Raw genomic sequence first — 44917 nt, 5'->3', positions numbered from 1 at the left:
CTTTCAAAAACACGATTGTTAATAAAATAAAATCATTGATTGAATGAAAACAATATTTTATGATTCAAAAGAAGATGAAACATCAAACGGGAGGTCATTCGCTTATAAGAATATTACAACACGCTCAACTTTCGTCTGCCAAAAAATTAGACCAAAACTATCAAGTTGTGTATAATTTTTCAAATCAAAAAAGTAATATTATAGAAACAGAAACTATAACTTATAAAAGTGGATCAAAGGGATTGCTAAAAACAAAAATGTTAGAGGGATATTTCATCAATTATTCCTTAGATAATACAATTCACTAACTGTTCTTCTACCACCTATTTATTTTATGAAACCTGAAATCTAAATTAGTTTTCAAGTTAGCATTTTCTTTATTGAGAACAATATGGAAAGCCTTCGGTGCTTTGTTAATTTCATAATAAACATATAAATCAATGGTCCCAGTGTCATTATTAATACTTTTATCTTCGTTACCGACATAAAATTCGACATTTGATAAAGTTCCAACTGGTGTCTTAGAAAACAATTTAGCATTCGCATCCGCCCCTGCTTTAGATAAATCATCAGGACTCATCTGGTCGGACATAATGGCTTTTTGATTTAAACGAATCTCATCGCTTAGTGTCAATAATTTTCAAGCCACCATTGATGCATTTTGACCCATTTCATTATGTTCTGTTAAGTATTTGATACTGTTTAAATCAAATCGCAAATCTGAATTAACCATTAAAGGAGCGTGTGCTAAAATGTCAGCCTTAGCAGCATCTTGCTTCATTAAATCATTAATTGAAATAGGTTGCGGTGCTTTCGCTAAATCATTTGGTTCAGTGTTATCAATGTCACTATTGCGCCGGATGGCCGAAATGCGATAGTTGTATCAAAAATTATAACGTTGTTTATATTTTTGTTTATTGCGATCTGGATTTAATTGAAAGCCATTTTTTTCTAATTCAGTCTTCTGGCTAACTGCGAGATTAAAGGCGTTATTGCTGGGATTAAATTCTGGTGCGATACGATCAGGATTAGGAAGTTTAAAAGCACTGGAATCATAAGTTCCTTCAATTGAACCGTTTTGAGCAGTTCATGCATTCTGACCAGCAGTATAGACATAATCACTGTTTGCTGCAGGTAAATCACTTGCGGTTTTTGTATGTTCTTGGTTATCATAACTAAAAGCACCGTTTACAAGTTTATCAGTGGTTGGTTTTGATTCTGGTTCAGGTTTAGGATCAGGCTCAGGTTTTGGATCAGATCCTGGCGGTAACTCCGGTTCAGGATCAGGTTTTGGATCAGATCCGGGTGGTGGAATTATTGATGATGATTTATTGCGGTCATAACCAGTCACGTAAACACTGACTTTTTTTGTTTGCCCATTCGGAGTTATTAACTGATAAACAAACTCAATTGAATTGTTATGCGATATAACATTTGAGAAGGCGATGGATAAATTTTCATTATTTAAATTAGCTGGCGAAGGTAATTTAGTTGAATGATTTAAAACGCTATAAATATTCGCATAATCATAGTTTTTCATACCGGTTAAAAAATCTTTTTGATTTTGATAATTAGCATGATTAGCGTTGGTAATATTCGCCGTAACATCGGCGTGAAACTGTGCAAATGCGTTTTCTAAATCGCTTTGCTGTTTTTGGTTTGCGGCATTTCTCAGACCATAAACAATACTTGTAGGAATAATAATTATTCCCGCTGAAACTACACCAACAATGCTTAAGGCTATTTTAAGTTTTCTTTTATTTTTAGCGGATTGCAATGTATTCATAGCATGAACTCCTACTGTCTATATTTTAAATTAATAGTAAAAAATAATATTAATACACCCACTTTTCAATGGTATTAGATCTGTTGCAACAATTGATATAAAAAACATCAAATTGCTTGGAATTTTAGGGGCCTGTCCATATATCTGTAAAAAGTTTTGAATATTATTTTTGATATTTATAGGCATATTTATAAAAGCAGTTTTATTATTCATCAGTCAAAACAATCTGATTAGATTCCATTCGGAAATAATGCTGTATTTGTAAATCCTGCAAATTCATCTTTGAGAACTTCTAAGTTTTGACGATAAGACTTAGTTTGATGAGGATATAATTTTTTGTTTGTACCATCAATCAAATTATGAGCATAAACGATTGGATCAGATAGTTGACTACCGAAAAACGTTAAAAACTCATCAACTGGTTTAATTAAAAATGCCAAAAAACTGCGTTGACTTAAATCAGTGTTGCCATCTTGTCTAAATGGTGCAAAATTTGTATAAATGCCAATCGGCAATCCATACTCATTAGCAACTAATGATCCACTTGCTCCAAAATATAGACTAGCATTATCAAAACCTATAGCACCATCAATTTTTGTAAATTTATGGCCAAAAAACTCAACAGTTTCTGAAGTACTTCCAAAAGAAAGGTGGTTAAATACGCCATTTGTTGGTTTTGGCAAATCAGATGAATGATTGTGTAAATATACGGTTGGGCCATTTAAATTTGGATATCCACCCAAATAAACTTGCCTTGTATTGGAATAATAATTAAAAAAATCAGGACGATTACGTAAAGATATATTATTAGGATTTAAATGATAAATCGACCCATAATCCACACTCAGGTAAGGAAGATCATTGGTATTATGATTTGGAACGTTTACGGTTTTAAAGCGATTTTGACTAAAATCAAAAGCGTTTAAAGCCTTATCAATATCTTGTTTAAATTCAACATAACCAGAAAGGTTTGCATTCACCCCGTCTTGTAATTTAGCGTAATTTATTTCAACACCAAATACAGCAAAATCTTTTCCGAAATAATTAATACTAGGATCAGTATTTCTTAATGCTTGAAGCAGTTTTTGGTTATCATTATCTTGAAAGAAATCTATTGCCATAAAAATTGTTTTAGGATTTGAAATAATATCACCAAGAAAAGTATTTTGAGACGCAGTTGACGTATTTTGACTAGCAAATTTTAAATTATGAAAAAAGTGCACTTGGTTAGTGGATAATGGATTTGTTTTATTAGGCAATGGATTTAAATTAACGTTAGCACCCGCTTTACCTAAAGCAAATCCTTTGATTGTTGTGTTGTTACTTGCACTTGCAATGTTATCGTTAAAATATTCTGGAAAATTGCTTTGGTATTTTTCTGGTGGCGGGTTATACACTGGACCATAAACGTGAGCATTTGTTGCTAAATATAGCATTAGTTTAGAATGATCGGGATTTCATGCATAATCTAAAACCCAACCCGTTCCTTGAGAAGCATTAATAACTGTGTCAGTGTCCTTAGTAGATCCTGGCGGTAAACCTTGAAAAGCAATACTAAAGGTTCGATCATAAAGATTTTGAAAAATTTCAGATTCGGGTAAGATGTTCTGACTTGATTGCGGTAAAGTAAAAGCATTTTTGGTGCTTTGTCGATTTACGTTATTTAATTTGGTTTGGGGATCAACTGGTTGAGTAGTTTCATCTGATGGTGGAGGTGATGTTGGTGAATTGGGTTCATCGTTAGGCTTTAAATTAAAATTAGTTAAAGTAAACGATATTGTTTTAAATAAATTATCTAATCTAACTTCAAAAGTATAAGTAATTTGATTATTATCAACGTGACTATTTGTAAACTGAACAATTGTGTTTGCGGGTGGATTTGGTAAAGCACCATCAACTACGACACCTTGTAATTCAGAATATTCTGGCGAACGATTTTGATTGTCAAATTCAGCAGCTGTAAGATTGCTGATTTTGTCATTTGCAGCAACGGTTATATGATCAGCAAAATGACTAGCAAATCTTTGCAACCCATTATTAGTTGAATCGTCAATAAAGTTGGCCTGCGAACAGCTAGCAGCCGTTGCACTAACAAGGCTAGTGCATGCAATAGCTAAACTGCCTCGAAGCAAAAGCTTTTGCGAAAACTTTTTATTATTTTTTTTCATGTTTAAAGTAAAGATATTACTGATTAACAGCCTGACTTAATAATCAAGAATTTTGTAATTGACCAATTTTCTCTAAGTACTGTTTTAATGAGTTAGTTTGGTTGTTACCGCCATGAATAGCATCATAACCCCAGAATATTTGTTTACCGTTTTGGTCATAGTAATCAGGGCTAATAAATGGATCAACAAATCCATTTTGGGTTGCATTTAAATTACCCCAGTAAGCACCTAATACCTGTCCATTAGTACCTACTGCTAATGATCCTGATGCACCACCTGATAAATTCGTATCGCTTAATCCTAAAGTTAGACCAAAACGAGTGAATCATTTACTACCCCACGCTAAGTCAATTGCGTAGTGGGATGTACCATCACTTTCAGTTGTCAGATTAGTGGTTTCAACTACTTTCCGGATGTCATATATTCCAGGTAAAGATTGTCCATAGTTATTGGCAACTTGAATATTGCTGACATTAGCAAAATTTGCAGCTATTGTTTTGCTAATCGAACCCGTGTGCTGGTTAACTGTTGGAAATTGCCCATTTGATGTTGAATTTTCAGTCGGATATCCTAAAACACGACCTTGATTAAAGGAGATCAAGTCCTGTGAATTTTTATTTCCAATCGCCGTGTTTGATCCAAAAGTAAATACTGATGTTTTATGCTTGTTGTAAAAGTCTTGGGTAGCTTTTTTAGCTTGATCTTGATTATCAAAAGTAACTTTAATAATCGAAAAATCTTTAAAGTGATTAGCTAAAGATCCACCTGCTTCTTGAGCTTTTAAGAAGTGCGCACCATCTAAAACCAATTGTGGGAAAGTACTTCCAGTTAAAACAGTGTCTTCGTTTTGTTTTGTATCTTTATTATATTTGCGGATAGTCATATTAACCGCGTGATCGGATTTAGTTCCATCCGGGTTAAACAAATTTACTACGGTGTGCAAGTTAGTGCCAAAATACCAAGTCAACGGATAAGAGCCATCATTAGTTTTTTGATAATCTAAAACCCAAGCAGTTCCAAATTGACTTAAAGGTTGCGATGTTCCGGGACGAGGAATATCTGTGTTTTCAATAATCCGGAATGAATAATCGTTTAACCCATCATAAATATTATTTTGGATATTGGCATATTCGGAACTATTTAAGCTAATATATTTTCGCGAGTCATTACCAATTGCACTTGGCGAATTTCCTGTATATTGCGTATTAAAAATAGTTGCGCTATTACGCGAATCAGTATTAATTTTATTGAGTGGTTGTGAACCTAAACTAGCCGCAAATGCCGCTCCAGAATTATCAGCAGTTAATGGTTGACTAACTGACGGATTTGGTGGAATAAAATTGTTAGTTACATTCCCACCATAGAAACTTGGGTTTCTAAAGACCTGATTATTTCCATAATAAATATCACGAACTGAAGCCGGTCACGATGCGGACTTAATTTGCTGTTCACTTATGTCTGTACTATAAGTAATTCCACCTGCAGTGTAATTTCTTAAATCCACATTTCTTAAATATGCTTGCGCTCGCACCATGTAATTAATGATTGTTTGTAAGTCAGCGCTAGCGCCGCGAGACGACTTACCAATAGCCCGTAAATACGTATTAGCGTTAGCATCTGCTTGACCAGCATTTGCAAACGCTATCCCTTCACTAGGATCACCAGGAATTTTCACTCTTGTTGTATTATCTATTGTTAAATTTTGTAAATCTAAAGGGGCTGATAATCCCTGAACAAGTGGTGAGAACGTAACCTTATCAAAAACCGAAATTGCCGAGGTTGTCGGAATCACGAAATTATTCATATCCCACATTGAATTATCTTCAAAATCCCATTTTCCTGGACGGGCTCCAGCACCGCCCATAATTCCTTGAAACTCACGGCGGTTTTTGGCTTGAACATAAACATAATTCATCGCATTACTAATGTCAGCTCGTGAAGTATTGGGTTTAATTGACATGGTTGTAAAGATGGCATTATATCCATAATCTTGGGCTGTGGGGTTTACTTTTTGGTAAACTCTTGGATCAATTCGTGAAAGAATCGTTGCACCTTCTCGACCATTATTGCGGTTGTCAATCGAAGTCGATAAATCAGTGTAAATGTTCAATTCAGTTAAGTTATTTGAAGGACTAGTATAGTTTTGATTATCAATTAAAGCATCAGCCGCCATTGGGTTATTTCAGTCGTAAAATAACGTTAATGACTTCACTAAATTTGGCATGCTTTTTACAAAAGCCGCACCAAACGAACCTGTGGTACTGTTAATGTTGCGAATGGCAATTCCAATTCCGGAATTGTTATTGACATATTTCATCAATGATTTAGCTGTATTGATTAAATCATTTGCTGTTCTTGAACCCATGTTTTGGATATCATGAATATTAATGATGTAGCGGTTTTGGGTTACATCATTTGGTTTAGTAATACTTGTGTATTCATATAATTCAGCAACATTTTCATATCCGGGAATTGAAATAACAGTTTTATTGTAACCTGATGCTATATCGCCAGGACCTGGTTTGAAATCTAAGTTAATAATATCATTATAAGAACGTTGGGAATTTGTTGTAATTGGTAAAAAACGGTTTAAATTATCATATGTTGCTTTAAATTGAACGTCATTAACAAACGCTGGCAAAGCATGATAAGTTCCACCAAAAGCCCCATTTGGTGTTAATGAATCAGGAACTTGGCCTTGGCTTAATGTATTTAATTCTTCTGGTGTAAATGTTGTTTTTAATCTTACGTCTTGAATGCTATTAATGCCATATAAATCAGACATCTTTGGACCATTAGGGTCATCACTTCGGGCTGGGCCATGTAAATATTGGTTAAAGATATTTAATTGTTGGGTTTCAGTTTGGGTTAAAGCAGTTCCAGAATTTAGTTTTTGAGCAATTTTAACTAAGTCACTTAGTGAAGCTTGAATGGTTGTACCATTAAATGTTACGCGAGCATTTTCGTTTAATTGATCCAAGAAAGTTTTTTCGTCAGCTTGGGTAATATTTAAAACCTTTTGACCAGGGATCAAACGCAAACTATTTTCTTTTAGTTTCAATAAATCACTTACTGAAATTGGCTCAGATAAAGTTGGTAAATTTTCTAAGGTTACCCCATCTTGAATTAATTTAGCTAATGTCCCTGCACTATTTTGTGATCCTTGCGAAAACGAATCATAACTAAAACGATTATTGGGGTCACCATTTTCGCCAGTTCTTCGGAAAATAGTACCAACCCCACCAATCGTTCGGTTATTACCGGCCAATGCAGCTGATTCACCATTATCAGTTAAGCGCCGAATTAATTCAGCAGTGGACTCAGATGGCTGGGGATTAGGAGTTGGTTGATTTTGGGGTTGCAACGACGGAGTTACATCAGTAGATGGTTGTGTAATCGGAACAGATGGGTTAGGTTTTTGCACTAATGGTGCACTAGCAGCGTTCGTGTCATAAATGACATTTCCGTTGAATAATGCTGCTTGGTTTGTGCCAATTACAATTCCGACGGTTGTAAAACTGGCAGCTAAACCTACTGAAGCAATAACGCTAAGTAATATTTTTTTATTTGCTCGCATAATGCCTCCTATGAAACATTGGTATGAGATGATTAATAACGTATAAATAACAGGATAGGCAAATCAACAAAATGATAACTAATATTTTTAGTATTAGGGTTTGGTTATAGTAAAAGATCCAATACTTACATATTAAATCTTAATGTAATTATATATAAACTACATAATTCGTCAAGTTTTAGAGATTCAAGAATCATTTTTCAAATATATTTCATAAAAATGAGTGGTATGAAAAACATTCAAAAATCATATTTTTGAATTGGCAAACTAAGAATCCTAAAAAACTATTAATTCACAATAAGAAAATCCCAAGTTCTTGGTTCAAAAAACCAGCCAAACTTGGGATTCAATAATTATTAAATAACCTAAAACAAGAGAACTTAAATTGAAGTCTTATGATTTAAATTTAGCTGCTGGTGCTAACCGTAATTTCTTGACGGCATCAAGTTCTAACTCATATGCAGTATTTTTCTTAATTGTTCCAGCAATAATTTGTTCGGCTAAGAAGTTTTCAATGTTTCTTTGAATATAACGTTTTAATGGACGAGCTCCAAATTGTTTATCATATCCATTTGTTTTAATACTAGCTTTGAGATTTGGTCCAAAGCGAACATTAAGGTCTTGCGCTTTCAAACGAACTGATAATTCATCAGTTAACCGTTCAACAATTTCGCTAATAGCTTTGTCACTTAATTCATTAAAAATAATAACTTCATCTATCCGATTAATAAATTCAGGGCGCATCATTTTTTGGATTTCAGTCATTGCTTCTTCTTTTTTACCACTTAAAATTCCTTGGGACCCAATGTTAGACGTCATGATAATAATGGTATTTTTAAAGTTCACAACGCGACCTTGGCCATCAGTCACTCGACCATCATCCAAAATTTGCAATAAAATGTTTAAAACATCAATATGGGCTTTTTCAATTTCATCAAATAAAACAACACTATAAGGTTTGCGACGCACTGCTTCGGTTAACACCCCTGCTTGATCATAACCAACATAACCAGGAGGCGCACCAATCAATTTAGATACGGAGTGTTTTTCCATGTATTCACTCATATCAAAGCGTTGCATCGCTTTTTCATTGTCAAATAAATCAAAAGCTAAAGTTTTAGCCACTTCGGTTTTACCAACACCAGTTGGACCCAAAAATAAGAAAGATCCAATTGGACGATTAGGGTCATTAATGTTGGCTCTTCCCCGCAAAACCGCATTTGCAACTTTTGCTAAAGCTTCGTCTTGGCCTTTAACTCTTTTACCCATTTCTTGCTTAAGATGTAAGAGTTTTTCTTTTTCGGATTCAAGTAATTTGTTTAAGGGAATACCAGTAGAACGAGAGATAACTTCTGCAATTTCGTTTTCGGTAATAACCGTTTTAAATAAATCGTTTTTAATTTTTTTAATTGTTTCAGTTGCTTTTTCTAATTCCTGTTTAATTTTCGGCATTTCTACATAAAGCAATTTCGATGCTTCAGTATACATCCCATCCATTTGGTATTTTTCAATTTTGTTATTTGTTGTATTAATTTTTTCTTTTAATTCATTAACTTTTTCATGAGCAGATTTTTGATTTTCTCATTCTTTATTTAACAAGCTTTGTTTACTTTTCAAGGTTGTTAACTCAGAAGTAATTTGGGCAATGCGAGTTTTATGAGATACTTCGTTTTCGGTATCTTTTTTTAATGCTGCCAATTCAGTTTCTAAATGGATAATGTTCCGATTCAAAGTATCTAATTCTTGGGGCTGTGAATGCATCTGGGTTTTTATTCTGGCTGCTGCTTCGTCAATTAAATCAATTGCTTTATCAGGCAAAAAGTGGTCTGAAATATAACGGTCAGACATCTTTACAGCAGCAATTAAAGCATTATCTAAAATCCCTACTTTATGAAAAATTTCCCAACGTTCTTTTAATCCCCGCATAATGGTTAAAGCTTCTTCTTGACTTGGTTCATTAACCATAATTTTTTGCATTCTGCGTTCTAAAGCGCCATCTTTTTCAATGTATTCACGATATTCTTTAAGAGTGGTTGCACCAATTACTCGAATTTCACCGCGAGCCATCATTGGTTTTAAAATATTTGATGCATCCATTCCGCTTTTATCGCCGTGTTTGCCCATTCCAACTAGTTGGTGAATTTCGTCGATAAATAAAATGGTCCGACCATTTGATTCTTTTACTTTTTTTAAAATGCTATGCAACCGTTCTTCAAACTGTCCGTGATACATCGTACCAGCAACAATTGAAGATAACGATAATTCAACGATTTCAGCATCTTTTAAGTTATCGGGAACATCTCCTGCAACAATTCTTTGAGCAAACCCTTCAACAATGGCCGTTTTTCCTACGCCGGGTTCACCAATCAATACCGGATTGTTTTTGTTTTTTCGACTAATAATTTCAATTAATCGACGAATTTCATCGCCACGACCAATAATTGGATCAATTTTGTTACGCGCTACTTCGTCATTTAAATTACGGCCAAATTGCTTCAACAAATCTTTTTCATTGTCAGCTGGTTTAAAACTTGAGAACATAAGGTGTAACCTCCTTAAAATTCAGATATTCTAATCGATACAAAAAAATTATATCACAAATTAGCACTTAAAGACATAGAGTGCTAATTATTTATTTTGTAAAAGAAAAAAGTCGACATGAGCCAATTCTCATAATTAGCACTCTTAGACACCTTTTTTTAAAAGCTAATTTACAAAATTTAGTTAGGAAGATTTTATCTTTTAAACGGGAAGCTTGGATTATTGAACTTTTAATCCATTTTTTCTTTTTGATTTCAAATAGGCTATTCCTTTGTCAACACCGACATAAAAATAACGTCTTCCTAAAGAAATTACATATTGTAAGAAATAAGCAAAAATAGCTCAAATAAAGATCAACCACCCGTAGTATTGGTCAAATCCAGGAACTGCAGTATTATTGATGGTTCCGGGAATTTCAATTACATCACTATTAACAAAGATTACATCTAAATGGGCTCCAAAGTGTAAAATTACTACGCCAAATAACATTCTAGCTAATATTTGAGTTTGAATGAATTCATCAATAATATGTTCAGCATGAAAATTTACAAATCGTTCTAATCGGGGTGTCTTTTTTTGCGGTAATGCTAAAATTCCATAAAATAAAAGAACCGCTAAAACTACATTTGGAAAAGCTGCTCCGGTCGAAGCAGACAAATAAAAGTATTGATAATTAGATTGTGATTTTAATCCTTCATCTAAAGCACTTTCAGCAATGAATAATCCAACTGCAATCCCGACAAATCATCCTAGTGTAATTTTTCAAGAAATCAAGCGGACGTAACGCTTTAAATATCAACCTAATAAGAAATAAGTAACGGTTGGCATTCATTTAGTAAATTCGGTTACATATGCATGACCGGGAACAGCAGCACTAGCAGCCGCATTGGCTTCGCTTGATCCAAATTGAAAAGCGTTTCCCCAATAAGAAAAAAACATTGCGCCAATAATAAACGAAACAACAATTGTCGTGTTGGCACCAAAAGATAGTTTATTCATCCAATTCCAAATAAAAGGAGCAATCATGATGAACCAAAAGAAAGTTGTTAAAAAAGTAGTTCCTGCCAAGTAAAAATTTTGGGCGGGAATAATACTAAATAAAGTAATCATTCCATATCATGAATTGACGTTATTGGTCCCATCTACATTTAATGGATAACCAAAATTCAACAAGTTTCAACCACTAGAATTAGATTGTGGGTTAGGAATGTTTGAATCTGGTAGTAATTGTGATCCTGTAAAAGGTTGAGCTAAAAGTGGATCATTTCGACTTTGCAGAATTCCGATTCCAATCCAACCGATAACGATCACTAATGCAATATAAAAATATCAAGTTCGATAAAAATTCATGTGTTTTTTCATTCAACCTTTTCAGGTATATTTTTCTGGAATACAATAACCATAACCTAAAGCTAAAATCAAAACAGGTAATCCGATATTAATTCCCGAAAAAATGATAGTGTTCAAAACGATTTTGATTGATGGGCTATAATTTATTTTGTACGCCAATATCGATAATGACATGACACTAAATAACGTCATGATAATTCGAAGCAATTTTAAAGCTACCTGATTAGGTAAAATTGTCGTCTTATTTGGTAAGACGTAATTATTAGTCTGCATACACATGTTCCCTTATTATAGGCTATCTCAGCCAAATACTGATTAATATAAATTTACTTGCATTAAAAATTTAGACCGCAAACAATTGCTGAAATCTAATTTATTTTTATTGGTATGTAAGCGTGTATTATTTTACTATTACAAAATAATTGGTAACTAAATATGAACATAAAATTAAAAAAAATATTTAAAAAATAAAAAAATTGGATATTAATTTTTCTACGAAAGCAATGATCTAAGTAAGACCGCAAGAAAAAAGGATAACCCAAATCCGGGCTATCCTTTCAAATCTTAGTGTTTTATTATATGGATTATTTAGCTTGTTCGTATTTAAAGTTTAAAATTCGAACATCAATGATATGGTTGTCCATCGCTTGAACCAAATCACCGATATAATAAGGTTCGTTTAACTGTTTATATTCAGTCGGTTTTAACGATTTAGATTCAAAAGATTTAATATATTTTAAATCGTTAGCATCGACATCAAGTCCGTATACGGTTACAGTATATAAGTGAGCATCATCAGGTGGATAAGGGCCAAAGAAAAGTAAAGAGTTACTAAAAACTTGGCTTGTAAAACCTTCTGGCAAAATTCCTTTTAGTGAAGAGTTTTCGGGTTTATTATTAGCCACGATTGTTTCAGAAACTGAACTATTGTGACCTTGTCACAAAATATCGTTACTGTAATTTTTAAAACCTGATTCTTCTCATTTTTTTCAGTCTAATAAAGATTGATTATCGTCAAGTTTTGTATCTTTAATATTTGCTACAACCCAGTGGACAAAAGGAAAGCCAATGACTTTACCAGCATCAAAGTCTTCAAAAATTAAAGCATAAGATTTAGCACCAGGGATTGGGGTTCATTCAAGTGGGAACGAACGTGCCGGAAATTGAGTTTTTCCATCATGACCATTAGCTCCATGATGGGTTTTTAAAAACCCATCTTTGCCAATTGCACTTGATCAAATTAAAGGTGTGTTTCCTAATTTAAGATTATGTTTCATATTAACCCTCTTTATTTCTTCTCATGGTCTGGGCAAAATCAGAAGTTTAAAGATCTAATTCCGACAACATGTGTCAATGCTTTGTTGTATCAATCGCCAATAAAGAATGGCGCTTTAACATCAAGGTCTTCAACATCCAAACCAAAAACTTTAATGGTGTATTGATGAGGCTTGTCTGGCGGAGCAGGAGGAAAATAATCAGATGCTGTATGAATTGTTGTAGCCTTGAAACCTCCAGGAATGCTTTCAATTAGTACTCCTTCGGTGTCATCGGTTTTTCCTGGAGAAGTGCTATTAACGCCATTAACATGTCCTTTAGCATCAATGTTAGCGCCTTCTTCTAAGTAATTTGTTTTAATATTAGCAGCAACTCAATGAATGAATGGTTGACCAACTACGCGACTTGCTTCATAGTCAATAATCATTAATCCATATGATTTTGCGCCTTCAATAGGGGTTCATTTTAAGTCAAGAGAAATTCAGCGATTTCCAACTTGTTTAAGTGTTTCGTTTTTAAGGCGGATTTGTGATCCTTCAACCTCAAAATGAGACGAAACAATATCCGTGTTAAAGGTGTATTGTTTATTCATTAATAATCCTTTCAGAATCAATTTATATGTAAGTTATTATATTATTTAAAAATGACATTATTTTAATTACCGCTATGATTGTCTAAAGCAGCAAATATATCTAATCAAAATGATTAAATAATTTGCTTTAAAAAATTAAAAGATAAAAATAAATAAATCAACTGTCAAAATTTTGTTATTCAATTTTCGGTTATCAATTTTTTGATTAAATTTTTTGGATCGGAAAAACATATTGGTCATTTCAGTCACTTTACTAACATCCCGATTGACAATTGGTTGTTTAAACTTAATTACCTTTTTAAATAAAGATCCCCGTGTTAGTTGCATTCCTTAAATTTAACTAACCAATTGGCCGATTGAAATAAATTGCTTAAATTTTTGAGCTTATATATTTCAAAATGAATCGCATCTCATATCTTTGGTACAAATTGCCATTTATCGATTAATCGCAGTGTATTTGTACTTAGTAAAATAGAGGTATCAGTTTCAGCCAATAAAATGTTTTTTTTAAAAGTTTTGTAATCTTGCATATCTAAAATGTTTTTATCATGTTGAACTGCAGTAGTAGTTTTGCAGCACCATTTTGTCCTTTCAATCAAAATAGCATCTTTTACATCTAAGCGGTTTGTTAAAACCAAATCAACAACTCATAAAAAATACTTATTCATAAAATTTCACATCTTAAAAGAACAGCGATTTAGGCGTAGATAGACTAGCACTAAATTTATGTCCAAAAAATAATAGTTAATAAATTTGGCTGTTTTTTTAGTTAGATAACATTTATCTGTACGAAGATTTATTTAAGCAAATATGCTTATTGACGTCTCAAAATTTTCAAGAATATTTGATAGATTTGATTGTTGAGTGTGAAGACATTTTATGAATCAAATTTTTGAAATAACAAAACATTTTGCTGTATTACAGTGAGACTAATTTCATGATTTATATTTTAATTCTTATAACACTTAGATTTTAGTTTGTATTTGTCATAACGGCTTATGCTTAAAATCTTTTTCGATATAGTTGACAAAATAATAGATGAAACTCATCACTAAAGTGACACAAATCAAAGTTAAGTTAATGATGAATTGAACATGAGCAAAATCAGCACGTAAAAAACCTTGAACAGCTGATGTGAAGAAAGTTCCAGCTGAAATGCTTAATGCGGCAATTGCTTGATATAAACCCAATGGGCTAAAGTTTTTAGTTTTGAATCCGAGTGAAAGGATATGGGCAATTAACAAGTTGTATAAAACCCCGTAACCAAAACCATTTAATGCTTGTACACCTAAATAAGCAATAGCACCATTTAAAGTATTATTATCAAATCGAGCAATCAAGATTACTGAAAGATCATATGCAATAAAGAAAATAGCTCCAAATAAATAAAGTACGATTTTACTAAAGTAACGGATCCCCACAAATCCCATTAGTATTCCGCCAATTAACTGGAAGATACTAAAAACAGAAGTTACATACCCATCAAAAACTCGGGTATTAACACTACCACCAATATGTTGAATTGTAGTTGTTGCAATAGCATCAGCACTTGCAAACTTAGTAAAGTCGATGCTGGCACCAACAATAACAATTCCCATCAACATAATTCACTGTCATTTTGTTTTAATAACCTGTTTATTTTGTGACTGTTGTAAACCGACCAAATCCGGTTTTTCTTTCACAAAATAACCAATTGCAAATGAAAACAAAATTACGATAATTGCAATAACTCACAAATATGCTGTTCAGTTTGGATCAGCATGGATTGCAATATTTGAACTAGAACTTCCAAAAGGCGAAGTAGTTCTAATTAATGCTTGAATTGGTGATGCTAAAAAATCGGCAATTAATGGCGGTAAAGATAAAATAGAAATTGTTAAAAAGGGCTTAGTGCGTGTATGTTGTTCATTAAATCATAAACTAAATGAACCAATACAACTAGCTCCAATTCCAACCCCAACTGCTTGAATTACATTTGTAGCAAAAGATGGGGCTATTGCCACTGGTAAAAAAGTTATTAATTGAATTCATAAAGCAATAAAAATAATAGCTTTTCTGGACTGAAATCTGGCGCCCATTCAATCAAATAATGGTCGAACAAAAATTCCCACAAAACCATAAACCGACAAGGGAATAAATAACAATAATGGACTTACTTCTAAATCATTATTTAACGTTCCTCGATAAGATCGAACAAGCATTAAGGGAAACCAAAAAAACGTGTAAAAAACAAAAAGCAGTTTATAGCCCTTAGATGTGATTTTTAATCGTCAAAACAAAATAATAGCACCAATTAAGACAACGATAAAAATCACCAGATTAACAATAATCGAGGTGATATTTAATGGTGGAGTATTAGCAAAAGAAAAATTTTGATTAAAAATCATTTAATTAATTATCATCCTGTAATAATTTCGAAAAAGTTTCTTGGGGGATTTCAACATTCCCAATTGCTTTCATCTTCTTTTTCCCCTCTTTTTGCTGTTCTAATAATTTTTTCTTCCGGGTGATATCACCACCATAACATTTTGCTAAAACGTTTTTGCGCATGGCTTTAATTGTTTCGCGACTAATAATTTTTGAGCCAATGGCTGCTTGAACAGGAATCTCAAATAAATGACGGGGAATCAAATCTTTTAATTTTTCGCAAATCTTTTTAGCTTTCGCATAAGCAAAATCTTGATGACTAATAAATGATAAAGCATCCACTTTAGTTCCGTTTAATAAAATATCAACTTTTACCAATTTGGATTCTTGATAACCAATTAATTCATAGTCTAAACTAGCATAACCTTTAGAAACCGATTTTAATTTATCAAAGAAACTATAAATGATTTCAGCTAATGGCATATGATAAATAATGCGCTTTCGATTGCCATCAATTTCTTGTAAGTCTTTATATTCCCCACGGAAATTTTGGCATAATTCCATGACACTTCCCAAATATGTATCAGGAGTGGAAATATGAACTGCTACATAAGGCTCTAAAATATCTTTAATTCTGGTTCGGTCTGGCAAGTTTGCTGGGTTATCAACATCAATAAGTTCCTTATTTGTTTGCAATACTTGATATTTTACCGAAGGAGCACTAACAATTAAGGGGATGTTATATTCACGAATAATTCGTTCGCGAATTACATCCATATGTAACAAACCTAAAAAGCCACAACGGATCCCAAATCCTAAGGCTTGAGAAGTTTCATATTCGTATTCTAAAGCAGCATCTGATAAAACAATTTTTTCCATTGCGGTTTTAAGTGCTTGATAATCAGAGGTATCAATGGGATAAAGTCCAGCAAACACCATCGGAATCACTTTCCGATATCCGGGAAGGGCTTTAGCTGCAGGTGCATTTACATGGGTAATAGTATCACCGACATTAACATCGCGAACTGTTTTTATCGCAGCCGCAAATCAACCAACTTCTCCAGAAATTAAAATATCGCGTTTACTTAAAAATGGTGTTTTAACACCAACTTCAAGAACTTCAAATGTCGCATTATTTGACATCATTTTAATTTTGTCGCCGGGTTTTAATGTTCCGTTTTTAATCCGGACAAAACAAACAGCACCTTTATATGAATCGTAGTACGAATCAAAAATTAATGCTTGTAATGGAGCATTATCATCACCGACTAATGGTGCAGGAACACGATCTACAATAGCGTTAACAACGTCTTGAATGTTTAGTCCTGTTTTGGCTGATATTAATGGTGCATTAGAACAATCAATTCCGATTGTTTCTTCTATTTGAGCTTTAACACGTTCGACATCCGCACTAGGTAAATCGACTTTATTAATGATGGGAATAATTTCTAAATTATTTTCTAATGCTAAGTAAACATTAGATAAGGTTTGGGCTTCAACCCCTTGAGATGCATCCACAACTAAGAGTGCACCCTCACACGCCGCTAGACTACGCGAAACTTCATAAGTAAAATCAATATGTCCTGGAGTATCAATTAAATGAAATCAATAACGTTCATTAGGGGTTTTGTCATACACTAGCTGCACTGCATTTAATTTAATGGTAATTCCCCGCTCACGCTCAATATCCATGGAATCCAAAATTTGGTTTTGCATTTCACGAACTTCTAAAGCATGAGTAAATTCTATCAACCGATCTGAAAGAGTTGATTTACCGTGATCAATATGCGCGATAATACTAAAATTACGAAAATGCTTTTTATCCATGAATAAAAATCTTATTGAAAAAGAAATTAGAAAGTTTTAAAGAAAATAACAAATTTAAGGCCTATTTAATATCTTGAGTTGATTGCATTAGAACTTTACCAATTTCATCCACCAGCCGGTCCGGATTTTGTGACAAGCGACGAATTAAACCGTTTTGGGCAACGCTTATTCTTCCGTTAGTTTCACTAACTACAAAAATAACTGAATCGGTTCTTTCGCTCAAGCCAACTGCTGAACGGTGTCTCGCCCCGTATGAAACATCAAGCAATTGACGAGTCATCGGAAAATAACTTGAAATTGAAACGATATTTTGGTTTCGCACAATTACCGCTCCGTCGTGCAAAGCAGAACGTTTATTATAAAAAACCGAAATAATAAATTCGGGAGAAAAGTCTCCTTTAACTTTATAGCCAACATTAATATAAGTTTCTAAGGAGTCTTCGCGTTCAATGGCAATAATTGCACCAATTTTATCAGCGGACAATTTTAATAACGAACTGGAAAGATTACCATAAAAATCTTCGTTACTGGAATTGTTTTTGTTGCGTCTGAAAGTTGTTCGCAAAAAATTCATGATTGCATCGCGCGATTGATTTTTAAAAAATAAAAAAACAATCAACCCAGAAATACATAAAAGGATGATTACTAAAATTGCAATTAATAATGCGTCAGATAAAGTCAACATAAGTTCGTTTAAATTTGGTTCTTGTTTATAAGCATTAATATAATAAATTATTTTTTGAATTTACTCGGGAAAATCAACTAATAAAATCAACAATTTTACAACAGTGTTCCCTAGTTATGTTCGGGATTAAAAAATAAAATCTGCAAGTTTTGGCGACTAAAAAATCCAGTGAGAGTTTTGACATATTCATTGACAGCATCTTTATTTGAATAATCAGACATTTTGAAACGGTAATTTTCAATTACATAATCAAATTTGATTTCCTTTAAAACCGCAATTTCATCACTGCCAATACCGCTAACAGATAAACCAATTCCTTGGTTTTTGATATTATTCAAGTTTTTAATAGTCACCGCATCAAATTGCTGAAAATTTTCAAATTCAAAAGGAATATTTAAAATTAACTTTTTAAAGTTGATACCTTGCTTTTCAAGTTTAGATAAAAAGTTATTTAGATTAAAATTAGGATTACTTAACTCGTATAACGAATAATCAATCACCAGTTTTAGTTGTTGACTAGGGTGAGATAAAACATAGGCTCGGATTACCCGCATTGCCATCAAACGGATCAAAGTACTTTTAAGTTGAAGCGAATCAATCGATCGGACTATTTTTAATTTGTTAAAAATAAGTTTTGCTGGTAAAGCCGCTTCATAATAGAAAAAATGTTCTTTAGGATTTTGCACACAAGAGTAGTTTTTTAAAAAGACTTGAAGATTTTTTACGTCCATTTGTTCAGCTAAATCACTATACAAATTAGCCGTTGTTTGCAATAAATGAAACAACTTAGGGTTATAAACTTGAATTAGGTTTTTGTTTTTAATTTGATCGTATTGCTTTAAGACGTTTTCAGTTCTAGTAATCAACTGGTTAAAATCACACGAGTGAATCCCATAAATCGTTGCTGCACTATGAACTTGAATTTCATAAATTTCTTTATTATAACGAACCTTTGTTGGAATACTTCGCAAGATTTTTTCATATTCAACAAACATATCCCCTGCCATTCGGTTGGGTAGTTCATTCCCTTCATACATTAAATTTAAATCTGTGTTCTGATTATTAAAGGGAATAAAAACCCCGTGATGAACGGCTTTTGAAATAAATCAATTTAATTTCGTTTTAGAAATGTTTTCAAATTTAGAAACCAAGTTTTTAGTCAAACGTGTCACAATTTCGTCATATTTGTTTCGGCCATCAACAACCGGAATTTTTTCACTTCCAGAAAAATCGAAAAGCATCAAAAATCCACGTTGATAATTATTGGAACTGACTTGATTAGCCAAATAATCATTGGCGTAGTGTGATAAAACAAAATGGTTTTTGTCAAATTGAATGGCCTCAGTTAAACGTTCGGTTTTACCCACAAAATTGACAATGACATTACCAATAAAGTAAAACAAGACCATAAACAAAATGGCGACCCAAGGCAAAACGTATGCGGTTTGTACCAAAGGTTCGGGCACAATTAAAAAAGCAAAAATTAACGAGAACAAAGAAATTGGTAAACTAATTGCCATTGCTCAGAAAAATCGTTGCAAGCTTAACACCCGAATAAACGAAATTAAAGCACCATTGATTAACAATACAATAAACAAGTAAGTAAACAAAAGCAACCGTTCGTGATTGGCAACATTAAATAACATCGAAGATATTAAATAAACAATTGTTGCTCCAGTATATAAATAAGATGAAGTGAAAAACCCAATTACGACAATGATTGCTAAATCACTTACAAACCCATAATTCGCTTCCAAGCTAATTTGGGTGGCATTAATCAATGGACTAGCTAAACCAACAATCAGACCTAAAATAAAATAAACTAACCAACGCGTTTTACGCATTAAGGTTAGATTATGAATAAATTTAATTTTTTCGATTTTTTTAGCGAAATATAAAAAAGCAATGAGAAATGCTATACCGACTAAAAGAGTCACTAAAGTACTGGTAAAGAAGCCAATATCTAACATTTGCTTGATTAAACCTGCTTATTTATTATTCTTTTGCTAAAACAAAATCAATCTTTCGGTCATGTAAGTTTGTTGAAGCAACTTCAATTTTAACTTTATCACCTAAAGCATAACGCTTCCCATGACTTTTACCAACTAAAGTTGATGATGGTTCATCATAAGTGTAAAAGTCGTCATTCATATTAATCACCCGAACTAAACCATCAACGGTATTGGGTAATTCAACAAACATTCCATAATTCATAACAGAAGAAATGATTCCTTCAAATTTATCACCAATATGTTTGCCCATGTATAAGCAGAACATGTAAGCGTTAACAGAACGTTCACATTCCATTGCTCGCGTTTCACCAAGATTAGATTGTTCGCAAATTGCGTTCAACTTATCGGCTAACATTTTGCGTTGTTCATCACTATAAGATTCTTTATCAAATAAATACATTCACAATAAACGGTGCACAATTAAATCGGGATAACGACGAATTGGCGATGTGAAGTGCGTGTAGTGTTTACTTGCTAAGCCAAAGTGGTGAATGTTAGTTGTATTGTAGAAAGCTTTTGCCATTGCTCTTAATAATAAACGATGAATAATTTCCAAATTAGGATTATTAGGGTTTGATTCTAATCAGTGAGCAATTGTTCCTGAGTGAATTTTAGCAATGCTGTCTGTAATCTTGAAGTCTAAACGTTTTGCTTCTTTACTAAAGATTGCTAATTTTCTTGGAGTTGGCTTAGGGTGAACTCGGAATAAGAACGGCACATTTTGTTGTGTCGCAAATTGGGTCACAGCTTCATTTGCAGCAATCATAAACACTTCAACCATAGCTTGTGCTTCTTCGTGCTTACTTATGGAGATGTCAGTTGGAATATTATTTTCATCCAAGACAATGACTGGTTCAGGAATTTCGAATTCGACATAACCACGTTTGTTTAAAACGGATTTTAATGTTGTTGCTAATTCGCGGGCAACACCCAACATCGATTTAACCCCTTGTGGATCATTTTCTAATTGGCTAACACCACTAAAGAATGCGTTAACTTCGTCATAACTATAACGACGTTTACTTTCAATCACAGCAGGATATGCAGTAGTTTCAACTACTTTACCTTGGTGATCGTAAATAATTTCACTAACCAAAGCCATTCGCTTAACACCAGGGTTAATTGAACATAAATCATTCGATAATACTTCAGGAAGCATCGGAATAACTTTATTTACTAAATAAACTGAAGTAGCCCGATTAAAAGCATCATTATCTAAATCAGAATTAAATGGAATGTAATGTGATACGTCAGCGATCGCCACAATTAATTTAAATCCGCCTTCTGGTAATGAAACACCTTCAGATGATGCATCTTTAGGTTGTAATTTAAATCCTTTTTCCAAACGTTCAACATAAATTGCATCATCTAAATCTTTAGAAGTTGCAGGGTCAATGGTAACAATATCTAAATTCGTTAGATCACGACGCAAATTCATTTGCTTTTCGTTTAAATCAAGTTTTAATTCGTGGGCTTGGGCTAAAGCTTTGGGATCAAATTGAGGTGTAATTCCATTATCATAAACGATTGATTCGATATCAACGCCTAAGTCATTAGCATTTCCAATTACATGAACTAAACGGGCAGTTGCTTGGCCGTTTGGTTTTGTTTCGGCAATTTCAAATAAAATCTTATCGTTATCTTTTAAACCGTAATCTTTATCTAGAGTTACTGTTAAATACAATTTTGGGTCATCAGGATAAACCACATGTTGGCTCCCATTAAAGGTATATTTACCAACATATTTAGATTTATGTCGAGTGACAACTTCTAAAACGGTAGCATCTTTTAGATCTCTAGTAGCAGGTTTATCTAAAAGCGCAAATTTTACTGTATCGCCATTTAAAGCGCCGTTCAAGTTTAATGAATAAACAAAGTAAGCGGCCCGATCTTGGTTGGGCAAGCGGATAAATCCACAATTGCGGGCTCCAATTGAAATCGTTCCTTCTTTAACATCATCCATTAAAGCTGGTGCGTCTTCATATCCTATAACAAGTTTATTGTTCTTTGATAATTGACGAACTAAACCTTTAGCAATTAAATCATCAATTGCTTGATAGATTTTAGTTTTATATATTTTTCCGTCTTTCGAATCGTGACGGATTCCGTTCTTATCACTTAAGTTACGAACGACAATTCCCGGAGGAATTGGGCGTCCTTTTTCGTTCTTAATTAAATCTAGTATTTCTTGGGCAAATTGGTCAAGCTGGTTCATCGTAATTCCATTATTCGTAAATTAAACATAACCTAAAATAAATTAAGAAAAGTGAAAAACTAGACCAAGAATTAAAAACAAGAGCATAAACACAAACATTACTATTTGCAAACCCTTGATAAGTCCACGATCTTTAGTCTTTTTGAAAATTTCAAGATCTTGTCCAGATAACGAAGCTAATCCGCCAGTTGTTCCTGAATTGGACAATAATAATCCAATTAGTAAGGAAAAAACAGCCAAGACGAACATGATAATTTGAATTGGACCCATTTGGTACTCGTTCTAGTTTTCTTTCTAATATAAGTAAGTAATGTGTTATTATGATAACATAACAATTAATATATACAAGATTCTCTTTAAAGTTGGGATTTTTTTTCAGGTTTATGAACAGCTATTTTATGAATGTAATCAAAGAATGATTTTGCATCCCGAAAAACCACTTTCGGTTTAAGCCTTATGCCAAAATTGAAAAATATGCCACTAATTTTAATTATCAATTAGTCGAATTCTCAACTGCTGCAATCAAAAAAACCAATCATTATCCATTAGCTATTTTGTTTCATCCGATTACGTTTGAACAAAAATATCAAGAACACTTAAATAAAAACAAAAAAATTATTTTAGTAGGACCATGACACGAAATGAAATACTATTATCATTACTTACGTTTTCACAATTATAAAGTCTATTTGTTAAAACACTTTCCTAGTGAAGTTGTTTAAATAACTCTTTAATTTTATTTTTTAAGTGTGCAACCCCGCTTCTTGAAATATTCGTTTTTAATCGTGAACTCATTTCAGCCGCTAAAGCCGCTAAAGACAATTCTTGCTTTTCTAAAACGATTTGACAAAAGACTTGCAACTTAAGGGGCATTTTTTGTAACTCATTTGCTTGTTCTAAAGCCTGAATCATCACAAAAATTTCGTTAGAGCTACTAACTGTTTTTTTAAGATTAGAGATATCAAGATTATTCAAGCGTTGCATGTTGTTGGCTAAATCACGACCAATCCGCAAGTCTTCATATTTAAATAAAGTTTCAACACTTCCCATTAAACGTAAAACGTCCGCAATTGTTTCTGAGCGTTTCAAATAAAGGACATAGCGCATATTTCTAGTAATGACTTGGGTTTTATTAATACCGAACTTTTTTAAAATTAAATTAAGAAAGTCAATATAAGTTTTGGAATCCGAAACAAACTCTAAATGATAGTTTCCGTTTTGTGGATCATTAATACTACCACGGCTTAAGAACGCACCAACAACAAAAGCGCGTAAGCAATTTTTATCTAATCCTTTTAAAACCAAAGGTGCATTTAAATCTAAATCAGTACTTATTTGTTGGAAATTCCCCACTAAAGAAACACTGATTTCTCTTCTCGTAGTTATATTTTTTGGTTGATTGAGAGAAACTTTAAATTGCTTAAAATCATAAAGTTCTTTTAGCCATTTAATTAAAAATCGTGCCAAGAAAGAAAAATGGGTTTGAATTTTTCAGGTGATTGTTCCCAAAATATCTTTTTGGGTTAAATTGTTCAACAAAAAAGAGCGCAAAAGATATTTTACGCAATCAAGTTGAAATTCCTGGCGACATAATTCGCTTTTAACTGTTTCACTAAATGTTTGTCGCATATAAACCCTTAAATACAAAAAAAACAACCTGAGTTGTTTATCACAAAATTAATTTAGCAAGTTCGGTTAAGGTGTTCTTTTACATTCAAAGCCGCAATTGTCCCGTCGCTAACAGCGGTAGAAATTTGCCGGTATTTTTTAACAACACAATCGCCAACACCATACAGACCCGGAACTTTAGTTGCGGCATCTTGGTTAGTAACAATAAATCCTTCGGGACTTAAAACATCTAATCCGCTAAGAAATCCAGTCGCAGGAATTGCACCAATGTATGGGAATACACAATTAACTTGTAAGGTTCTTAAACTATTATCTTTAACAGAACGAATCACAAGCGCTTCAACATGGTTAGAGCCTTGTAATTCGTGCGGAACATAAGATAAACACATTTCCACGTTTTTCATTTTCTTTAATTGGTTAACCGCGAAAACATCAGCACGGAATTCATCACGCCGGTGGACGACATAAACTTTAGATGCAATTCCAGCTAAATACATTCCTTCTTCAACTGCACCATTACCACCACCAATAATTGCAACTGGCTTATCTTTGTATAATGAGCCATCACAAATAGCACAATAACTAATCCCTTTATTTAGATAATTTTGTTCATTTGCTAATCCCATCGGACGTTCGTTTGTTCCGGTGGCAACAATCACGGTTTTAGAAATCAAAGTTTGACCATTTTGAAGATAAGTTAAAAAATATTCTTGGTTTTTTTCAATTTTAGTAACAGCTGAATATGTTACGGGAACTTTTAAATCATTAAGTTGATTAAACATAGCAATTCCCAAATCAGGACCTGTTGTTTTTGAAACACCAGGATAATTTTCTACAAAACCAGTTTTTAGCATCTTCCCACCAGGAGCGCTGCCTTCTACAACCCGAACCTTGATATTAGCCCGCGCTGCATAAATTGCTGCAGTTATGCCGCCAGGTCCAGCTCCAACAATTACAAGATCAAAAAGATCTTCGTTTCCATCAACTTTATACATAAATACTCCTTGGGGTGATTCAAATTAACCTTTTTTAATTAAGTTAATTACGCTGACAAAGACAAACGAGAAGTTTGAATAATTGCTTTCGGGTCAAATAAGACAAGTCTTGATAGTGCTAATAAATCTTTATCAAAATTAAAATGTGACATATAGCTTGTTAAATAATGTTCTTGCTTTAAAGTATATCCTGCAAAGATGTCTTTAACATCTCCCATTTGAACAACTACTTGTTCTTGATCAACAACGGGTTGACCGTTTTCAGCAAATAATTCAAAAGTTTTTAAATCTAAAAATTCGCTCCGAAAAATTTTAATCAAATCATGATTTAACATCGTATCTAAAACATAAAGAACTTCTTTTTGTTTGTTGTAATACGTTACGCGTAATACTTTTGCAAAGTTATGACCAAAGAAATCTTTTTCTTTAGAAATGGATTGAAAGATTTCAACGTCCCGTTTTCGAAACGGACTTTTCATTAACCATTCATGTTTTACTGAAGCTACTTGTGGATTGGCAACACCTTTGAGTAGACCATCTTTATAATTCCGATTGACAAAGTAGCCTGGAAAAGTAACGTTATCTAATAATTGAAAGGCACATAAATTAGCTAAAATTTTACGAACCAATGAGCGGGTTGCAGAAAATTTAACTGCTAATTGATGTTCTGAAGGTATTCGCTTTGATAAATTTCACTCGCCACTTTGGATCTTTAAAAAGATGTATCGATAAATTGCTGATTTCATTATAGCCTCAATCTTACCTGTAGTTATTACGCTTAATCCCTAATATATTTATAACACTAATTAAATAATATTTAAGTAATGAATTGGAAATGAAATTATGGAGGGATTTCTCGTAGTTTGCTGTTACAAATAACAAATTATAATAAATAAATCAATTTTGACAAATTTATTAATGGAATCTGGAGAAAACAACCCATGGAAACTAAAAGCAATCGCTTATGAACTGAATTATGTAAAGACATCCCATACGACCCCGCATACGCGATATCTCACCTCTTAGATCCAAGCGTTTTTCACTTTATTAGCCGACCTCAAGATGATTTCAAAAAAATCACCTTTTTTTTAATTTACGATGCTGCAAACGAAAATAAAAGAATTTTAATTTTTGATAATGGAATGGGATATACAAAAGCTGAAATCCAAGATTTTAACAATTATGAAACTATTGCAGCCAAAGGGTGAAAGCAATGGTTTCGGGCTTTACAATGACTTGGCAATAACACCAAGATTTACAACCAAAAAAAAGATGAACAAACTGGAACCATCATTTCTTTTGAAACAAAGCGAAATCATTTTAGTCAGCTTAGTCAAAGCCAATGTCCAAGTAATGAATTTTATTCCCGAACAAAATTTAATCATGGGGTTTTATTGCAAATTAATGAGGCTAAAACGTGAACTTTAAAAGAATTTCAAAACATCGTTAATACAGTAAATAAAATTTATCAAAAATACGTAAACCTAGATAAAATTAATTTTCATGCAATTTACCGAATGGAAAATAAATTCTATGATTGCAGTACAAGTGAACCTGTCGAAATTGTTTCTTATCGAAAAGCAGAACCTTTTAAGCCAATTAAAAAACCTGAATTATTTCAATTCAACAAAAATCAAAAACAAGTTATTATTAACGAAAAAATCGATTTTGAAAATCGCACCATCAGTATTAAAGGAATTGCTGGAATTTTAAAAAATCCAGATTATGAAACTGCGGGCATTTATTGTTATAGCGGGAACAAACTTGTTCTAGGAGCCAAACCCAATTCCAATTTTAAGCCTGCTCCAATTTTTGGAAGCAATGAAGATGTCGAATATAGTTCACTTTATAGTGAACTAGAATTTTCGAATTTACCAGTAGCAATTACTGGAGATAAATTTCAAATATCAGCAGAAAATTGAAACCGAATCACGTTGTTATTAACAAAAATAATAGGTAAACAAGGAGACTTCAAAACACCTGATAAACTAACAACGCAAGTTAATACTGTTTACCAATCAACTAATGTTTTGCCAATTGCTACAGTCGAACAATATAGCACAGTCAGCGAAAACATTATTGATGCTTTAAGATCAACTAACGCGATTATTGATGTCCAAATGGAAACTGTCAAGAAAAATAAACGCGAAGCAAATTTATATTCAATCAAAGACGAATATGGCAAAGAATATAAAATTCAATTAATTCGGGCGAGCAATCGTGAAGCAAGCGGATATTGAATTAAAAAGAAATATGTTGATGATAGCATTGTCGTTTATTTCAATTTTGAACACCCCTTCTTTCGGCCTATTATTTCCAACAAGCGTTCATATAATACCTTTTGTGAATTCGTTATCTATTATGTGATAGCTGAAGAACGAGCAATTGTTGAAGGATGTAGTGTAGAAGAATTAAAGTTGTTAATTGATAATTACTTAAGAAAAGGTAACTAATATATGGATATTTCTCAAGCAATAAAAACCGCAATTGCTCAATTTGGTGCTTCCAATCATGAAGAGCACTTCATCAACTACTGTAAACAATCCGGAATGGATGATATTGCTATCAAGAAAATTATGACAAAAGCCAATGATGTAATTACCACTTTAGGAAACAAGCCAAATGGTTTAAAAGGGCTTTTAGTAGGCAAAGTTCAATCCGGAAAAACAAGTACTTTTTCTGCATGTATTTCTCGGGCATTTAGTATGGGTTATGACATGGCCATTGTTTTATCTGGAAGAGATAACGTTTTAAATAAGCAAACCTTTGATAGGTTAAAAGCAACTTTTACCAAAGATGACTTTTCTACCGGAATTAACGTTTATCAAGTTAAAGAAGTAATTGCAAGTCAAGATAATAAAACTCTAGTTGATGAACTAAATAAAGCCGTCATTAATAAACATAAAACAATTTTTGTTAGTTTAAAAAACCAGCAAATTGAAAAATTGATGGAGCTGTTGTGCATTCCCCTTTTTAAAAATGTCAAATTTTTAGTAGTTGATGATGAAGGTGACTTGGCTTCTTTTAATACTGCAGAAAATAAATCAAGTGAATCAGCAACTTATCGAATGCTTAATGAAATGCTAAAAAAGATTGATAAAAATTTTAGTTTCTTATCAGTGACAGCAACCCCTCAAGCACATATTTTATTAGCTCAAAGCGATTATATTAAACCCGATTATATTTTTACCATCGAACCTGGTGAAGCATACATGGGACTAAATGATTTTTTTGGTCGTGATTATTTGAATTACATCATTCGGGTTTCCAACGAAGAAAAACAAGCAATCGAAAACGAACGTGAACAAACCCCTGAATCGTTTAAAATTGCCATTTTGTATTATTTAGTAGCTGCAGGAATTTTTCATTTAGAAAATAAAAAAATTCAAAAAACCGCAATGCTTGTTCATACAGCTAAAGAAATCTTACGGCATAACATGATTGCTGATAAAATCAATTCCTATAAAAAAACCTTGGAACGTTTTTTAAAAATACCAGATTCTGGTGAGGGTCAACGCCTCATTAATCAAATCAAAAAAATCTATGAACAATACCGGACACAAATCCCGTGACATGACCGATTTATTGATTTATTAATTTGCCATTTAAACTTTACTTCGATTAATGTTGTTAACTCTGAAATTGATGATCCTTTATACAAGGATACACCAAACAATATTGTTGTTGGATCTGCAATGATTGAACGGGGTGTTACGTTTAATAATTTATTAACAACATATATTACAAATCGCGCCGAAGATGCTATTGCCATTGATACTGCATTACAACGGGGGCGCTGATTTGGGTACAGACGTAAATACGAACACTTGATGCGTATTTTTATGTTAGATCATTTATTAACTAATTTTAAAGACCAAATTTTAGATCACGATAACTATTTATGAAACGTTTTAATAGATGCTGAAACAAAGCATTTGCCATTTAATCAGATTGAAAAAAAATTATTGATTTCAAGCGATGATTTAATTGCTACACATAAAGTCAAACAAGCCCGCATCAATTTTGAACGTTACTTAACTAATAGTAACTTAAATCGTTCTCCAGCCCAACGAAAATATTGTGATTATGTTTTCCAGAAAATTGTTGAGGACCCACAAACTGCTGATTTTCAAGTAGGTGATGGTAATACATTTAGAATGTTAAAACACGTAGATATCAAAAAAGTCAAGGAAATTTTTGGTCTTCCAGATTATGCTGAATTCTTAGCTGATGCTGTTGGGGTGTCTGAAATGAATTGAGATATCTTTGTAAACGAAGTATTATTACAATTTGAAAGCAAAATTACGATTGCAATAATGGACAACAATTTAGCAATTTCCAAGATTCGTAAACGAATGATTCACGAAGACGGATCAGTGGAATTATTCCAACCTAAAAATGTTACCGGCAATAAATACGTTGGTGATAAAGATTGACATAAAGTACCTGAATTTGAAGATAGTTTAATCTTTCAAATCCACAATATTTATTTAGAAACAACCCACCGGTTGCAAAAATTTATTGCCATTGTTTTACCAAGAAAAATTCAAACAAGTTTTGTTAGTACAAAAGAACCAAAAAAGGTCTTACCAACTAAACAAACCGAGTTTTCGAATGAAATAAACCAAACTAAACAACAAAGATCAGTAGATCTTCAAACCGAAGAAACTACTGATCTCTGTGAACAAACAGACGTTAAAAACGAAAATTAAATACCACCCAAAACTTTAACGGCAACAATGATTAGTGGAACAACAACAACTAATCAAGCAATAATGGCTAAAATTCAAATAAAGGTTATCTGCATAACTTTTTTTTGAGTTTTTTTTGCTAGTTTATCTAACTTTTTTTGTTGCGCAAGAATCTGGTGTTGATTCAAATTCTGTGTTGATGATACAGCATCTTCTTGTTTATTAAGTTGATGGTTGTCATTTTGAAGGACAGGAAATTTATTGATTGATTGCGGTTGTTGTTTATATTGGGCTACTTGGTTATTAAATCTTGAACCAAGTTTATTTGATAAGTCGGAGTTATCATCCAAACTTTGAATATTTTGCATAATTTGTGACATGTTTATCGAACGATTAGGCGTACCAGTTATTTCGGGAATCGAACCACTATGAGTTTTAGTTAACTTAGTAAGAGTTGAATTGTTTTCTTTAAAAACAGGTTTTAATTCAAATGTTTTTGAACTTCCTTGATTATCTTTTGCTGGAGCAATACTATATTGTTGAACAATTGGAGCACTCAATTTTTCAACTCTTTGGGTTGGACTAATTTCATCAAAAACATCAATTTCATCATCATCCAAAACATCATCGGTCGACAAAGTTTGTTGGTTTGTTTCTAATAACTCAGTTAACGATCCAGATAAATCTTCTTCATCTGCAAATGAAACATCAGATTGATTCTTAGCAGAATCTAATAAGGGTTCGGTTTTAACATCGTGTAATTCTTGAGAAACTAGTTCTTGGGTTTTTCACTTTTGCTGGGGAAATTGAACTCCGTTAAATTTCCGATCTGACAATGAATTTTCATGCGGACTATTTTGCAAGGCATCCGAAGGTAATATCTGATCAGATAAAACCTGATTATTTTGGGAATTTAATTCATTAGTTACTTCTTCTGAATATAAAGCAGTTGGACTATTAGTTAAGTTTGAATTCTTATCAAGTTCAAAAGTGTCAGTTTGATTGCTATTGAAATCCTTGTTTATCAATGGTTCGTTTGGATTTTTATGATTATACGCAGACTGGTGAAAAACACGATCTTGATTATCTGTGACCAGATCTTCTCATTCAAAATTAGTGCTTTTATGATCGAACACACTTTGTGGTTGACTATTTTTAAGTTTTTGGGATTGGGCTTTATTGCGTAAATAAGCCGTTCTTGCACCTAAAGGTCGGGAGTTACTAGAAAAATCATTTGTATTGGACATATTGATCCTTTGCTAAAAATAGTCTAAAATTACTTCTTAAATTATATATATTTGGTTGATGATTGGCTTGTTAATTAACTGATAATTTAACTTTTCATAGAAAGCCGAATAAATTTTAAAACAAGTCTTTAAAAACCTGAAGTCTGCGCCCAATAATTCCTAAGATAAAAATACAGCTTAAAACAATGGCTGCAATTGATAATCCTAAATTAAGGGTGGAATGTCCAATGCTTGTTAAATTAGTAATGGCGATAACCAAAGCAACAACATTAACGAGCACTTGAAAACCGACAACAATTAAAAGCTTTTTTTTACTAATTGAGTTGGGAATAAAAAAAATAGCAGTCGTGATAATCAAAAAAACTCACGGAATAATAAGATTAGGATTCATTATTTACAAACTCGTCATAATGATTTGCAGGAGATTCGACGGAGAATGAATTTTTTGCACGTTGGTTAGCAAAATCTTCAATTCGCTTTTCACGGATCATCACAACCCTAATTTGATGCTTATTCACTAATTCATCAGCCTCAATTGCCCGTTGAATTTCATACATTAAAAGTTCTAATTGTTCATCTTTAATTAAATCTGGTTTCACAACGATTCTAACAATCCGCCCTGATTGTAAAGCGTATGCTTCAGAAACACCGTTGATTTTTTTACAAATTTCTTCCAAACGTTGAACCCGCTTGATGTAATCACTGAAGGAATCAATTCGTGCTCCGGGACGAGCAGCTGAAATTGTGTCTACTACTTTTACAATGGCTCCGTAAATTGATGATGGCTCAATTTTATGATGATGCGACTCAATAGCATTAACAATGTATTCAGGTAAATTAAACCGTTTTGCAATTTGAACACCAGATTCAACGTGATCATAATCTTCTTCAAAATCTACTGACTTTCCAATATCGTGAAAGAAAGCAGCCCGTTTTGCTTTTTCTGGGTCAGCTCCAATTTGCATCGCAATACTTGATGCTAAATGAGCGCATTCAAGGCAGTGCTGTAAAACATTTTGACCATAACTATAACGGAATCTGAGACGGCCCACAATTGGATAAATCTCTGGAGAAAAGTCATAAATTAAAAGTTTATCTTCTAATGCTTCACGACCATACGTAGTTACACTAATTTCAAAGTTTTCTTTTTCGGTTTGAAAAAGGGATTCGATTTTAGCTGGTTCAATGTTCTTTGAACGAATTAGTGAATTTAAAAGATTAACAGCAATTTCACGACGAATGGGATTAACACATGACAAACTAACTTCGGATTGTTTTTCAATAATCATATCAACCCCAGTAAGGGTTTCAAATAAGCGTTTGTTACGACCTTGCTTACCAATTAAACGTCCTTTTAATGCCTCATCTGCTAAAGCAACGGTTGTAACTGAACGTTGGGCAACAATATCTTCAGCCATTCCTTCCATTGCGTTAATCAAAATTGCTTGCGCTTCGGTTTTCAAATTATCTAAAACCCGAGTTTTTTCATCTTTATAAAAACGGTTTAAATTGACACGCATATTTTGATAAACGTTTTTCATTAAATATGTTTTGGCTTGATCAACTGACATATTAGCAACTTTACTAAGTTTTAAATTTTCAAGTTCAAGCGTTGTTTCCAATTCATATTTTTGGTGTTCGTATTGTTTTTGCACATACGCTAATTCTAATTGCTGTCGTTTTGTCTTTTCAATTTCTTTTCTTAATGATGCTTTGAGCTCATTCAATTCATCTAAATAATTTTCGCTGACTAATCCGGTTGTTACTTCTTCGCTTCGAATGTTTTTTGAAACTTGGTTTTGAAAATGATAAACCGGAACAGGAATGGTATTTTTGTTTTTTGGTTGGTTATTTATGTTATCTTGATATTGCAAATTATCATTTTTAACTTTTTCTTTTACTGATTGCTTTTTATTAACGTTTTTATTTTTCTTATTTCGTTTTTTAGTACGCAAAATAATCAACGTTAAAATTAAGACAATTAGTAATACTCCAAGTACTATAAAAATTGCAAAAATATATGGATTAGTTGGATTATCGTATAGTCATTCGAACACAAAAATGGTCCTTTGGAAATAAAGGGAACCAGATAAACACAGACAGTATAACGAATAAAGTATATATTGATATTTTAAAAATAAACAATTTTGCGTATTATGACTTCATTTTAAAAATAGAGGAAAAGAGTAAATTTGCCTTTCAGAACTTCTGTTTTAAAAATAAATTCCAGCTAATTTTGGGTCGCACAAATTTTCGCAATAAATTGTGTATGACAGATACATATCGGACTCACAGTAATTTAAAATAAAATTCATTATATATAACTAACTAAAGGAGAAAATAATAACCACCCTCATGTTTCCGCAGGAATGGTTATCTTGAATATATGTTATTCACTAATAAATTATATCTATTTAAGATAAGAAATAGTAAAGAAGATAAACCTAAAACTTTAAAAGATTTTCCAATACATTTACGTTATGGATATTGAATGGCAAATTTTCAAAGCGCTTTTGATGAATATGCGAAAGAAATATCTTTTGATGATAAGATCTGAAAAAAAACTATGGCTCGAATTGAGTTCGTTGTTTCAATTTGAAAAAGTGTTTCTGACGACATCACAAAAACTTTAAAAGATACTTTAATTGCAAAAACAAAAAATCAGCAACAACATTCAATTAAAACTATATCGATAATGCGGTCAAAGTTTTTCAAATTTCAAAAAGAAATTTTTGAAGAATTAGGAAAAATTTGTGAAATCAAGAAAAAACGTGAAAATGCATTTAAGAAGGTTGTAATTAAATCAACTAAACCCCATCGATTAAATATCAAGTACAACGAAGAATTACTTAAAAAGATTGCGACTTCATTTGATAATCAAATGAAACAATCTGGCAAAAATGCCGATGATTTTAGAAGGCTTTTAAACGATGGAATTATCACTATTCCTAATACTTACCAGACTTTAAAAAATATCGGGAAAGCAACGATATATAAGGCCTTATTTAAATTCTCGATGACAAAGATATTTAAAGTAAAAAAACATCAAGAATTCAATTGAAAACCGCCTTGCCTGGTGTTCTTGGGCGCTTACAACTAGATGTTAAACATATTACCCAAAAAATGAATAAAGCTAAAAAGAAATTTTATGTAATTGATATGGTGGACGAAGCTTCACGAATGTATTACGGGATGCTTGTCGAAAGCGCTGGAACTAAAGAAATTTTAGAAGCTGTAAGACAAGGGATTGCTTATTTTAAAGCTAATGGAATTATTGTCAATCGAATTCGTACAGACCACTGCAATATTTTCAAGAAAAAAATATTTATGAAAAGCAAAGAATTCAGAAAATTTCTTGAAGACAATAATATTCGCCACCAATATATTCCTTTCCAAAAACCCCAATACAATGGCTTAGTCGAAAGAATGCATCGTATTATTAACGATGAACTAGTTTATGCTTTTTTTGGATCGTGGTGACAATTTAGAAAGCTTGCAAGAAATTTACTCGATGTTTATTGGAAGATACAACTTTAAAAGATACCGTTGTTATTCTTGAAGGGTTGGAAGTAAAATCAGACGTATGTACAAAATCCCTTACGATAGGCTTCAAGAATTAATTGTTTACAACAATCAGTTAAGCGAAACTCGATCAAGTTTATAAATGCAAAAATAGATTAGCAAATTATTACAACCAGAAATGGTTATATCTTTTCATATTTTGTAATTTTTAATTTTTTGGTAAATCTAACTTAAAAATTTCAAAATCTGACTTTTTTTTCTAAAATTTAATCAACTGGGATGCGGAAGTCCGTTATCTATACAGGATCAACATCTAGAAAAAAATTGATATTAAAAAGAAATAAAAATATTAAAATTTACGAACCGAGATTTAGATCCCTAAAGTTGTCCGTTATGTCTATTCCATTAACACATATGCACCTTATATTTGCAGAAGGGATATACATAAGGGACAAGAGAAATATGGGAGGCTAGGTGGGGTTAAAGCCACTTAGATCCATCATCAAATCTCTAACCGTATTTAGTAGAATAAAGCATATAGGAAATATTAAATATGAATTATGAAAAATTAATAATACCTCTTCCAAAAACACAAAAGCGAATACTCTCAGACGCAGAAGTCAATGAGTGTATTAAAAACCTTGACCGCAAAATAGGAGATGAGATTAATCGGTTCTTAAAAGAGGAATCTGATAAACACCATAGTCAACGTGAAGTTACGTTGGCCGAATCCCACCACATGGCGGACGAATTAATTACAGTCTTTGATTTTGCCAAATCGGTATATGCAATTGCAGTTAAAAAAAATTTAAGTCTCAGAAAAGCCATTGCGCATTATCAAGTAAAGTACCGCAAACGAAAAAATTACGGTAAAAATAAATTTTATCAGTTCCGAAAAAAACTAATTGAGTTCTGCTGAAATCCAAGAAGCATTCAAAAGTTAATGCGAAAGTCCAAGAAACCGAAAAACATTACCCTTCGTTACAACGGCTTTGTACGAACTGAAATTATTCAACTTTATAAGAAAAATGATTTTATTCAATATCAATTAGATGCAGAAGCTTACAAAAAAGGCGAACGCAAAGAAAAACCCCTAAGGTATAGTTATAACTTCAATGATTTTGTACATAATTTACGAAAAGGATTTCTTCCGTTAAAAACATTAGATGGAAAAATTCCTACGACGCTAACTGCTAAAACTGTCCGAAAAATATTAATAGAAGGTGGAGTTTTCTTGAATGAAAATAAATATGTGAAACGCCACCATTTACGGCATTATGATATCCCGTCATGACACTTACAATTTGATGTCAAAATTATTGGATCTAAAGATAACAAATTCGGCATTCCAATTTACATTGTTGATTGTATAGACCAGCGAACATCAATTCCGTTCGGGCAAATCAGTACGCAGGTTCCTAACACCTTTCTAATTGAAACAATGGATAAAGCAATTGAGTACTACCAAAAGTTTTTCCCGAAAATTTTTAAAACTAGAACTGACCATCAACTTTCATTTAAAAGGACCGAAGCCTTATCTACCGGGCAATGAAATGAACTATTAGCAAAACATGATATCATTCACGAATACTCGCGGTGAGGACAGCCACAAACGAACGGTAAAATTGAGCGTCACCATCGAATTATAGATAATGAATTTTTACATATCTTAAACAAGTGTGACACCATGGAACAAGTCCGAGAGGCCTACAATTTATGAATTCAGAATTATGCCACCCAACGCCATGCCACATTCAAATCTTGAGATAAAGAAAACCAAAAATGAATCACGCGTGTAATGGTTCCGGTGGAAGCAATTAATTTCAAGTTTTACGATAATCCCATACATCAAGAAAAGCTAAGAGAAAATGCCTAAAAATAAATGAGTTGATAAAGACGGTAATCCGTTAGAAGAAAAAGATGGTAACGATTTAACTGACGATGAATTTTACGAAGAATTACAAAGGTGAACTAAGAACAAAAAAGTCGTCGAAGAAAACGAAAAATACATTTACACGAAATATGTATTGGTAAACGGATTCATTGAACATTACATCGAATATAAAAAAGGTTACGGGGTGAAAGATTGCGTTAGAATCTATGCGACCTTACTTGCTAAAAAGAAAATCAATGAGGGGATTACTTTAATCGCCTTAAAAGACCGGAAAAATTAATTGTAAAAAATTTTAAAATTTTAAAATCTTAAACACTACTAAATCCTGTCCCTTATGTTTATACCTTTAACATTTTTGATAATTATCATTTAACTTAGTGCCCATATAATTAAAATATATTAAATGCACGATTTATTGAAAACTCAGAGATAAACACTCGTTAAATAATCTTATAAAATTAAGGTGACAAAAATGGAATATAAAATACGGCAAAAATGGAATATTAGATTCGACAAATATGGAATCTTATAAAGAAAAATGTATAATCAACATATGATTAAAAGAACAATTAAAGAAAAATTATTGTCATACGTAAAGGATTTTCCAGTTACTTTAGTTACAGGAGCACGACAAGTAGGGAAGTCTACTTTATGTCTTGAAATAAAGGACAAATTTAATTGAAATTATGTTTCTTTAGATGTTAAGGAAAATCTCAATTTGGCTACAAAAGATCCAAATCTTTTTTTTGAAACCTTTCCTTGTCCGTTAATTATTGATGAGATACAAAAAGCACCTTCATTATTTTCTGAAATTGCTCCTTTGGTGAATGAATCAAGATATAAAAAAGAAAACCCAAATGGGATGTTTATCTTGACGGGTTCTCATCAATTTGAGTTAATGAAAAACGTTTCTGAATCTTTAGCAGGAAGAGTTGGTATTTTAACTATTCCAACTCTGACATTTAATGAAATTCAAAACCGTGAAGCTAAACCATTTGAAATTATTCCTAATTTACTTTTAACTAGAAATGATTCTGAGTTTACCCGTCAAAAATTACTAGAAAGGATTATTCGCGGGTCTTATCCTGAATTATATCGGATGCCACAATTGGATTCAGTTCGGTTTTATGAAAGTTATTTAAAAACTTATTTAGAAAAAGATGTTAAAGAAATTTTATCAGTTCAAAATAAAGCGCTTTTCAAGAAATTTTTAGGTCTTTTGGCAACTTATTCAGGCTGTGAATTAATTTATGCTAATTTGGCTAAGACACTTAATATCGACATTAAAACTGTAATGAGTTGAGTTGGCATTTTAGAAACTTCAAATATCATTTATTTATTACAACCTTATTTTGAATCATCATTATCAAAACGCGTTATAAAAAGACCTAAAATTTATTTTAATGACACTGGCTTAGCGTGTTTCTTGTTGAAACAAAATGATCCTGTCACCTTAAGTAAGGGAATTGCAGCAGGACATTTAATTGAAACTTATGTTATCAACGAAATTATTAAATCCTATCTTAACGAAAGTGTTTTGATACCTAATTTCTATTATTATCGGGATCGGGATCAAAATGAAATCGATTTAATTATGCTTAAAAACGGTTCATTAAATCTAATTGAAATAAAATCCGGAACGCGTTTTGATGAATCTGATGTTAAAGCTTTCAGAAAATTAAACTCATCTGAATATCAGATTGATAATTGCGCTATTATTTGTACAACCAAAATAATTTATCCAATTAATAAAAAAACTTATGTTTTGCCTGTTTCTGTAATTTAAGTCATTCCATAGTAAAAATTAAACTAAATACAAAACAATTTAATTAAAAAATCATTTGTTCTAGGCTTTATAGAAGCCTTGTCATTATCTTTATTAAGTTTTTTTACATAATTCTATTAATTAATTTAATTGATGTTATACTTTAAACACCACAACGTAAACACATTGGGTGTTTGCCCTCGTTGTGGTTAACTAGGCATGCACCCCTATATTTAAAAATTAGCAATAGTTTTCACTATTGCGTTTTTTTATGTATAATGTACTAACCACAACGAAGTCGTATTGCGACTCACCCAAAAAGGTTCTATTAACATATCTAAGTAGGGTGCATGCCTAGGTTTTTTTAAATAATAGTTATTATTGTTTTTAAATATTTTCTATTTGATTTTAGAGGTATTATATGACATTTACATTGTCTTTGAATGTAGCTGATTATGTAAAGGAAGAAAGAAGAAACAAAATTCTTGAATTTTGCGACGAAAAAACTCATAAAGTAAAGATTTCAACCAATGAAATGAATATTGAATATGATCGTAAAGACGCTAGAAATATTAAAAAGCTTAAGAACGTCAAACTTATTTATGAGAAAAAAAATGGTGGAATCAAAATATTAGTTGGAGATTTAGGATGCTGCTATTCTGGACAATTTGGCGGCGAATTTTACGCTAAAAAAATATTTGATGAAATGACACCTTTCGTAAATATTAATGCGGTGACTGCTGATATTAAATTTACGTCTATTGACACAATAACTTCTATTGAGACAGTGCAAGACAATTTAAAAAAACTATCAGATCATCCTAATTTTCTATTTAACTTAAGTCAATTTGATGAATTTATGGAAATATTCAGATTTTACAAAACTTTATCAAACGAACTCAATAACAATTATTCTTTTGAAATTAGTGAAATTTCCGAGCCATATTATTTTATTTCCGAAACAAACAAAGATTTAGATTCAGACTTTAAAAAGGAAGTAAAAGATCAAGCCGGTGTTATTAAAGGGTATCAGTTTGACGAGTCAGTTTTTAATCATCTTAATAACAATTTAAAAGATGAGGTTAAAATTTTAGTAGATGTTAAATTTGTTGGTTCTAATAGCGACATAGGTAAAATTCGTAAAATTGGAACTGATAATATTTATGTTAGTAATTTAAAAAATGTTACAGAAAAAGATGCTGATAGTCTTGTACAATTTTCTATCACCAATATTTTACTGAACAAAAAAGAAGTCATTTTGTCAGGGGAATTTAAAAATAAAGATTCATATGATGTTGATTTTAAATTCTTAAATCTATATGATATGGGTCAGAAAATCAAAATTGATTCAATTGAAAATTCTTTAAAACTAATTAATCAAGGAGCAGCAGGGCCAGCCTCAGAATTGCTTGAATATTTAATTGGTGATGTTAAAATGCCAACAAACAATACTAACCAGTTGAAAAATGAATCTTATGAAAAATATTTATCATTGTTAAATGAATCTCAGCGAAAAGCTTTCCTGATGGCCACTGATGGATCTCCAATAAGTTTAATTAAAGGACCACCTGGAACGGGTAAAACTCATGTAATAAATGCCATTGTTCGATACATAACCCAAGAGTTGGGAGAAAAAGTTGTTATTACTTCCCAAACTCATATTGCTATTGATAATGTTCTTGATAAATTAATTGAAAATTATGATGCAGTAATTCCTAAGCGAATTACAAATCGAAAAAATCGATACGGCGAAGAAGAAATTGACAGGACTTTATATAGAACCTGAGGGGTAAATTTTTCTTCTCATAATAAGCGGAGCAAAAATACTAAATTAGCAAATTTTGTTGAAGAGTCTTTATCCAAATTTAAAGGAATTGAAAAATTTGATTATTCATCAAATGTTACGCAAAACGATTACTATGTAATTGGAGCTACAACCACTACTAGTTCTATTTCAGGAAAAAAAGGAATTGAACTCCTTAAAGGACATGACTGGTTAATTATTGATGAAGTTTCCAAATGCCCGATAACTGAAGTTTTAAGATACTTGCCCTATGTAAAAAAAATCATTATGGTTGGAGACGATTTTCAACTTCCTCCTTTATTGGAATTTTCTAAAAAAGATGTGAAAGATTTAGAAGCATATAACGAAGAAAAATTTGAAAAACTTAAAACTATTTATGAACAGTCTGTATTCGCTAAAGTTTTGCAAAAAGCTTTTGATGCTGATCGAGTGGTTTTGCTGAATGAAAATTACCGCTCAGTAAAAGATGTTTTAGCATTGTATAACTTGTTTTATGATAACCAATTGAAAAATAAAAGAGAAATAGTTAAACCTAATAAAGTGCATTTTATATCTGAAAATAAAAAATTTTGTGAGTTTGCTGAAAAAGACATTTTCTTTATGGATGTTAAAGGAGGGCAAGAAGCTAAAGACGGTAATTCTCGATATAATAGCGAAGAAATTAATGCAACAGAATGGATGTTAAGACGATTAATTGAACAAGTTCAGTTTCCAAAAGATGTGACTGTTTCTGCTATTTTTCCTTATGCAGCACAAATAGAATTATTTCAAAAAAGAAATTTAGAGCTGATTAATCAAGCTAAAAAGGTTTTCAAGTCTTTTGAAATTGATACTGTAGATGCATTTCAAGGCAAAGAAAGTGACATTGTTTTACTAAATACAGTTGTTACAACTTCCGACTATAATTTCCTAAATGATTTTCGTCGTATTAATGTTTCAATGTCAAGAGCTAGAGATAAGCTAATCGTTTTTGGAAATGAACGTACCTTATCTAACATTGAAATGTCATCAGGTAATGGTCGTAAAAGAAAATATTTTAAAGACATAATTCAATTTATTAAAACTCAAGGATATAAATTTGAATACAATAATGGAGAAGTTAAAAATGAAACAATTAGAAGCAAAAGTTCGTCTGAACTTGCCTAGGAAGAGTTATAAGATTGTCTTAGAATATAATACCTATGAAAAGGTTACGTTTGATAAATTTATTCTAGCCAATGTGCTAATGAAAACTAAAAATAAAGATGAAATCGATGAATACATTAATGATTTAACTGGGAGCGGTTCTTTGAATTCATATTTTAAAAAAATTATACAAGAATTAATCGATAAAGATGACGAAGATCTTCTTAGAATTGTTAACGATTCCTTATATCCTATTATAAAAATTGATAGGGGTAATCAATTTGTATTTTATCCATTATTAAATATTTCAAATATAAGGAATGAAATCATTACTGGGAATTTGTGTGATAATGAAGATTATTTGACAAATGCATTGTTACCTAAAAATGTCACTTTTAAAAGAATTGATTTTGAAGAAATTGATCAAAATTCAAATAAAAGCAATTCTGATGTGTATGATATATCCATTTCAGAGAATCAAATTTTTATTAAAATGGTTGATAAAAAATTTTATGAAATTTCTAAAGAAAATTTTGATGATATATATAAAAACGATTTAGATAATGAGCTTGAATATAATGGAAAAATATGCACATTTTTTCCTGATGATGTAGATAATTGAATTTCTTTAGATAAAAATACATTCAATCTTTTTAACGACACAGAGCACAATAAAAGATTTTTTCCATACTTTAACAATAATAAAAATTTGTTTATGATTTATCCTGAATTTTTAAAGGAAATCAAAATTATAAAAATTTTTAGTATGTATTTTTATAAAGAAAAAAAATATCTTTACATAAAAGAAAATATTAATTTTGTGGAACAAGCTATATCACATCTTTTTGATACTAATGCTATCAACGAAATAAAAACTAAAATTTTGCTGTCCTTAATACAATGTTGCTCTGATTTGACTGCACAAAAGGTAATTAATTATGTTTTAACACAAAAAGATTCAAAAGAAATATCATTAACAGGATTAGAGTTAATCAAAAAGGGTATTACAAAAGGTTGAAATGAAACAACTTTAATCACTATTAAAAAGTTTATACCTATAACTGCATCAATTGAATTAAGTTATATTTATCAACTGTCTAAAAGCATTAAATGAACAGATGAAGAATTGCTTTTAATTGATAAAAAAATATTAAACCCTATTGATATGAAACGTCGAAATAATTACCAAGAAAATATTATAAATATCAAAAAACAAATAAACCAAATGCTTGGAGAGATGGATAGTTCAGGAATACGTGAAGAAATGAAAAAACTTCCTCAAAAAGATTCAATTTATAGAAAAGTACAAGATTTTTACAACAAAATTAAAGCTCATAATCGAATTAATTTGGATACTCTTTCTTATGAAAAAGTCAATGAGAAATTTCACTTTGTTAAATCTATTTTTGAAGGTGTCTACAATATAATTAAAATTCGTTGTGAGAAAAATAAAAGATAGATTTGTTTATGCAATAAATGAAAAATGCTTATTTTACTTAAATAATTGAAGGAATTAAAATGCGATACTTATTTTTCGATACCGAATCTTCAAATTGCTATGGTGGAGTTTGCAAATTATGTGAATTTGGTTATCAGTTATTCGATGATAACTTTAATCTTTTAAAAGAGGGCAGCTGGGCATTATCACCTGGTGAACCTAAAAAAAATCGGTTTGACCTGAAAATTTATGAAAGAGATCCTGAATTTAAATATTCTCATTCATATGAATATTATTTCCAACAACCGGAGTTTCCTAAATTTTATCAAAAGATTAAATCACTTATGTGTAATCATAATACGCTATGCTTTGCTTATGCCTATCATAACGATATTATTGCCTTGCAATGAGCTTGCAAAAGGTATAAATTGAAATACTTAGATTTCAAATGTTTTGATGTTCAAAAAATTTATCAAATCAATATGGCTTTAAAAAATCCTGAGAAATTAGCTCATGTCTTCTTAAAACTATTTGGTGAAAATGATTTAAATCAAATTACCGCCCACATGCCACAAGATGATGCCAAAATGGCTGCAATGATTTTTCAAGAAACTTGTTTTTTAAAAAAGAAAGCGCCTTGAAAAATTCTTCAAGAACAAAAGGACTTTGAAGTTAATTCTAGAGAATATTTTTTAAACTGGTATCAAAAGCAAGATGAAAGGTTAAACCGGGCTAACTGCACTCGCTTTTATAAAGAAGCTTGTGATAAATACAAAGATTTAATAAACCTTGAAGGTTATATTGGTAAGCGTTATAAAATCGCAAAACCCATTGACTACAATTACAAAGATTTAAAACAATTGCTAATGTATCTTGAAAGTCTTTCAGGCATTATTGTATCTAAATTAGATGATGCAGATTATTGTGTTGTAATAAATCACAACGATATTAATTTATTAAAAGAAAATTTAATTGAATATAGTCATCTTAAATTTATTGTGAAAAGTGATTTAGATTACAAAATTAACGGTAAACTCGAAGGAAGATCACAAATTGTAAAAAAACAAAAACAAATATTAAAACTAGATAGTAAGTACTAGCTAATAAGGCTAGCAATAATAATCATTCAAATCAAAAAAACCCTAATAACGCCAACTATAAAGGTAAATAATGATTTGTTAAAAGTTTTTTAAAAAACAACAAAAAACGGAAAGCAGATGTTTGAAAAAATAATTCGCCAACCGTTTTTTAGCCATTTGTTAGTATATTTTTAATTTTTTTAAAATTAAAATTATTTAATAAAAAAATGATGGATTTGTTGGTGTAATAGTATAGATTTAAGCGTACCGAATTTAATTTGTCATTAAAATTTTTGAAACAAATTAAATCTCTGCTGTAATCTATACTTAAATTTCTTGTCACTTATGTTGAGAAATTTGACTATAGGTTATTATTATCGATATATATTTTTATTAATTCACGAAGCATTTGCTGAAAATATTCGACATAGTTTTGAATTGATAAAAGTTTACCTCGACTATTTTCTTTGATTTTTGTGCCATAATAATCGATTCTTACAACATCGCCATTATTTTTTAACACCAAAAATTATTGTTTCACCTTTAGTGTTTGCTAATGCTGAAAAAGTTTTTAGCCACTCAAATTTTTCAGATTAGTTGTCATTTAAAAATGTCTGCAATCCTTTGTTTTTAAATTCGAAATTTTCACTTTCAAATATGAGTTGCTCGTTAACTTTTTTATATTTACTTAAAATTTGTTTTTTTAGTCATTATGGTTTTTGCTTTCAAATTATTGAATGCTTTTTTATGTTAAATTTAACATTAAACTTAACATTAAAATTTAACATTAACATTAAACTTAGTATTAAAAATTTCTAAAATCATCACTTAAAAATTTCCTACTTATTGTTGGAAGTAGTGAAATAATTATTTAAATTGGTCATCGTTAATATTTCTTTTATTATTTGAACTTAAAGACGATATTTAATTTGCAATTATTTCAATATTAGTATTTTTGACAATCATTGTTAGTTTCTAATAATCTTAATCTAGCAGCAAGTTGCTTTATTTTTGGTAGTAATGAAATAAGTGTGTTAAATTGGCATCGTGTTAAAATTCAAATAATTAATTAAGGATGATTAACAAGATGGCAAAGAAAATAACTCCAAAACCACCTAAATCTGAAAATTATCGAAAAGTAATGGACCAATTTAACCAATTGGTACTAGGAAACCCAGATATTTTTGATGCTAGCAGTGCCAATAGTTTAATTAAATCAATGACAGAAGTATTTTCTGAACCACTGAATGCACTTCTTAAAGCCGAAATGGATGAACATTTAGGAAGAAGCGAATACGAGCGTTCTGAAAACTCCAATCGCCGGAATGGTTTC

General features: G+C 31.6%; 34 protein-coding genes. 13 read left to right on the top strand and 21 right to left on the bottom strand.

Annotated elements, in window-relative coordinates; translation table 4 throughout:
• Positions 1-308, top strand: a 308-nt coding sequence (locus T384_RS0103440) for a hypothetical protein (protein WP_027119710.1), incomplete at its 5' end; no start/stop codon positions are given.
• Positions 309-316: 8 nt separating this feature from the next.
• On the opposite strand, the gene T384_RS0103435 is transcribed toward T384_RS0103440, so the two are convergent.
• The 15 genes from T384_RS0103435 to secG form a co-directional block, all read right to left on the bottom strand.
• Positions 317-1786, bottom strand: a complete 1470-nt coding sequence (locus T384_RS0103435) for a hypothetical protein (protein ID WP_027119858.1) — start codon at positions 1784-1786, stop codon at positions 317-319.
• Between the two features lie 230 nt (positions 1787-2016).
• Positions 2017-3954, bottom strand: a complete 1938-nt coding sequence (locus T384_RS0103425; RefSeq protein ID WP_027119856.1) for a DUF31 family putative serine protease — start codon at positions 3952-3954, stop codon at positions 2017-2019.
• A 16-nt stretch (positions 3955-3970) separates the two neighbouring features.
• Complete coding sequence (locus T384_RS0103420; RefSeq protein ID WP_027119855.1) at positions 3971-7531, bottom strand: DUF31 family putative serine protease; 3561 nt, start codon at positions 7529-7531, stop codon at positions 3971-3973.
• 393 nt (positions 7532-7924) lie between these two features.
• A complete protein-coding gene (locus tag T384_RS06375) occupies positions 7925-10072 on the bottom strand; it encodes an ATP-dependent Clp protease ATP-binding subunit (protein ID WP_036499028.1) in 2148 nt (715 codons plus the stop codon).
• Positions 10073-10291: 219 nt separating this feature from the next.
• Positions 10292-11695, bottom strand: coding sequence for a hypothetical protein (locus T384_RS0103410; RefSeq protein WP_027119854.1), 1404 nt, complete (start codon positions 11693-11695; stop codon positions 10292-10294).
• A gap of 311 nt (positions 11696-12006) precedes the next feature.
• On the bottom strand, positions 12007-12699 hold the full coding sequence (locus tag T384_RS0103405) for a YbhB/YbcL family Raf kinase inhibitor-like protein (protein ID WP_027119853.1): 693 nt from the start codon (positions 12697-12699) through the stop codon (positions 12007-12009).
• An 11-nt stretch (positions 12700-12710) separates the two neighbouring features.
• The gene (locus T384_RS0103400; RefSeq protein ID WP_027119852.1) at positions 12711-13289 is read right to left on the bottom strand and encodes a YbhB/YbcL family Raf kinase inhibitor-like protein; all 579 of its coding nucleotides are present in this window, start codon (positions 13287-13289) and stop codon (positions 12711-12713) included.
• A gap of 135 nt (positions 13290-13424) precedes the next feature.
• Positions 13425-13616, bottom strand: a complete 192-nt coding sequence (locus T384_RS0103395; RefSeq protein WP_027119851.1) for a BspA family leucine-rich repeat surface protein — start codon at positions 13614-13616, stop codon at positions 13425-13427.
• Positions 13607-13957, bottom strand: coding sequence for a hypothetical protein (locus T384_RS0103390; protein WP_027119850.1), 351 nt, complete (start codon positions 13955-13957; stop codon positions 13607-13609). Before T384_RS0103390 ends, T384_RS0103395 begins: the two co-directional genes overlap by 10 nt.
• Positions 13958-14254: 297 nt before the next feature.
• Entirely contained in the window at positions 14255-15676 is a 1422-nt protein-coding gene (locus T384_RS06370; protein ID WP_052663484.1) for an MFS transporter, read from the bottom strand.
• Positions 15677-15680: 4 nt separating this feature from the next.
• On the bottom strand, positions 15681-17483 hold the full coding sequence (gene lepA, locus T384_RS0103380; RefSeq protein ID WP_027119849.1) for a translation elongation factor 4: 1803 nt from the start codon (positions 17481-17483) through the stop codon (positions 15681-15683).
• Between the two features lie 61 nt (positions 17484-17544).
• The gene (cdaM, locus tag T384_RS0103375) at positions 17545-18168 is read right to left on the bottom strand and encodes a diadenylate cyclase CdaM (protein WP_027119848.1); all 624 of its coding nucleotides are present in this window, start codon (positions 18166-18168) and stop codon (positions 17545-17547) included.
• Positions 18169-18278: 110 nt separating this feature from the next.
• Positions 18279-20138, bottom strand: a complete 1860-nt coding sequence (locus T384_RS0103370) for a hypothetical protein (RefSeq protein WP_027119847.1) — start codon at positions 20136-20138, stop codon at positions 18279-18281.
• A gap of 25 nt (positions 20139-20163) precedes the next feature.
• Complete coding sequence (gene rnr / locus T384_RS0103365) at positions 20164-22395, bottom strand: ribonuclease R (protein ID WP_027119846.1); 2232 nt, start codon at positions 22393-22395, stop codon at positions 20164-20166.
• A gap of 42 nt (positions 22396-22437) precedes the next feature.
• Positions 22438-22665, bottom strand: a complete 228-nt coding sequence (secG, locus tag T384_RS0103360) for a preprotein translocase subunit SecG (protein ID WP_027119845.1) — start codon at positions 22663-22665, stop codon at positions 22438-22440.
• Positions 22666-22778: 113 nt separating this feature from the next.
• Between secG and T384_RS0103355 the strand changes: the two genes are divergently transcribed.
• A complete protein-coding gene (locus tag T384_RS0103355) occupies positions 22779-23117 on the top strand; it encodes a hypothetical protein (protein ID WP_156933127.1) in 339 nt (112 codons plus the stop codon).
• Here the strand turns inward: T384_RS0103355 and whiA are convergent.
• The 3 genes from whiA to T384_RS0103340 are packed head-to-tail and all read right to left on the bottom strand — an operon-like array spanning position 23101 to position 25765.
• Positions 23101-24024: a DNA-binding protein WhiA gene (whiA, locus tag T384_RS0103350; protein ID WP_027119843.1), complete on the bottom strand. Its 924-nt coding sequence runs from the start codon at positions 24022-24024 to the stop codon at positions 23101-23103. The two genes, T384_RS0103355 and whiA, sit on opposite strands and share 17 nt — an antisense overlap.
• Before the next feature lie 53 nt (positions 24025-24077).
• A complete protein-coding gene (locus T384_RS0103345) occupies positions 24078-25019 on the bottom strand; it encodes an NAD(P)/FAD-dependent oxidoreductase (protein ID WP_027119842.1) in 942 nt (313 codons plus the stop codon).
• A gap of 47 nt (positions 25020-25066) precedes the next feature.
• On the bottom strand, positions 25067-25765 hold the full coding sequence (locus tag T384_RS0103340; protein WP_027119841.1) for a GntR family transcriptional regulator: 699 nt from the start codon (positions 25763-25765) through the stop codon (positions 25067-25069).
• 195 nt (positions 25766-25960) lie between these two features.
• Between T384_RS0103340 and T384_RS0103335 the strand changes: the two genes are divergently transcribed.
• Both T384_RS0103335 and T384_RS0103330 read left to right on the top strand, forming a co-directional pair.
• The gene (locus tag T384_RS0103335) at positions 25961-27472 is read left to right on the top strand and encodes a hypothetical protein (protein ID WP_027119840.1); all 1512 of its coding nucleotides are present in this window, start codon (positions 25961-25963) and stop codon (positions 27470-27472) included.
• A 3-nt stretch (positions 27473-27475) separates the two neighbouring features.
• Entirely contained in the window at positions 27476-29731 is a 2256-nt protein-coding gene (locus T384_RS0103330; RefSeq protein ID WP_027119839.1) for a Z1 domain-containing protein, read from the top strand.
• Here T384_RS0103330 and T384_RS0103325 read toward each other — a convergent pair.
• The 3 genes from T384_RS0103325 to T384_RS06365 form a co-directional block, all read right to left on the bottom strand.
• The gene (locus T384_RS0103325) at positions 29728-30957 is read right to left on the bottom strand and encodes a hypothetical protein (RefSeq protein WP_027119838.1); all 1230 of its coding nucleotides are present in this window, start codon (positions 30955-30957) and stop codon (positions 29728-29730) included. The two genes, T384_RS0103330 and T384_RS0103325, sit on opposite strands and share 4 nt — an antisense overlap.
• 115 nt (positions 30958-31072) lie before the next feature.
• Entirely contained in the window at positions 31073-31348 is a 276-nt protein-coding gene (locus T384_RS0103320) for a hypothetical protein (protein ID WP_027119837.1), read from the bottom strand.
• Complete coding sequence (locus tag T384_RS06365) at positions 31338-33014, bottom strand: Rnase Y domain-containing protein (RefSeq protein WP_052663482.1); 1677 nt, start codon at positions 33012-33014, stop codon at positions 31338-31340. The genes T384_RS0103320 and T384_RS06365 overlap by 11 nt, the downstream gene beginning before the upstream one ends.
• 434 nt (positions 33015-33448) lie before the next feature.
• Between T384_RS06365 and T384_RS0103310 the strand changes: the two genes are divergently transcribed.
• The 9 genes from T384_RS0103310 to T384_RS07605 all read left to right on the top strand — a co-directional run.
• The gene (locus T384_RS0103310; protein ID WP_156933126.1) at positions 33449-34057 is read left to right on the top strand and encodes a hypothetical protein; all 609 of its coding nucleotides are present in this window, start codon (positions 33449-33451) and stop codon (positions 34055-34057) included.
• Positions 34015-34494, top strand: a complete 480-nt coding sequence (locus T384_RS0103305; protein ID WP_027119835.1) for a DDE-type integrase/transposase/recombinase — start codon at positions 34015-34017, stop codon at positions 34492-34494. The genes T384_RS0103310 and T384_RS0103305 overlap by 43 nt, the downstream gene beginning before the upstream one ends.
• 538 nt (positions 34495-35032) lie before the next feature.
• Positions 35033-36355, top strand: coding sequence for an integrase core domain-containing protein (locus tag T384_RS0103300; RefSeq protein ID WP_027119834.1), 1323 nt, complete (start codon positions 35033-35035; stop codon positions 36353-36355).
• Positions 36348-36653 carry a hypothetical protein gene (locus T384_RS0103295; protein WP_027119833.1) on the top strand — a complete coding sequence of 102 codons (306 nt, stop codon included), beginning with the start codon at positions 36348-36350 and terminating at the stop codon, positions 36651-36653. Before T384_RS0103300 ends, T384_RS0103295 begins: the two co-directional genes overlap by 8 nt.
• Before the next feature lie 258 nt (positions 36654-36911).
• The gene (locus T384_RS0103290) at positions 36912-38159 is read left to right on the top strand and encodes an ATP-binding protein (RefSeq protein ID WP_027119832.1); all 1248 of its coding nucleotides are present in this window, start codon (positions 36912-36914) and stop codon (positions 38157-38159) included.
• A 400-nt stretch (positions 38160-38559) separates the two neighbouring features.
• The gene (locus T384_RS0103285; protein WP_027119831.1) at positions 38560-41088 is read left to right on the top strand and encodes a DEAD/DEAH box helicase; all 2529 of its coding nucleotides are present in this window, start codon (positions 38560-38562) and stop codon (positions 41086-41088) included.
• Positions 41048-42526 carry a hypothetical protein gene (locus tag T384_RS0103280; RefSeq protein WP_027119830.1) on the top strand — a complete coding sequence of 493 codons (1479 nt, stop codon included), beginning with the start codon at positions 41048-41050 and terminating at the stop codon, positions 42524-42526. The genes T384_RS0103285 and T384_RS0103280 overlap by 41 nt, the downstream gene beginning before the upstream one ends.
• 59 nt (positions 42527-42585) lie before the next feature.
• Positions 42586-43605, top strand: a complete 1020-nt coding sequence (locus tag T384_RS0103275) for a hypothetical protein (RefSeq protein WP_027119829.1) — start codon at positions 42586-42588, stop codon at positions 43603-43605.
• Positions 43606-44671: 1066 nt separating this feature from the next.
• Positions 44672-44917, top strand: a 246-nt coding sequence (locus T384_RS07605; protein ID WP_036499021.1) for a transposase, incomplete at its 3' end; no start/stop codon positions are given.

The organism is Mycoplasma testudinis ATCC 43263, assembly GCF_000687795.1.
GTDB classification, from domain to species: domain Bacteria; phylum Bacillota_I; class Bacilli_A; order Mycoplasmatales; family Mycoplasmoidaceae; genus Mycoplasmoides; species Mycoplasmoides testudinis.
Note: the sequence above shows the minus strand (reverse complement) of the source record. Positions and strands in the feature narration are given on the sequence as shown.